The organism is Pseudoduganella rivuli, from assembly GCF_009674485.1.
In the GTDB taxonomy this organism is placed as follows: Bacteria; Pseudomonadota; Gammaproteobacteria; order Burkholderiales; family Burkholderiaceae_D; genus Rugamonas; species Rugamonas rivuli_B.
The window spans coordinates 115,344-172,053 of record NZ_WKJJ01000003.1; the positions used below are offsets into that span (position 1 = coordinate 115,344).

Below are 56,710 nucleotides of genomic sequence, written 5' to 3' on the forward strand. Positions count from 1 at the left end.
GCTTGCGGTGGACTTCCATGGATCATTCGTAGCGCAGGGCGGAGGTGGGGGGCATGCGGCTGGCGTGCCAGCCAGGGTAAAGCGAGCACAGCAAGGATAGCAGATAGATCAGCCCCATCGACAGGCCCAGTGCGTAAATAAACACGGACCAGTTCAGGTGTTCGCCCAGCACGCCCGTCAGCGGCAACTGCACCAGCAGCGCCAGCCCGGCCAGCATGGCGAAGGTCGACAGCAGCATTTGTTCGCCGACGATCTGGCGGTGGATGGCGCCGCTGGGTGCGCCCAGCGCGCGCCGCAAGCCGATTTCCGGGATGCGGCGCGTGGTGTTTTGCCACAGCACGCCGAACAGGCCGAACGCCACCATCACCAGCAGGAAGGCGGCGATCACGGCCAGCACCAGCAGTGGCGCCAGCTGTTGCTTCAGCAAGCTGGCGCGCAAGTCCGCCAGCGGCGAGATCGTAAAGCTCCAGTCGTTGCGCACCAGTTTCAATTGCCGTTGCAAGGCGGTTTCAAAACTGCGCGGTGTGCCGGGTTTGATCCGCAGCAGCATGGAATTGATGCTGGGCAGCGAGCCATCCGGTGCGTGACGCGTCAGCATCAGATTGGAGGGCGGGTCCAGTTCACCCTTGGTGCGGTACGCTTCCAGCACGGCGGCAACGCGGTAACGGACGGCGGATGTGTCGTTCTCAGCGCCGGTGAAGGTCCGGCCCACCGCCGCCTGGCCAGGAAACCAGCGGTCCGCCATGTGCTGGTTGATGACGACCGGGACTATGCCGGCGCCGTCGTCCGCGCTGCTGAACCATTGTCCTGCGACGGGTGTCATGCCATTGGTGGCAAAGAAGTCGTCGCTGACTTCCAGCATTTGTACGGCCTCCCCCGGTCCGTTCGCCGTGCGCTGGATACTGGTCGTCATGGTGCGCATGGTGTACGGCGCGAACGTGGTGAAGGCGCTGTGCTCCACCTCCGGCAATTCGCGTACCGCCAGGCGCAGGCGGGTATACAGATCGGCGTCCTTGGGCATGCGCTGGCCATCGCCCGGGTTGATCTCGACGGCCCACAGGGGGCGGTAATCGAAGCCCACCGGTTCGTGGTACAACTGCCAGCAGCGCACCGCGATAGCGGACAGCGCAAACACCAGCACGAAGGCCAGCAACAGTTCCAGGCTCAGCATCAGGTTGCGCGTCTTGCGCTTCCACATCAGTTTCAGTAAATGGCGCAGCATTACGCGGTTCCTTTCAGTGCATGGACGGGATCGAGGCGGGACATTTTCCAGGCCGGCGCCACGCCGGACAGCACGCCGAACACCACGGTCAGCAGCAAGCCATAGCCAAACACGGCGCCGTTCAGGCTCACCTTCAGGTAAGGGATCAGTTCGGCGCTTTCCAGCCACGCCAGCGCCAGCGCGGCGCATGGCAGGCTGAGCAGGCCACCGGCCAGGCACAGCAGCACGTTTTCCGTCAACAGTTGCGCTGCCAGCTGGCGGTTGGTGGCGCCAAACGCCTTGCGGGTGCCGATTTCCGTACTGCGTTCCATGATGCGGCCCATGTTCAGGTTCACCAGGTTCAGCGCGGGCAACAGCATGAACAGCACCGCCAGCAGGGCCAGCACGGCGATCAGCCCGCCGGCGCCGGAATCGAGGGTCTGGCTTTGCGTGACGGTGCGCGCCACCACGTCGAGCTTGTCGTCGGCAAAGAAGTAGGCGCGGCTCCATTCGCGCGGATCGTCGAACTGGACGGTGCGCGCCACCTGCTGCACTTCGGCGCGGATGGCGTCCAGTCCGGCCGGGCTGTCAGCCATCAGCAGCGCGGTGAAGGTGCCGAACATTTGCCGGCGGTAGCCGCTGTCCGGAAACGTGGTGAGCGGCACCCAGATGTCGGAAAACGCGTTCAGGTGCAGCGCGTCTTCCACCACGCCGACCACCTGGAATTGCTGGTTGCCGGCCTGGATTTGCCGCCCGACGGCGCCAGCCGCGCTGGCGCCGGGGAACAGCCGGCGCGCCGTGCTGCTGTTGATGACGGCCACCATGCGGCCCTGCGCCACGTCGTCCGGTGTGTACAGGCGGCCGGCCTGCACCGTGAAATCCAGGATGCGCCAGTATTGGGCATCGGTGCGGCGCATCAGCAGTTCGCTGATCCGGTCGTCGTCGGACACCGACACGGTTTGCGGCATGGTCAGCGCCGACACCACGGCGGCGGATTTGAGCGGCTTGAGATACTGTTCGACCACCTTGTAGCCGAGCGGACCGTAATAGCGGTTGCCGCGCCCGTCCAGCCGCGCTTCGATGGCGAACACTTGCAGGTAGCGGTCGCTGCGGCCTTCCACGCCGGTGGGGTGGAAGGCTTGCTGCAGCAATGCGGCCGCGACCAGCAGCACGGTCAAGGTCAGCATGATGCACAGCAGGCTGAGGGCGGTATACAGTTTGCGCCGCAGGCACACCTTGTAGGCCATGAGGATGTAGTTTTTCAGCATACGATGTCCTTATGCGACCAGTTGGCCATCGAATACCCGCACCACGCGGTGCGCGCGTTTCGCCTGATGCTCATCGTGCGTCACCATTACCACCGTGGTGCCTTCGCTGTTCAGCCGCAGCAGGATCTCCATGACTTCGTCGCTCATGCGGCTGTCCAGGTTGCCGGTGGGTTCATCGGCCAGCAGCACTTGCGGCTGGCCGGCGATGGCGCGCGCAATGGCGACCCGTTGTTGCTGGCCGCCCGACAGCTGGTTCGGGTAATGTTCCATGCGCGCGCCCAGCCCCACTTTTTCCAGCGCGGCGGCGGCCATGCGGCGCCGCGCGGCGGCGTTGACGCCGGGGCGGTACAGCAGCGGCAGCTCGACGTTGTCGATCACGCGCAAGTCGCCGATCAGATGAAAGCTCTGGAAAATGAAGCCGAACGTGCGGTTGCGCAGGCGCGCCACGTCCTGGTCGCGGTACGTGTGGACCGGCTTGCCGGCCACCTGGATTGCGCCGGTGCCGGGGCGGTCCAGCAAGCCGATCACGTTCAGCAGCGTGCTTTTGCCGCAACCGCTGGGCCCCATGATGCAGACGAATTCCGCTTCCTTGACGTGCAGGTCGATGCCGCGCAGCGCCAGCGTTTCGATTTTGTCGGTCTGGTAGGTTTTGCTGACTTTTTCCAGCTTGATCATGATGGTTGGCTCTCGGGTAAGTTAATTGGTGATGCGGAGCGTGTCGTGCTCCTTGTAGCGGCTGATGTCGGAAATGATCAGGCGGTCGCCGGCCTGGGCGCCGGCCACGATTTCCACGGCCTTGCCATCGCTGGCGCCGATGTCCAGCATGACCTTGTGCGCCACGCCGCCGCGCAGCACGTAACCTTGCTGGCGGCCCTGGCCATTGAAGGCCGCGCCGTTGTCGGCCAGCAGCACACCTTGTTTCCTGTCGGTGACGATGCGCACGTCGACGCGCATGCGGTTGCGCAGCAGCGGGTGGCTGGGCTGGTCCAATGTGGCCAGGACGGTGACTTTGCCGTCGCGGATTTCCGGCAGCACGGTGTGCACGCGGCCCGCCAGCGGCTGGCCATTGTGTTCCACCTGCACCGCCAGGCCGGAAGCGAGGCGGCGCGCGTGGAAATCCGATACCGTCGCTTCCACCCGGTAATGCTGCAAGTCCGCGACTTTCGCCAGCGCTTGCCCGGTGACCACCGCCGCGCCTTCATCCGCCGCCACCGACGTCAACATGCCGGCGAAGGGGGCCCGCACCTCGGTTTGCCGTTGCAGCAGCAGTTGCTGGTCCAGCTGTTTTTGCAGGATGGCTTTTTGCAGCCGCGCGTCGGCAATGCTGCTGGCATTGACGCGCGCCGTGTCGTCGATGAATTCGCGCTGCTGGCGCAATTGCACTTCGATGCGCTGCACGTTCAGTTCCGCCGTCAGCATGTCTTCGCCGGAAATGCCGCCGGCCTTGCGCAATAGTTGCGAACGGTTCAGCTTGGCGCGGGCGCTTTGCAAATCCAGTTCCAGCAATTCGATGGCGGCCCGGGTTTGCTTGCGCTTCTGCTCCAGTTCCACGCGCAAGCCGGCCATGCGGTTTTCCTGTTGCGCCAGTTGTTCGTTCAGGCTGGCGATGGCGACCCGCACGCTGCTGTCGTCGAGGGTCAGCAGCAATTCGCCCGCCGCCACTTGCTGGCCCGGCTTGGCATGCACGTGGGCAATGCGGCTGGGAATCGGACTGGGGACGGTTTCTTCACGTTCCGGCACCACCACGCCGGTGGCGCTGATGCTGTTGGCGATGTCGCCGCGCCGGACTTCCGCCACCGCGATGTCGTGCGCACTGGCGCTGGGACTGGCGTAGCGGTGAACGCCCCAGGCTGCGCCGCAGACCAGCGCCAGGCCAACGGCAATGGCGGCGATGGTGCGGCGGCGGTGGCGGGCGGCGACGGCGGGGGAGATGGCCTGGTCCATGTGGTTGCGTTTGCGGGTGGATCGTGCCTGTGTCATTGCAAACGCCGTGCCACGTGGTGTGGGACGTCAGGGTGGCGTGAAAACCCGATAGGTTTCAAGCACTTGGAGGTAAAGGATGGCCCGTGGAGGGCTGCGCCGGTTGCCCGGTGCAGGACAGCCGTGCCCGGATCCGGGCACTATTTCTTGAGGGTATCCTGCGCCAGTGTTCCGGCTGCCAGCGCTAGACTGGCGCCATGACGCGCCGACTTGATGATTATACTGCCGAGAAAGTGGCAGTTGCCTTGCTGACCCGCGCCGCCTTCGGCGAGGGCACGGCCTATACATACGCCGAGCTGGCGGGGATTCCAGCCCGGCTGATCAACGATATCCTGGATCGTCCGGTGGGACATCTGCGCGAATATTCCACCGTGCTGCAGCCGTCGCCGGACCGGCGCAGCGGCAGCCGGTAGCGATCAGCGTTGCTTGCGGCGGCGCGCGGCGGCGATGCCGGCGATGCCCAGGCCCAGCAGCGCCAGGCTGCCTGGTTCCGGCACGTTGGTGCCAGGGCCGATATCGAGATTATCCAGTGCGAAATACGGGCCGTCGTTGCTCCTGATGCGCAGCGACGTCAGGTTGCTGAAGTCCGCACCGGCAATAAAATGCTCGAAGTCGTTGCCAGATACCTGATTCTGGTTGAGGTTGGTGATGGAAATCGTTGCGCTGGTTTGCGTGCCGTTGGCGCGCGTGCCGGTCAGTCCGATCGGGGTACTGCCAAAGTATTGCGTGTACCAGCTATCCCACGAAGCCATGTCCACACTGTTCAGCGAAAACGGCTGGTTGGTGTTGCTGGTGATGGTGACGTCGTAGGCCAGCAGGTAATCGGTGCCATTGTAAGGTTGATAGTAGTAATCGGAAGGCGAATAGCTTGTGCCGATCCAATACTGGCTATAGATGGACGAGGTGAAGGTATAACCACCCAGCGAAAAGCTGGCGCCGTCGAAAGCAGTGTAGCTTCCGGATTGATAGCCGTTAGGGGCGGCAGTATTGGCGAGGTTGTTGAAGTCGATCACCGTGGCGTTGGCGTTGACAGCGCAGCAGGCGAGGATGGCACTGGCGACGACGGTGCGGATGGCTGGCTTGAACATGATACTCCTAGGAATGTTTGGTTTCCTGGGAGTAAGCAACTTTCATGCCGGAAATATTTTATCCCCTGCAATCAGGCAGTTACGTGTGCAGTGTGTTGACGAGGTGCGCCAACTGTAAGATTTCCCGACACGGCGCCGGCATGCGGCGCCGTATTTCGCGGTTTTTAACAGCTATTAACAGTTAGTAGCTGGTAATTGGCGATGGAGTGCCGCCCTTGAAGTTAAAGATGGTGACCAGCGATTCCTTCATGTCACCCTTCGCATCGAACGCGTAGGTACCCATCACACCCTTGTACGCACCGGTGCTGATGGCGGGACCCACTTTGGCCGGATCGGTGGAATTCACCTTTTGCATGGCGTTGGCATACATCATGGCGGCGTCGTAATACGTCGCGGCATACACATCCGGATCGCGGTTGTAGCGCTTCTTGAAGCTGGCCTTGAATTGCGGACCGGCGGCAGCCTTGTCGAGCAGCGCGCCGCCTTGTGAGCACAGCACGTTTTCGCCCACGGCGTCGCCGCCCAGCTTGCCCATTTCCGCCGTGCAGATGGTGTCGCCGCCCAGCAGCTTGGCGTTAATGCCCAGCTGTTTCATCTGGCGCGCCATCGGCGCCGCCTGCGGGGCATAGCCGCCAAAGAAGATCGCTTCGACGTTCTTGGCTTTCAGCTTGGTCAGGATGGCGGTGAAGTCGACCGCCTTGTCGGTGGTGTATTCGTGGCCCGCCAGTGTCAGGCCCGCAATCTTGGCCTGTTTCTTGAATTCTTCCGCCAGGCCCTGGCCGAACGCCGTGCGGTCGTCGATGACGGCCACGGTTTTGAATTTCAGTTCCTTGGCCGCATACAGCGCCATTTTCGAACCCAGTTGCGTATCGCTGGCGTTGACGCGGAAGACGCCTTTATAACCCTGCTGCGTCACCTTCGGATTGGTGGCCACGGTGGCGATCAGCGCACCGGCGTCGTTGTAGGCGCGCGAGGCGGGAATCGCGACGCCGGAATTGTACGGACCGACCACGTAACGCACGCCGCCGTCGATGAATTTCTGGGCCACTTGCACGCCGGCTTTCGGGTCGCCCTGGTCGTCTTCCGACACCAGTTCGAACTTGATTTTCTTGCCGCCCACGGTAATGGGTTTCGCGTTCAATTCTTCGATCGCCAGGCGGGCCCCGTTTTCATTATCCTTGCCCGAGAACGCTTGCGCGCCGGACAGCGGGCCGGTATGGCCGATCTTGACGGTTTCCTGCGCCGCTGCGGTATGGATGGCGCTGATGGCGCCCAGCAGGGCGAGTGCATGTTTTGTGTATTGCAACGATGTCTCCTTGGTGAGGGGTGCGCCTGCATTATCCCCAAGGCGAATTGGCAGGGCAAGCACAAACCGGGCGGGCCGTCCGGCTATGCGGAATTATGCGGAAAGGTGATGAAATCCGCCTAAGGGGCGGGGTGGTCAGCGTTGCGCCGTGCGGCGGCGCTGGCGGGCCAGGGCGGCATTGATGCGGTCGATCAAGCCGTTATCCTGGCCATAGGCAATGGCGAAGTGTTCGCCATTGTCGGTTTGGACCGGCTGCGGCAGCAGGGACACGCTCACGTCCGGCGGCAGGTTCATGTCTTTCAGGAAGGGCGCGATAAAGGCGCGCAGTTCCGTTTCGACGTCCTGGGCGGAGTCCCCGCTGGGCTGTACCAGCAGTATCGCGTCGACCCGCCTGAGCAGCAGGCGCTGCAGGCGCGCCGAGCGCGAGGCAATGTCATCTTCGACGCGGAAGACTTTATTGCGGCGGCGTTCGAAGTCATCGCCATAGGTATAGCCGCGTACGGCGCCGACGGTCTTGCCGCGCAAGTCGTCCAGTGTATTGAAGGGGAAAGTGGCGTCGCTGCGCGTCACCAGCCACAGCGTCGTGCTGCCGGCCGGCTCGGAATAATGCAGGTCGCGCAAGCGCTCTTCATTTTTCGGCAAACCGAAAATCAGGCCGGCGCCGCTGCGGGCATTGCGCTCGGCGCGGGGCCATGGATAACTCTTGATGTCGAAGGCAATATTCAACTCTTGTTCGAGATAGTCGAACAATTTGCGCCGCCCCGGTTTCAGCGGTTTTTGCCGGCCCTGCGCATCGAGCGCGTCGCCCAGCAACAGCGTGACAGTGTGCGGCGCCGCTGCGCGGGCGGTGACGCCCAGTGCCAGCATGCCGGCAGCCAGTCCGCACGCTGTCAAGAATGTGCGCTTGCTTTGGAATGCCATGGATGATCCAAACATAAAGCCACGGCCCGGTGCTGGCGAAGGGATGGTGGCGACAAGCAATTATTGCAGAGATTCGATCAAAACACGCTAAAACCCCCTTTTTACCTTGTATTTGATGTCAATAAGCTATTTTAGCGTTGCGTAGGCGCTGTGGTGCCCGCATTGTCCCCGCTGGCGCCACTGCTGCCTGGCTCACCGGCAGGCTGGACCGGACGTACCGGGGGGACCGGGGCGGCGCTGGGCACCCGGGCTGCCTGGACTGGCGGCAGCGGCTGGCGGGCGCCTGCCGCCGCGATGGCGGGCGTGTTGTAAGCGGCAATCGCGGCCGCCAGCGCGGGATCGGCCGCATTGGGCGGGCGCTGCGCCTTGGCGGCCTGGGCCGCTTGCTGTGCCTGGGCTGCCTGCGCGGCGGCGGCCTGCGCTTCCGCATCCAGCTCGTCCTGGGCCTGGCGGGCGGCGCTGGCCGCGTCGCGCAATGCCTGGGCTTCCGCGTCCTGTTTCAGCCGGGCCTGGCGTGTGGTGTCGCGCACCTGTTGTTCCCGTTGTTGCTGGTCCCGTAGTCGTTGCACGTCGCGGTCGTCGCGCGCCGCTTGCTGCTCCCGCACCAGGCGCTGCTCAGCCGCGCGCTGGGCGGCGGCCATGGCGGCGGCGCTTTGCGCTTCCTGTGCCGTGGCCTGGCGCTGGCGTTCCTCGGTCGCCCGTTGCGCCGCACGTTCGTCGTCGATCGGATTGCCGCGGCTTGCCTGCTGTTGCGCGTCTTGCCTGCGGGCCGCTTCGCGCTGTTCGTCCATCCGGTCCGCCAGCACATTGGCTTGCGCCCGCAGGTTGGCTTGCCCGGCGGTGGTCAGGCGCACGTTGTCGGCGCGGTCGGCTTGTACGCGCTCCTGCTGCGCTTCGGCCGCGGTGCGGGTGGCCAACTGCGCGGCCAGTGCGCGGCGCTCGGCCAGTATCTGACTGGCATCGGCTGCGGTTTGCGTGCGCGCGGTTTCCTGGCGCTTTGCCTGCTGAGTCTGCTGCGTTTGCTGTGTCTGTTGTGCCGCGGCGGTTGCCTGCGCGGCGTCGCGCCGGGATTGCTCCTCCGCTTGCCGGGCTGCCTGGGTACGCTGAGCCAGTTGCTCTTGCTGAGCCTGCGCCGTCTGCGCCTGTTGTGCCGCCTGTGCTTGTTGCGCGGCTTGCTGTGCCTGCGTCCGCTGGGCCAGTTGTACCTGCTGCTCGAATGACTGGGCCTGCGCGCGCTGCTGATTGTTCGTCGCTTGCAGTCCGGATTGTGGCTGTCGTGTCTGCAATGATTGGTTCTGTGTCTGCTGTGCCTGGCGCGCCTGCGTCGCTACGGCTTGCCGTTGCGCCGCGATGCGGGCGGCCAGCGCAGCTTCATCGCGCGCTTCCGCGACGGCGGCCGTGTTGCGCCGTGCCGTGGCGAGGTCGTTGTCCCGCCGGACGGCAGCTTGCTGTTGCGCGGTTTGGTTCAGGCGGACGGCCGCTTCCTGCTGGCTGGCGCGCAACCGCGCATCGGCGTCCGTAGCGCTTGCCGAGTTTGCCGGGTTTGCCTGGTTTGGCTGGGCCCGGGTGGCAGTCAATTGCTGTTGTTGCTGCAGTTGCGCATCCAGTGCCGTTTGCTGGTGGTCCAATTCCTGGCGCAGGGCGGCAGTGCGCTGGTCGAGGTCCGCATTTTGCAGCGTGGCCAGTTCCGCCTGGCGCCCGGCGGCCATGCGGCTGGCCAGGGCGCTTGCCGCCGCGTCTTCCTGTTCCGATACCTCCAGCTGGCGCTGCTCCGCAACGCGGTCCGCCGCCAGCCGGTCGGCCTGGGTTTCCTGCCGCTCCTGCGCCGCTTCCGCCGCCGCATCGCGCGCGACAGCCAGTTGTTGCTGGCGTTGCAATTCCGACGGGGTGGCGGCCAGTGCATCGTTCAGGGCAAGGTTGGCCACCGCCGCATCCGATCCGGGGGAGGCCGGTGGCGCGGCGGTGGGCGCCGGAGTCGCCTCGGTGGCCGCTTCCGCCTGTGCCACCGCCGTGCCCAGCGCGGTGAATTCATCCGTGGTGCGCGCCAGCAGCGCCAGCGTGCCGTCGCGGTCGGCGGCAAAGGCGGCGCGCAGCAGCGGCGCCTCCACATTCAGAATGTCGGCGCTGGAGGCGGGCGCCAGCGGATCGAGCGTGATGCCGATGCCGGCCAGCGTGCTGCTGGAAATGGGGCCGCCCCGCCCGGCGGTGGCGCCCAGTTGCTGCAATACCAGCGCCAGCCGTTCGCTCAAGGTGCCGCCCTGGTTGTCGGGCAGTGGCGGCAGCGTATCGATGGCGGACGGCGGCAACTGGTTGAACGATTGCGTCAGGTTGGTGGCCGCCACGTTCAGCAGCATGATTTCCGCTGCCGTGGGTGTGCTTGCCGTGCCGCCTTGCAATTGTTCCAGCTGGCGGCGCGTCAGCGCGACCGTGGACAGGAATTGCGCCAGGCCGGAAAAGTCCACTGCGGACGCGTTATCGGCCAGCGCGTTGGCGGCGGCCAACGCGGCTGCGGCGGAAACAGAGGGCGTCACCGGGGCAACCGTGGACACCGGATCGGCAGGGTTGGTTATGGGCAGCATGGTGTCACCTTCAGGCGGGGTTGTCGCATCGAGCATGCGCGCCTGCGTGGTCCCTGTCTGTGGGGTGGGCCACATTATGGGCTGCCCGGTCAACGGTGCGCGGCGGCGGCGCGTTGTTGGGGCGATAATTGACCCTTTGAAATAAATCAGGAGTATCGCGTGACATGGATGCAGAGGCTGGCGCTGGCCGCCAGTTTGGCCGGTGTGCTGCTGGCCACGCCGCATGCCCGGGCGGTGGGGCAAAAGCGCTTCGTCGGCTACGACCAGGCGCCGCCGGCAGCCTTCGGACTGGTGCGGGGCAGCGATGCCGCACCGCTGTACGCCGACAGCGGCGACTATCCGGCCGTGCTGCGGGCCGTCGCGGATTTGCAGGCCGATATCGAACGCGTCAGTTCGCGCCGTCCCACGCTGGCCCGGGGCACGCCGGCCGGCGCCGACGTGGTGATCGTCGGCACCCTGGGCAAACATGCCGTCATCGACCGCCTGGTCCGTTCCGGGGCGCTGGACGTGGCCGCCATCAAGGGCAAATGGGAAGCGTGGCACATGCAAGTGCTGGTCCGTCCGCTGCCCGGCGTCGAACGCGCGCTGGTGATCGCGGGCAGCGACCGGCGCGGCACGCTGTACGGCATCTATGAATTGTCGGAACAGATCGGCGTGTCGCCGTGGCACTGGTGGGCCGACGTGCAGCCGCAGCGCCACCGCCAGCTGTACGTGGAAGAGGGCACCAGGGTGTCGGAAGCGCCCGTGGTGCGCTACCGCGGCATGGCGCTCGACGGTGAAGCGCCGGGCCTGGCCGCATGGGCAAAGCAATCGTTTGGCGGCTACAACGCGAAGTTTTACGAGCGTGTCTATGAACTGCTGCTGCGCCTGCGCGGCAATACACTGTGGCCCGCGACCAGCGAAACGGTCTTCCTGGCCGACGACAAGCAGAATGCGCAGCGCGCCGAAGATTATGGCGTGATGCTGGGCACGCCGCCGTCGGACGGCAAGGCAAAGCGCCTGTGGAAAGGGCCGCAACTGGCCTATTCGTGCGGCGGCGACGGCAAGGCGCCGGCCGACGACGCGCTGATGCTGATGTGCGACGACGGCGCCGGCTACGTGCGGCGCCTGCCCGCGCACGATGAACGCCAGCGCGCCGGCGGCGCGGGCATCGAATACCACATTGCCCGTAGCGGGCCGCAGCGCTCGTGGCTCAATGCGGCGCCGCTGCCGAAAATGTGGGAACAATTGCACCTGGCATGGCGCCACGGGGCCGACCGCATGTGGATCGCGCACGTGGGTTCGCTCAAGCCGTTCGAGGTTCCCGCCGAATTCTTTTTCACCTATGCGTGGAATCCGGAAGTGTGGCCGGCGGCACGCCTGCCGGAGTACCTGAAACTGTGGGCCGGCCGTGAATTCGGGCCGCAATATGCGGACGACGTGGCCGACATCGTCGGCAAGACGGCGCAATACAATGCGCGCCGCGCGCCGGAATTGCTGGCGCCCGGCGATTACAGCCTGTTGAATGGCGAAGAAGCAGCGCGCGTGGTGGGGGAATACCGCGCCATTTCCGGCAAGGCGGAAAAGATCGATGGCGGCTTGCCGTCGGAATTGCGCGATTCGTTTTACCAACTGGTGCTGTATCCCGCGCAAGCGTCCGCCGTGGCGGTGGACATGCTGACGGCGGCCGCGCAAAACCGCATGCAGGCGGAACAGGGCAGGGTGGCCGCCAACGACCTGGCGAACAAAGTGCGCGACTTGTTCAAGCAGGATGCCGAGCTGGCGCGCGTATACCACGAAGACATCAGCAGCGGCAAATGGAACCGCTTGATGGGACAGGTGCACCTGGGCGGCGGCACGCTGCGCAACGTGATGCCGGCCGTGGCGGAAGTGCAGCCCAGCCGCAGCGCCGACATGGGCGTGGCGGTGGAAGGCAGCGCTGTGGTGTGGCCGGAAGCGGGCAGCGACCAGCTGGCGCTGCCGCGTATGGATGGCGGCGGCAAGCAGCAGCGCTATGTCGAGATTTTCAACCGGGGCCAGAACCCATTCAAATTCACGATTGCCGCCAGTGCGCCATGGATCAACCTGAGCCGTTCGGGCGGCACGGTGGCCAAGTCGCAGCGCGTGACGATCGACGTGCGCTGGGCCGATGTCCCGGCCGGGGCCGAGATGGCGGCGCTGGCGATCCTGGGACCGGACGGTGCGAAAGCCTCGGTGCGGGTGCCGTTGCGGCCGACGACCACGGGCGTGAAGCCGGCGCCAGGCAGTTATTTGGAAGCGCAGGGCGCCGTGGCGGTGGAAGCCGAACATTTCGCGCGGGCGCTGGCGCCGGAAGGGCGGCAGTGGCTGCGCATTCCGGGGCTGGGACGGAGTTTGTCCGGCATGACGGCGCTGCCGGTGGTGGCGCCGCCGCCCCCTCCACCACCACCTCCGCCGCCGCCCCCGCCGCCCAAGCAGGACGAAGCGAAGCCGGACGAAGCGAAGCCGGACGAAACGAAGCCGGCGGCCGAGGGCGAGGAGGCCGTCGACGCGGCCGCCGCCTCGGCGGAACCGGCGCCGGGCGTCTTTTCCGCCGCGCCGGCGCCCCCGGCGCAGGCCGAACCAGCGCCCGTTCCCGCGCCGCCGCCGGCGCCCAAGCTGGCCGACCTGCGGCTGGAATACGATATCCACCTGGTAACAAAGGGCAGCGTGACGGTGCAGGCGGTGCTGTCGCCGACCCGGGCTTTCCTGCCGGGCCGGGGCCTGCGCTATGCGGTGTCGATCGACGACGAAGCGCCGCAACTGGTTGACATCCATGACCCGGCCCATGCCGCGGCGTGGCGCACGGCGGCGCAGGATAACGCGGTGGTGTTTTCCACCACGCATACGGTGTCCGCTCCCGGTCCGCATGTACTGAAGTTCTGGTCGGTCGATCCGGGCGTCGTGCTGCAGCGGCTGGTGGTCGATACCGGCAGCCTGAAGCCAACGCTGCTGGGGCCGCCGGAAAGTCCAAAGGCGGCGAACTGATGCAGGGCGCCGGGTTCTTCGGCCCCTATTCGCTGGCGTTCGGCGCGACGATGCCCAGGCGCTGCATCTTGCGGTAAATCGTTGCGCGGCAGAGGTCGAGTTCGCGGGCGGTTTTCGTCACGTTCCAGCGCTGCCGGCGCAACGCCGCCACCAGCGTTTCCCGCTCGGCGTCCTCGCCGCCAGCGGGCGCAGTCCCTGACTGCGCCAGGCGGGCGGGTGGCGCACCACGGCCCGCGCCGGCCGTCAGCTCGGCCGGCAAGTCTTCCAGCCGCACTTCACCGTTATCGGACAGCGCCAGCGCCGAGCGCAGCACATTGTGTACCTGGCGCAGGTTGCCCGGCCATTGGCAGGCCAGCAGGGCGGCCAATGCCTCGTCCGTGAAGCCGGCGTTGGCATAGCCGGCTTCGGCGGCGATCCCGGCCAGCACCTGCCGCAGGATCGCGGCGATATCGCTGCGTTCGCGCAGCGGCGCCAGATGCAGCTTCATGCCGTTCAGGCGGTAATACAGGTCTTCCCGGAACTGGCCGGCCATCACCAGGTCCAGCAGGTTGCGGTGAGTGGCGCAAACGATTTGCACGTCCACCGGCTGGGCTTTTTCAGCCCCCAGCGGCAGGATTTCCTTTTCCGCCAGCACCCGCAATAAACGGGTTTGCATGGCCAATGGCATGTCGCCAATTTCATCGAGGAACAGCGTGCCGCCATGGGCCTGCAGCAGCTTGCCGCGCATGCCCTTGGCGCGCGCGCCGGTGAACGCGCCGTCGGCATAGCCGAACAGTTCGCTTTCTATCAGCGATTCGGGAATCGCCGCGCAATTGAGCGCGACGAAGGGTTGTTCGCGGCGCTCGCTGGCCAGGTGGATGGCGCTGGCGAAGGCTTCCTTGCCGGTGCCGGTTTCCCCCTGCAGCATGATGGCGATGCCCTTGTCGATCACGCGCCGCAGGATGGCGACATTGCGCGTCATGTGCGCATCCTGTCCGGCCAGGTCGTGCAGCGTCAGCGCGGTGCGCACGGCCGCCGGGGCGGGCAAGGGGCGCGGCGGGCGCGCCGCGAACGGGGATACGGTGCGGCCGCACGGCGGGCGCATCAGCGCGTAGTACTGGCGCCCGCTCAGCAGGGAGCGCAGCGGCAGCGTCTGTCCATGCTGCGGGCTGCCGGCGGCCAGCAGCAATTCGAAACGGGTATCGAAGACCTGGTCGACGTTGCGCCCGATCAGGCCCGCGCCGCCATCGCTGAGCTGCTGCGCGATATTGCGGTTGACGGCAATCACGCGGCCCGCGTGGTCCAGCGCCATCAGGCCATCGGTGACGACTTCGGCGAATTCGCGGCGGCGGCTGAGACGGATGATCCAGTGGTCTTCGAATTTCTTCAGGAAGTGCGCATTCTCGATCATCTTGGCCGCCAGCGTCACCAGTTGCAGCACCAGCGCCTGGCTGCGCTTGTCGCCGGGCGACGACAAGGCCGACGTGTCCAGCACCGCCAGCAGGGCGCCGTCGGTATCGAGGATGGGGGCGGCGCTGCAGGTCAGGCCGGTATTGGTGGTGCGGAAGTGCTCGGCCTGGTGCACGGTCAACGCATGCTGGTCGGCGATGCAGGTGCCGACCGCGCACGTGCCTTCCTCCGCCTCGGACCAGCATGAGCCGAGATACAGCCCGGCGCGCCGCAGCTCGCGCGAATTCATGGCGTCGCCCTGGAAGTCCACCGTCACGCCATGGCAATCGGTGAGCAGTACCACGTAGCCGGCGGCGCGCACCTGGTTGTGCAGGTATTCCACGCCGCCCTTGGCGATCTGCATCACTTGTTCCATCGGGTCCTGGTGGTCGCGCAGCGAACCGCCGGCCAGCACGCGCGGCGCCTGGCGCCGTCCGGGATCGAGTTTATGCGTGGCCAGCGAACGGCGCCAGGCGCCGGCGATCAGTGGATCGGGGCCGGCGATGCCGCGGGCGGTCAGTAGCGCCAGCCCGGTATCCTGGCTGGCGGGGTAGGCGGTGCTCATGAAATCGGTCTCCGTGGCTCCCGCTGCGGGCGGGATGGCTCTGTCTTCAATCATGCTAGCAAAGCGTATACCACGTCGCAAGGCAGTGTCCGGTGCGACAGGTGTAGCAGGCTGGCCGCTCGCAGCGTGCGCAGCAACGGGGTTGGGACCGCCAACCGCATGGCGTGCAAGGTCACTGGCCCGTTATTTGCATGGGGCGTCATCCCGGTCCCCCGCGCCCGTGAATTTTTTTTCGCCCGGCGCCAAAAACAACATCGCCCGCACCGTGCGACGCCTTGTCGCGCCGTTGTCGCAGCAGCGACACCTGTCTCCGCCCAAAGCGACAGAAATCCCCGTTTCATGCCCCTTTTGGGATTGGCACGCTTGTTGCCCAACAGGGAATACCGACCAACAAAGGAGACAGCAATGGAACACACATCGGAGCAATTGGTCTGGATGTACCAGACCATGATAGCGATACGCGAATTCGAGGACACCATGGTCAAGGTGTACCTGGAGGGCAAGCTGCCGCCGAACATCCAGAAAGGACTGGCCTTCGATATCGGCGCCGGGCCGGTGCCGGGCGAGATGCACCTGGCGGCGGGACAGGAACCGGTGGCGGTGGGCGTGTGCGCCCACCTGCGGCCGGATGACACCGTGGTGGGCGCGCACCGTTCGCACCACTTCGCCATCGCCAAGGGCGTGCGGCTGCCGGAAATGACGGCTGAAATGTTTGGCAAGGCCACCGGCCTGGGACGCGGCAAGGGCGGCCACATGCACCTGTTCGATCCCACCGTGAAATTCAGCTGCAGCGGCATCGTCGGCGCCAGCATGCCGCCGGCGTGCGGCGCGGCGCTGGCGGCGAAAAAGCGCGGCACCGATGCGGTGGCGGTGGCGTTCTTTGGCGAAGGGGCGACCAACCAGGGCGCCTTCCACGAATCGATGAACCTGGCCGCTCTGTGGCGCTTGCCGGTGGTGTTCATCTGCGAAGACAACAAGTACGCGATCTCGGTGGAAAAGGCCGACTCCACGGCCGTGGCCAACAACTCCGAGCGGGCCGCCGCGTATGGCATGCACGGCATGCTGGTCGAGCGCAACAGCGCGCTGGACGTGTTTGAGGCGGCCGGCGTGGCGATCGCCCGCGCCCGCCGCGGCGAAGGACCGACCCTGATCGAAGTGAAAACAGACCGCTACCACGGCCATTTCCAGGGCGACCCGGAAGTCTACCGCGCCAAGGGCGAAGCCGAGCAAGCCCGCAAGAACGACCCGATCCCGCAACTGGCGGCATTCCTGCGCGCACACGGCTTGCTCGACGATGCGTCCGACGCGGCCCTGACTGCCGAGGCCAAGGCCCGCGTGGCCAGCGCCTACGCATTTGCCCGCAGCAGCCCCGATCCGGCGCCGCAGGACGCGCTGCAACACGTGTACGCATGACGCGCACGCGACGATCAATTCACGATGGAGACAGAGATGAGCACAACAACCATTGCGCCTGAACGCAAGCTGACCATGGCGCAAGCCATCGCGGAAGCCATTGCCCAGGAAATGCAGGCCAACCCGGAAGTCTTCGTGATGGGCGAGGACGTCGGCAAGTATGGCGGCATATTCGGCGCCACCAGCGGCCTGCTGGCGAAATTCGGCAAGGACCGCATCATGGATACGCCGATTTCCGAAACGGCCTTTATCGGCGCCGCCATCGGTGCGGCGGCCGAAGGCATGCGGCCGATCGCCGAACTGATGTTCGTGGACTTTTTCGGCGTTTGCATGGACATGATCTACAACCACATGGCCAAGAACACCTATATGGCGGGCGGCAACATCCAGCTGCCGATGGTGCTGATGACCGGCATCGGCGGCGGCTACAACGATGCGGCCCAGCACTCGCAGTGCCTGTACGCGACGTTCGGCCATTTGCCCGGCATGAAAGTGGTGGTGCCGTCCAATGCATATGACGCGAAGGGGCTGATGATCCAGTCGATCCGCGACAACAATCCGGTGGTGTTCATGTTCCACAAGGGGATCATGGGCTTGCCGTGGATGTCGTTCTTCGAGGGCAGCACCAACCTGGTGCCGGAAGCGGCGTATGCGATTCCCTTTGGCCAGGCCAGGGTCGTGCGCGAAGGCACGGACGTCACCATCGTCACCTTGAGCCAGATGGTGCAAAAGGCCGTGCTGGCGGCGGCCGAACTGGAACAGCAGGGCATTTCCGCCGAAGTGCTCGACCTGCGCACCATCGTGCCACTGGACCGGCAAGCCATTCTCGATTCGGTGCGCAAGACCGGCCGCCTGCTGGTGGCCGACGAGGATTACCTGAGCTTCGGCCTGAGCGGGGAAATCGCCGCCATCGTGGCGGAAAACCTGGACACGGTGCCTCTGCGCGCGCCCGTCAAGCGGCTGGCCGTGCCGGACGTGCCGATTCCCTATGCGCGCCCGCTTGAACAATTCGTGATCCCGCAAGTGGCCGGCATCGTTGCCGCCGCCCGCGAACTCGTTACCGGCCTCACCATTGAAAGGAATGCAGCATGAGCACCCAACATCCGATTCACCTGCCGGACAGCGCCTGGGACGACGTCGAGCCCGGCACCGAAGCCTTGCTGGAGCAATGGCTGGTGCAACCCGGCGACCGCGTCAGCGCGGGGCAGCCCATCGCCATGGTGGTGATGGTGAAGACCGGCATCGAGGTGTGCGCGCCGTGCGATGGCTTGCTGGAGCAGGTCCTGATCGATGCCGACGGCACGATCGCCCAAGGCAAGGCGCTCGGCGCCGTGCGGGAGGCATGATGATCGCGCTTCCCTCCTCCTTGCCCGAGCCCGACCTGGTGCCGCTGCGCGGGATGCGCGGCAGCATCGCCCGCAACATGGCGGCGGGCTGGCAGGCGCCGCGCGTGGCGCTGGCCATGCAAGCCGACATGAGCGCCTGCAACCGGCTGCGCGCGCAATTGCAGCGCCGCGCCGAAGGCCTGCGCATCAGCGTCACGCCGGTCGTGCTGCGCGCACTGGCGATGTCGCTGAAGCGCTTCCCGTCGATCAATGCACTGATGCGCGAGGGCGCGTTTGAGCGCATGCCGGGCGTGCATATCGGCCTGGCGGTGGCGCTCGACGACGGGCTGGCCGTGCCCGTGATCCGCGATGCAGACCGCAAGTCGATCGTCATGCTGGCGGCCGAGGCGGCGGAACTGGCGGCCGGCGCCCGCGCCGGGACCTTGCCCATCAAGGCTTACCAGGGCGGCACCTTCACCGTATCGAGCCTGGGCGCGGCGGGTGTCGACTGGTTCACGCCCATCCTCAATCCGCCGCAGGTCGGCATCCTGGGACTGGGCCGGGTGCAGGACCAGGCCGTGGTGCGCGGTGGCGAGATCGCCATTGCGCCGATGACCACGCTGAGCTTCGTGTTCGACCACCGCGCGGTGGACGGCCACCCGGCCGCGCAGTTCCTGGGCGACCTGAAAGCGCGGCTGGAATCCTGCGAGGGCCTGTAAATGTTCACCCCATTGTGGAGCATGGACGGCGGCCCGGCGCCGGCCGCGTGCGAAGAGGAACAGGCGTGGAACGAGCGGCGCCTGGCGGAGCCCGTCACCAGTCCGGCGCTGCGGCTGTGGACTTACCGCGTGCCCGGCGTGGTGCTGGGCTGCGCGCAACGCCGGCTCTACGAGCTGGGGCCGGCGCTGCCGGCGGACGGTTCGGCCATCACCGTGATACCGCGCATGGCCGGCGGCGGCGCGGTGCTGACCGGGCCGTGGATGCTGAGCGCATCGGTGCTGCTGCCGTATGGCCATCCGCTGCTGTCATCGAGCCTGGTCGACAGTTACCGCTGGCTGGGTGAGGTGTTTGCCAGCGTGCTGCGCGGGCAGGGCTTCACCTGCCACGCGGCGACGCCGGCCGAGGCGGCGCGCCTGCAGGAACAACGCGGCAGCGACGACCTGGACTGGGCCTGTTACGGCGGCTATTCGCCGTGGGAAGTGGTGGCCGGCGGCCGCAAGCTGGTCGGCCTGGCCCAGGTGCGGCGCCGCACCGGCGTACTGCTGGCGGCGGGTTTGCTGCTGGACCAGCCGGACTGGCTGTTGCTGACCGGCGCCATGGGCCGACCGGCCGCGCACGCGGCGCGGCTGGCCGCCTGCAACACCTCGTGCACGCAGCTGCGTGGCGCCGGCAACTGGAAAGACGCGATTGCCGGGCCGTTGCTGCGCGCGCTGGAGTATGCATTGTTTCAACTGCCGGAAGACATGGCAGGGCAGGAGTTGGCGCTGTATTGATTGCTACGGATAACCATAAAAGGAGACAACCATGGAACACCAACAACACGCCATGAGAGTGGTGGAAAAACGCATCAGGCTGACGCGGCGCGGCTTCCTCAAGGGCGCATCGGTCGGCGTCTCGGTACTGGGCGCCGGCGCCCTGATGGCGGCGCCCTCCGACGTGATGGCGCAGTCGTTCACGGTGCTGGGCAGCGACACCGCCCTGGTGCTGCTGAAAATGGCGCGCGACATCTTTCCGCACGACCGGGTGGCGGACAAGTTCTATCTGCACGCCATCGCCCCCTACGACGCGGATGCGGCCAGCGACCCGGCGCTGAAAGCGTTGCTGCTGGACGGGATCGCGCAACTGAACGCCAGCGCCCGCAGGCTGCATGGCAAGGATTACCTGGCGATCGAGGACGAGGCGCGGCGGGTCGAGGTGCTGCGCGCCATCGAGGACTCGGCATTTTTCCAGAAGATCAAGGGCGGCCTGGTGACGGGGCTGTACAACAACCCGGAACTGTTCCCGCTGTTCGGCTATGAAGGCTCATCGTGGGAAAAGGGCGGTTACGTGAACCGCGGCTTTAACGATATCGACTGGATCTGAGGAGATGGCAATGGCGACCCCGAACAGCAGCAAATACAGTACCGGCGACCGCGACGTGGTGGTGGTGATCGGCTCCGGCGCCGGCGGCGGCACGCTGGCCAATGAACTGGCGCAGCGCGGCGTGCGGGTGGTGATCCTGGAAGCGGGCAAGCACTACACGCAGGCTGATTTTGAAAATGATGAATGGGCCATGTTCAACAAGATTTCATGGCTGGACAAGCGCATTTCCGCCGGCGGCTGGCACCACACGAAAACCTATCCCAACCTGCCGGCATGGATCGTCAAGGGCGTGGGCGGCTCCACCGTGCACTTTTCCGGCGTGGCGCTGCGCTTCCAGCCGCACGACTTCCGGACCCGCACCATCTACGGCCAGGTGGAAGGCGCCAATGTGCTGGACTGGCCGATCACTTACGCCGACCTCGCGCCGTATTACGACAAGGCGGAAAAGAAAATGGGCGTGGCCGGTTCCAGGGCCAGCGGCATGCCGCCCATGCCGGAAAACAATCACTACAAGGTGATGGCGGCCGGCGCGCGCAAGATCGGCTACCGGAAGATCGTGCGCCCGGTGGCGTCCAACAGCAAGCCCAACGACGGGCGTCCGGCCTGCCAGCAGATCGGCTTTTGCATGCAGGGCTGCAAGATCGGCGCCAAGTGGTCGACCTTGTACACGGAAATACCCCGCGCGTTGGAAACCGGCAGGGCCGAATTGCGCCAGCAAGCCATGGTGCTGAAAATCGAGCACGACAAGTCCGGCAAGGTGACAGGCGTGCTGTACGTGGATGAACACGGGCGGACGCAACTGCAAAAGGCGCGCGTGGTGTGCGTGGCGGGCAATTCCATCGAGTCGCCCCGGCTGTTGCTGAACTCCGCTACTTCGCTGTTCCCGGACGGGCTGGCCAATTCGTCCGGGCAGGTCGGCAAGAATTACATGAACCACGCCACTGCCGCGGCGCTGGCGGTGCACCGCCAGCCGGTCTACATGTACCGCGGCTTCGATATCGGCGCCGTTGTTGCCGATGAGGTCGACCTCGATACCCGTCGCGGTTTCAACGGCGGCTACTACCTGGAAGGGCTGGCGCTGGGCTTGCCGTATACCGCCGCGTTCATGAAACCGGGCGGCTGGGGGCGGGAGGTCACGTCCGCGCTGGACATGTATGACCACATGAGCTGCGTGTGGGTGTGCGGCGAAGACATGGCGCGCGAACAGAACAGCATCACGCTGCATCCGACCGAGCGCGACCAGTACGGCTTGCCGGTGCCGATCGTCACCAAGACCTACCACAAGAATGACGATGCGATCGCTGCGCACGGCCTGATGCAGTTCCGCAAGCTGTCGGAAGCGGTGGGCGCCACGCGCGTGATCGACATGCCGGCCTACCCGGCCAGCCACAACATGGGAACCAACCGCATGAGCGCACTGGCGCGCGACGGCGTGGTGAACAAGTGGGGCCAGTCGCACGACATCAAGAACCTGTTCATCTCGGACGGCAGCCAGTTCACGTCCAGTTCGGCGGCCAACCCGACGTTGACCATCGTGGCGCTGGCGATCCGCCAGGCCGAATACATCGCGGGCGCCATGCGCCGCAAGGAGATTTGACATGCGCGGGAAAATGCACGGGAAAATGCGCGGGATGGCGGCGGCGTGCGCGCTGCTGGCGGGAAGCGCCCAGGCGGGCGTGGGTTTCGAGACGGCCGAGGGCTGGAAATTCAGCACCGATGGCTGGGTGATCCTGCAGGCGCACAAGCAAAATGGCGACCTGCCCGGCGCCACGGGCTTTCGCATCACGTCGGGCACCACGCCCAGCCTGATCGCCTTCAACGTCACTGCGCCCGCCACGGCGGGATTGAACATCACCAGCCGCGTGGGCTTGTACATCAACCCGCATTCGGGCGAGGGCAATTTCCGCAATGCCGGCAATGTCGGCGATACCGGCGCGAAAGCGCTGGACCCCAGGGAAATCTGGACCAAGGTGTCGGCGGGCTGGGGCGAAGTGGTGTTCGGCAAGGCCTACAGCATTTACCAGGGCGAGGCGGTGCTGGCCGACGCCTCGGTGCTGGCAGGCGGCCTGACGGGGTATGACCACGTGAATACGCCAAACGCCTTTGCCGCCAGTTTCAATGGCGGCTACATGTGGGCCAACTTCAACGCGGGCGTGCGCTACAACTCGCCGCGGGATACGCCGCTGACGTTCTCGGTCGGCGTGTACGACCCCAGCCAGATCCGCAATGTGTTTGTCGGCTCCGGCGCCAGCCAGACCCGTACGCCGCGCGTGGAAGCGGGGCTGTACTACCAGCCGGTGCTGGGGACTGCGCGCATCAAGCTGTATGCCGATGCCATCCGCCAGGATGCGCGCGGGTGCATGACGGCGGCGGGCACGCCTTGCGCCAGCACGCGCGTCGCCACGCGGGGGGGGGCGGCCGGGATCGTCGCCGATCTCGGCGCCGTGAACCTGGTCCTGACCGGCTTCCGGGGCCAGGGGCTGGGCTCGGTGCTGCTGCAGGACGTCGATGCGCTCGATGCGGCGGGCCTCGAGCGCGACAGCCGGGGCTACTTCGGCCAGCTGGTGTACCGGCCTCAGCCGAGGTTGTCGCTGCGTTACAGCCACGGCCGTACCCACATCGATGACACGGCGGCAACGGCGGGCCATACCGGCAAGACCCATATCGCCGGCGCTTACTTGACGGTCAACCCGCTGCTGACCGTGTATGGCGAACTGGCCCGCTCCACGTTCACGCTGAACCCCGTGTTCGGACGCGCCACCAGCACCGACTACGCCACCGGCGGCATCCGGTTTATGTGGTAGCAAGCAAGATTATTGCGAAACAGTGCGCAAGAGGCGGGCAGCGACCCTGTCCGCTTCCTGCCTCCCGGTCCCGTGACTCTGTTATGTGCCGCACGGTACACAACAAGTGAACGTCCTATCGTGTGTCAGGCAATGCAGCCCATTCACTACACGACGAGGACTCCATCATGGACAATATTTCTTCCGGCACCAACAAACCCAGCGATACCGTAACGGCAATCGGCCGCGATCTTTCCAAGGATACACACAGCGCCATCGATACTGCGGCGGACAAGGCGCAGCCGACGGCAGACCGCCTGGCCAGCTCGGCCCATGCGGCCGTGGACCGTATCGCCGACAAAGTGCAGCCCACCGCTGAAAAGCTGGCATCGGCCGCGCACAGCGCCACCAACAAGATTGCCGATACCGCCAACAAGGTCGGCGACACGCTGGCCAACAAAGGCGAAAAACTCAGCGCCACCTACAAGCAATATGCAGAACAGGGCCGTGGCTATGTGCGTAGCAGCCCGGCAATTTCCGTGCTGGTGGCGATGGCAGCCGGCTATGGCCTGTCGAAACTGCTGAGCTCGCGTAAGTAAGCCATCACGCAGCGCCCGCACCAGCGGGCGCCGCCGTCTCCAGCGTCTCCTTCCGCATTTCTACCCAAACGGGATCGCCATGAACACTTCCATTCCTTATCCATCCACAGCAGGCGCCGGTGTCAACCCGGTGCCGGTGCCCGCCGCCGAACCCAGCTATGCGGCGGTATCGTGGAGCGCGGTGGCGGCTGGGGCGGCTGCGGCCGCAGCGCTGTCGTTCATCTTGCTGGTGCTGGGCGTCGGGCTGGGGCTGTCGGCGGTGTCGCCGTGGTCGTACAGTGCGCAGCCCCTGGGCAAGGCGACCATTCTGTGGGTATCGCTGATGGAACTGGCTTCGAGCGCCGTGGGCGGCTACATGGCGGGCCGGCTGCGCGTGCGCTGGTCCGGCGTGCATGGCGACGAAGTCTACTTCCGCGACACGGCCCACGGCTTGCTGGCGTGGGCAGCCGCCACGTTGCTGGTGGCCGCGCTGATGGCGGGCGCGGTGCGTGCGGCGCTGGGCGGTGCGATCGATGCGGGCGCCGCAGTCGCGAATATCGTGCCGGATAACGCGACTGGCAAGGTTGCCGAGGTTGTGGCCGAGACCGTCGCCCCGGCGGCGCCGTCCGGCGGCGGAACGCCAGCCGCGCGGCAAGCGGCGCGCACTCCGGCCGCCGGCGATGCGGCGTCGGCGGACGCCAATGGACCGGCGTCAAGCAATTTTTCCGCCTATTACGCGGACGTGCTGCTGCGTTCCGACACCGTGCCCGTGCCCGATGTGACCGGCGCCGCGCTGCGCGCCGAACTGGTGCGCTTGCTCGACCGCCAGCCTGGCGGCCTGTCCGACGAAGACCGCCAATATGTGGCGCGCATGGTTGCCAAGCGCACCGGCCTGGAGCCGTCCGATGCGGAACGCAGGGTGGACGATGTGCTGGCCCGCCTGAACCAGGCGCGCGCCGACGCTGCTGCGCGCGCCAAGGCCGCCGCCGATGCGGCCCGCAAGGCCGGCGCATATTCCGCGCTGTGGATGTTCTTTGCGCTGTTGCTGGGCGCCTTTGCCGCCAGCCTGGCGGCGACCTTCGGCGGCCGCCAGCGCGATCTTGCCTCTCCACCCCGTTCCTGACAAAAGGAGGTTCGACATGCGCTCCATCCTGCTTTGGCTGCTCGGCATTCCACTGCCCATCATCATTTTGATTGCGCTGCTGCGCTGATTCGAAAGGACATCAATGACCCGGCCAGATCCTGCCGCCAGCGCCGACGCGCTGGCCAACACTGTCACCCACAACCCCAACAAGCGCGCCGAACATGGCGAAGCGTCCCGCACACCACCGGAAGGCCATCATGTGCCCGCAACGCCGGCCGCAACAGCCGGCACCCGGTCGGAAAACCAGGCATCCCCCAAGACCGGCGTGCCGCCCGCACCCGGCGTCAATCCCAACGATGGATCGTTGCAGCGCGTGCGGGCCGACGCCAGCGGGCAGCGCCTCACCACCAACCAGGGCGTGCCGGTTGCGGACAACCAGAATTCGCTGAAGTCCAGCCTGCGCGGTCCCACGCTGATGGAAGACTTCATCCTGCGTGAAAAAATCACGCACTTCGACCATGAGCGCATACCCGAGCGCATCGTGCACGCGCGCGGTTCCGCGGCGCACGGCTATTTCGAAGCGTATGAAGACTTGAGCAGCCTGACGCGCGCCGCGCCGTTTGCGCAGGCGGGCAAGCGCACGCCGGTGTTCGTGCGTTTTTCCACCGTGGCGGGCGAACGGGGTTCGGCCGACACCGTGCGTGACGTGCGGGGTTTTGCCGTGAAGTTTTATACGGATGAAGGCAACTGGGACCTGGTCGGCAATAACATCCCCGTATTCTTTATCCAGGACGCGATGAAGTTTCCCGACCTGGTCCACGCCGTCAAGCCGGAGCCGCACAACGGCATGCCGCAGGCGGCCAGCGCGCACGACACGTTCTGGGATTTCGCCTCGCTGATGCCGGAATCCATGCACATGCTGATGTGGGCCATGTCGGACCGCGCGATTCCCCGCAGCCTGCGCATGATGCAGGGCTTTGGCGTGCATACGTTCCGCCTCGTCAATGCCGACGGCGACTCGGTGTTCGTGAAATTCCACTGGCTGCCGCTGGCCGGCACCCATTCGCTGGTGTGGGATGAAGCACTGAAAGTCACGGGCGCGGACCCGGACTTCCACCGGCGCGACCTGTGGGAAGCCATCGAGGCGGGCAACGGGCCGCAATGGGAACTGGCGCTGCAAACATTTACGGAAGAGCAGGCCGCGCAATTCCCGTTCGACGTGCTGGACGCCACCAAGCTGGTGCCGGAAGAGCTGGCGCCGCTGAAAATCGTGGGACGCATGACCTTGAACCGCAACCCCGACAATTTCTTTGCCGAGACCGAGCAGGTGGCGTTTTGCGCCGCGCACATCATCCCCGGCATTGATTTCACCAACGACCCGCTGCTGCAGGGACGCATCCATTCGTACGTGGATACGCAGATCAGCCGCCTGGGCGGTCCGAATTTCCATGAAATTCCCATCAACGCGCCGATCTGCCCGATGCACAACAACCAGCGCGACGGCATGCACCGGCAAACCATCAACCGGGGCAAGGTGGCGTATGAACCGAATTCGCTGGGCGGCGGCTGCCCCCACCAGGCAGGGATGGCGGGCTTCACCAGCCTGCGCACGCAGGAAGCTCCGGAAGACAAGGTGCGGGGCAAGCCGGAACTGTTTGCCGACCACTATTCGCAGGCGCGCCTGTTCTGGCAAAGCCAGACGCGCCACGAGCAGCAGCACATCATCAATGGATTCCGCTTCGAGTTGAGCAAGGTGACGGTGCCCGCCATCCGCGTGCGCACGCTGTCGATGCTGGCCAATGTCGACGATGCGCTGGTGTCGGCGGTGGCGGCCGGGCTGGGTCTGCCGGTACCCGCGCCGCAGCCGCTGGCGACCAGCCAGCCGATTCCCTCGTATCCGCCCTCGCCGGCGCTGTCGCTGATGGCGCGTCCCGGGCAGCAGGGCATCGCGACGCGGCAAGTGGCGATCCTGGTGGCGGACGGTGTCGATGGCGACGGCGTACGGACCATCCAGGCGGCATTGGAAGCGGATGGCGCGGTGCCCCATATCGTCGGGCCGTGGCTGGGTCTGGTCGTGGCGGCCGACGGCGCACCGATCGCCGTGGAGAGGACGCTGGAAAACGCGCCGGGCGTGCTGTTCGACGCGGTGGCGATCCCGTGCGGCGAACAGGCTGCGCAAACGCTGTCGTCGCTGGCGCATGCGCTCGATTTCGTGCGCCTGCAATACCGCCACTGCAAGCCGATCCTGGCGGTAGGCAAAGGGACGCTGTTGCTGGCCAAGGCGCAGATCCCGGCGCAACTGCCGGATGGCTCGCCCGATCCCGGCCTGATCGGCACGGAACCCGCCGACCTGCCCGATGCGCTGACGGCATTCAAGCATGCGCTGGCGGAAGGCCGCGCGTGGGTAAGGGAATCCGATCCCCCCGCGGTTTGAATGTTTTGTTCATAGGGAAATTCCGACGGAGGATCGCCGTAGTGCTATCCTCCTGACATGGACGTCTATGCCCCGCAAACATGGCTTCCCCACGAGCGCCCGATGCTGCCGGGCTCTCCGTCGACGCCCCATCATCCGGCATCGCGCCGCATCGCCTACCTGGTGGTCGGCTTCATCGTGGCGCTGACGGGTGGCCTGGGCAACGCGCTGGTCACCGTCAACCTGCCATACCTGCAAGGCTCGCTGGGCGTCTATGCGGCGGAAATCGCGTGGCTGCCGGCTGCCTATGTGATGGCCAATGTATCGATGAATTTGCTGCTGGTGAAATTCCGGCAGCAATACGGCCTGCGCCTGTTCACGGAATTGTTTTTGCTGCTGTACGTGATCGCCACCGTGGCGCACCTGTTCGTGCACGGACTGGCGTCCGCCATTGCCGTGCGGGCGGCGCACGGCATGAGCGGCGCGGCGCTGACAGTGCTGGGGCTGTACTACGTGCTGCAGGCATTCTCCAAGGAGCACCGGCTCAGGGGCGTGGTGATCGGCGTGGGTTTTGCGCAACTGGCGCTGCCGCTGGCGCGGCTGTTTTCATCGGAATTGCTGGAAATCGGCGAGTGGCGCGGCCTGTACCTGTTCGAGCTGGGCATGGCGCTGCTGGCGCTGGGTTGCGTGCTGTTGCTGCCGCTGCCGCCCGGCGACCGCGTGCGCGCGTTTGAAAAACTCGATTTCGCCACCTTCGCGTTGTTTGCGCCCGGGATTGCCTTGCTGTGCGCCGTGCTGGCGCTGGGCCGCATCGTGTGGTGGCTGGAAGCGCCATGGCTGGGCTGGTGCCTGGCCGGCGCGATCGTGCTGGTGACCGGTGCGCTGCTGATCGAACATCACCGCAAGGCGCCGCTATTGAACACGCGCTGGCTCAGCACCGCCAGCATGCTGCGGCTGGCCGCGTCCGTGCTATTGATCCGTATCGTGCAGACCGAAGCGTCGGCCACGGTGGGGCTGCTGCAATCGCTGGGCATGAGCAACGACCAGATGCAGGTGCTGTGGATCGTCACGCTGGCGGGCAGCGTGGCCGGCATCGCGGCCAGTGCGCTGACGATTTCGCCCGCGCGCATCCAGCCTTCGCTGATGTTCGCGCTGGTCCTGATGGCCATCGGCGCGTTCATGGACAGCCGCGCCACCAGCCTGGTGCGCCCCGAACAAATGTTGGTTAGCCAGTTCCTGCTGGCGTTCGGCGGCACGTTCTTCCTGGGCCCCACCTTCATTTCGGGTTTCGGCGCCGTGATTGCCGCGCCCCGCAACCTGATCAGTTTTTCGCTGATGTTCACCATCGCGCAAAACCTGGGCGGCTTGCTGGGTTCCGCGCTGGTCAACTCGGTGCAGGTGGTGCGCGAAAAATACCATTCGAGCCAGCTGGTCGACCATTTGACCCTGCTCGATCCACAGGTGGCGGCCCGCGTGCAGGGCAGCGCCGCAGCACTGGGCGGCGCGGTGGGCGACCCGGCGCTGCGCAGTGCGCAGGGCGTGGCCGCGCTGGGCGCGTCCGCCACGCGCGAAGCGAATATCCTGGCGTGGAATGACGTGTTCCTGGCCATCGGCATCGTGGCCGTGGCCACCATCGCGTGGATGCTGATGCACCACCTGTGGAATATCTGCACCGCCTGCAAACCGGCGCCACCACCGGATGCGCAGGCGGGGCTGTCCAATGTCGCCCTTAACAATTCGGGATCGTCGTGATGAGTACAACCCCACCCGCAACCGACAACCTCCCAACGTCGGCGCCAGCATCACCCGAACCACCGGTCGCCGCCCCGGCCGCGCCTGCGCCCGACAGCCGCCCTCAGCGCTTTGCCATCGCCGGCTTTTTACTGGTCGCCATCATCGGCGTGCTGGTGGTGCTGTATGCGTGGCGGCTGCCGCCTTTCAGCACGCCCATCGTCACCACGGAAAACGCGCTGGTGCGGGGCCAGGTGACGTTGATCGGCACGCAGTTGCCCGGCTACGTGACGGCCGTGAAAGTGCAGGACTTCCAGCACGTGAAAGCGGGCGATTTATTGGTGCAGCTGGACGACCGCATCTATCGCCAGCGGGTGGAACAGGCACAGGCGCAACTGGCGGCGCAGCAGGCCGCGCTGGCCAACTGGGAACAGTCGCGCAAAGGCGCGCTGGCAACGGTGGCGCTGAACGAGGCGGCGCTGGCCAATGCGCAGGCGCAGGCAATCCGTTCCCAGGCCGACCTGGCGCGGGTCGATGCGCTGGTGGCCGACGGCTCGCTGTCCGTGCGCGAACAGGATGCGCAAAAAGCCGCCCGCGCCCAAGGCACGGCGGCCGTGGCGCAGGCGCGCGCCGCGCTGGAGATCGCGAAGGAACAGGCGCAGGCCGTCACTGTCAACCGCCAATCGCTGCTGGCGGCGGTGGCCAACGCGGAAGCGGCATTGAAAGCGGCGCAGGTGGACCTCGACAATACCCGCATCACGGCGCCCGGCGACGGACAATTGGGCCAGGTCGCCGTGCGCCAGGGCGCGTATGTGAATACCGGTGCGCAGCTGATGGGACTGGTGCCGCGCCAGCTGTGGGTGATGGCCAACCTGAAGGAAACGCAAATGAACAATGTGCGCATCGGCCAGAGCGTGACGTTCCGCGTCGATGCGCTGGATGGGGCGCGGATGACGGGCCAGGTCGAGCGCATTTCGCCCGCCACCGGTTCCGAATTTGCCGTGCTGCCGGCCGATAACGCGACCGGCAATTATGTCAAGATCGCACAGCGCATTCCCGTACGCATCCGCATCGACCAGGGGCAGGGCGATGCGGAACGGCTGCGGCCCGGCATGTCCGTGATCGTCAGTATCGATACGTCGTCGGTCCCGAAGGATGCGCCGGGAGCGCGGCAATGAAGGTGGCGACGACGGTGGTAATGACCGCGTGGCTGGCGGCAACCGCACTGTTGGCAGGCTGCGCCGCCAAGGCGCCGCCACCGCCCCCGTCGGCGTTGCACGTGCCGGACACGTGGCGCAGCACGCCTGCGGCGGGTGCGCCCGCGACCGACGTGCTTTGGTGGCAAGCGTATGGCGACCCTGCGCTGTCGGCGCTGGTCGGCGCCGCGCTGGAACACAATGGCGACGTGCGCATCGCCCGGGCCCGGGTGGCGGAATACCGCGCCCGCGTAGCGCTGGCGCATTCGGCGCAGCAGCCCACGGCCGGCTATGATGCGGCGCCGGCCCGCGCCCGCGCGTTGACGGCCACCGGCGCCCCCCGCACGGCCAATGTGTTCGTGGCGGAATTCCAGGCCGCGTATGAAATCGACTGGTGGGGGCGCCTGCAACAGCAAACGGATGCGGCCCGCGCCAGTTACCAGGCCGAGCAGGCGGGCCTGGACGTGGCGCGTCTGTCGGTTGCCGCGACAGTGGCGGCCGGCTACCTGAATTTGCGGGGCCTCGATGCGCAACTGGAACTGGCGCAAGCCACGCTGGCGATACGCGAACGTTCGCGCGCGCTGGCGCGCCGCCAGTTTGAAGTGGGTTACAGCTCCAAACTTGAATGGCTGCAGGCGCAATCGGAATACCTGGCCGCCAGCGAGCAGGTGCCGCAGTTGCAGCGCCAGGTGTGCGAACAGGAAAACGCGCTGGCCGTGCTGGCCGGCGGCAATCCCGGACCGATTGCGCGGGGTATCGCGCTGGCGGACCTGGCGCCGCCGCAAGTGGGGGCGGGCTTGCCGTCGGACCTGTTGCAGCGCCGCCCGGACCTGGCCCGCGCCGCCCGCAATGCGCAAGCGGCCAGCGCCCAGTTGGCCGCCACGCGCGACCAGTTGCTGCCCTCGTTCCGCCTGACCGTGCAGGGCGGCCTGCAATCGTCCACCTTGCACGCGCTGCTGGCCGATCCGACGCATTTGTGGAAACTGGCAGGTATCGTGGCCGGGCCGGTCACGGATGGGGGCAGGGTCCAGGCGCAGACGGAAGCGGCCGCGTTCCAGCGCGACCAGGCGCTGATCGCCTATGAAAACACGGCGCGCGCGGCATTCGCGGAAACCGATAATGCGCTGGGTGCGATTGCCCGCCTGCGCGAACAACTGGCCGTCAATGAAGAGCGCCGCGCGCAGGCGGCGGAAACGCTGCGCATCGCGCGCAACCGCTACCGCAACGGCTATGCGTCTTACCTGGAAGAGCTCGATGCGCAGCGCACCTTGTACGCTGCGGATGTGGCGCGCTTGCAATTGAAGGCGCGCCTTCTGGTGGCGACGGTGGATTTATACCGTGCGCTGGGGGGAGGGTGGGGGACCTGACATCGTGGTTGGGCCGCCGGTCTGCATGCATGGCGGCTTGATGAGACCAATCCGCCCTACTTGATTGCGATGCACAGGTCGCACTCGAACACGCCGGTCGCCGCATCTTCCGTGTAACTGGCGTCATAGCGTTCAAAGCACGGCCCCGGAATGCCCTGCAAGCCGGACGCCGGCAGCGCCTTGCTGTAAAACGCCATCCACGCGTTGCCGATGTCGGCGGCCGGGCCGCGATAGCGCACGGCGGCAAAGCGCCCGCCGGGGAAATGCATGACGGCGGCAGGCGCCGGCGCCACGTAATCATCCGCCACTTCCACGCACGCGTCGTAGCGGCATTGCTCCGGCGGCGTGGTCGACGGATCGTCCTGCGCAATACCGTACGTGGTGCGGTTCATCAAGCCGTGGGCGGCGCGCCACGGATTGAAGACGTCGCGCCAGAACGCGCCCAGCGCGGGGCCGAACGGCCCCGTGTGGCGCAGGTAAGCCAGTGTCACTGGCGGCAATTCCATCACGCGTACTTCCATGGCAGTCTCCTTTGCGGGATTACTTGGATGGGATAACGTCGTTCTCAACCTGCTTCGGCGCCTCATGTGGCGCATGATGCGGCGCGGCAGTGGGATGCTTATGCTTGCGCAGCATGCCCAGGCAGCGTTTCATCAAATGTTCCAGGTCGTCGATGTACGTGAACACGGCCGGCACCACCAGCAGCGACAGCAGGGTGGACGTGATCAGGCCGCCGATCACGGCGCGCGCCATCGGTGCGCGGAAGCTCGGGTCCGCGCCCCAGCCCAGCGCCAGCGGCATCATGCCGGCGCCCATTGCGATGGTGGTCATCAGGATCGGGCGCGAACGCTTGTGGCACGCATCGACCAGCGCATCGAAACGCTTCATGCCTTCGCGGCGCGCAATGATGGCGTAATCGACCAGCAGGATCGAGTTTTTCGTCACGATCCCCATCAGCATGATCAGGCCGATCATCGACGGCATCGACAGCGCGCTGCGGGTGATCAGCAGCGCGACGAACGCGCCGCCGATCGACAGCGGCAGCGCCGCCAGGATCGTGGCCGGCTGCATGAAGTCCTGGAACAGCAGCACCAGCACGCAGTAAATGCAGATCACGCCGATCAGCATGGCGATGCCGAAGCTGGCGAACAGCGCCTGCATTTCCTGCGCGTCGCCCAGTTCCGCGATGTGCACGGATGGCGGCAGCGCCTTCATCGACGGCAGTGCGCGGGCTTCCTCGTTGACTTCACCCAGCGAGCGGCCATTCAATTCCACTTCCAGCGTCACGTTGCGCGAACGGTTCAAGCGGTTGATTTGTGCTGGGCCCGATTGCATGGAAATGTCGGCCACGGTGGCCAGCATGACAGGCCCGTTCTTGCCCGGCACCGTCAGGCGACCGATGGCGTCCAGGTCGGCGCGCACGGCGTCCGGCAGCTTGACGCGGATCGGCACCTGGCGTTCCGGCAAGTTCATCTTCGTCATGTCGAAATCGTAATCGCCGGCGGTGGCCACGCGCACGGTTTCGCCGATGGCGGACGCCGTCACGCCCAGATCCGCCGCGCGGGCGAAATCGGGACGCACGATGATTTCCGGACGCACCAGCGATGCGCTGGAATTGACGTTGCCGATGCCTTTCAGCGTGCGCAATTCGCGCTCGACTTTTTGTGCGGATTCAATCAGCGCCTGCGGGTCTTCGCTTTGCAGCACCAGCTGCATTTTCACGCCGGTATCCTGCGGACCGACGGTGAAGCGGGCGCCCGGGATGTTATTGAGCTTGGCGCGGATCTTTTCCTCCATCTCCGGCACGGTTTCCTTGCGGTCGTTGCGGTGCACGGTGGTCAAGGTCAGCACGGCGCGGCGCGCTTCCGCCGCGGCGCCCGGCGCAAACGCGTCGCCCGACGAACCGCCACCGATCGAGCTGAAGACGCCGGTCACGCCCTTGACTTCCATCGAGGCCAGGCGCGCCTGTTCGGCGATGGCGCGGGTCTCAACCAGGGTCGAGCCGGGTGGCAATTCCACCGTGACCTGGGTCTGGCCACGGTCGGCCGGCGGCACGAAGCCGGTCGGCAGCAGCGGCACCAGCATGATGGAGCCGATAAAGAATGCGCCCGACGCGATGGCCGTGATCAGGCGGTGTTTCAGGCACCACTGCATGACGTGCATGTAGCGCCGCATGATGGGGCCGTCGACTTCATCGGTGTGCGCCACGGGCTTCAGCAGGTAGGCCGCCATCATCGGCGTCAGCAAACGGGCCACCACCAGCGATGCCAGCACGGCCAGCACGGCGGTCCAGCCGAACTGCTTGAAGAACAGGCCGGGAATGCCGCCCATGAACGCGGTCGGCAGGAACACGGCCACCAGCGCAAACGTGGTGGCGATCACCGCCATGCCGATTTCGTCGGCCGCCTCCATTGCCGCTTCGTAGGGCGTTTTGCCCATGCGCAGGTGACGCGAAATGTTTTCGATTTCCACGATGGCGTCGTCGACCAGCACACCCACCACCAGCGCCAGCGACAGCAGGGTCACGGTGTTGAGCGTATAGCCGAACAAATAAATGCCGAGGAAGGCGGGCAGCACGGACAGCGGCAGCGCGGCGGCGGCCACCAGGGTGGCGCGCCAGTCGCGCAGGAACCACCACACCACCAGCACGGCCAGGATCGCGCCTTCGTACAGCAATTCCATCGACCCTTCGAAGTTTTCATGGATCGGCGCCGCATTGTCGATCGACATGCGCAGCTCGAACGTCGGATGCGCCTTGCGCATTTCCTCGATGGCGGCCTTCACGTCATTGGCCACCTGCGTTTCGCTGGCGCCCTTGGTGCGGAAGATTTCAAAAGCCACCACCGGCTTGCCATCCTGCTCGGCCACGGCGCGCCGTTCGGCCGTGGCGTCAGTGATGGTCGCCACCTGGTCGAGGCGGATATGGCGGCCTTCCGGCAGCGGGATATCGATGGCGGCCAGTTCTGCCGCGCTTTTCACGGTGCCGATGGTGCGCACGGATTGCTCCGCGCCGGACACGTCGCCACGGCCCCCCGGCGCTTCGCGCTGCACCATGCGCAGCTGGCGCGACACGTCCAGCGCCGATACCTTCAACGCCGCCATGCGGTTGTCGTCCAGCTCGACGCGGATTTCCCGCGCCGCGCCGCCGATACGCTTGACCTGGCCCACGCCCTTGACGGCCAGCAGGCGCTTGGTCACGTCGTTGTCGACATACCAGCTCAACTCCTGGATGTCCGACGCCTTGCCGTCCTTGGCCGACGCCGTATACGTCAGGACCGAACGGCCCGCGGTCGGCACCTTGTTGACCACGGGGTCGCGCAACTCGCCGGGCATGTCGGCCCGCACCTGGGCCACGGCGTCGCGGATTTCATTGACGGCGTCGGAGACGTTCTTCTCCAGGTTGAATTCCACCGTCAGCGTGGCGGCGCCGTCGAGCACGGACGTGTGGATGTTTTTCACGCCTTGCAGCGGCGCGATCGCATCTTCGATCTTGCGCGCCACTTCGGTTTCCAGTTGGGCCGGGGCGGCGCCCGGCAGGCTGGCGGTGACGATCACCACCGGCAACTGGATGTCCGGGAAGTCCTGCACCGGGTTGGCTTTATAAGCCAGCAATCCTGCAAACGACAGCAGGAAGAACAGCATGATCGCGGGGATCGGATGCTTGATCGATAAGGATGATAAGTTCACTGGGGCTCCTGGTTGTGGGCCGCGTTATTCAGCGGGGCTTGGCGGCTTTGGCCGCGCTGCCTGCAGGGGCCGGCGCAGGCGCCGCCGCCACGTTCACCAGGTCGCCGTCATTGAGGAAGCCCGCGCCGCTGACCACCACGGACGATGAACTATCCAGACCGGAGACCACTTCCACCTGTTCGCCGATGCGGCGCCCAGCCTGTACCTTCACGCGCGACACCTTCTTGTCCGGGTTCACGCGGAACACATAGCTGAAGCCGTCGCGCACCACCACCGCCTGCTGCGGCAGGGTCAGCGCTTCGCTGGCGCCCAGTTCGAACCGGCCGCTGGCAAACATGCCGGCCTTGAAGGCGTTGGCATCCCTGCCTTTCGCCGCCGGCAAGTCCACGTACACCAGCGCAAAGCGGTTTTGCGGATCGATGGTCGGCGCCACGGTGCGCACCTTGCCCGTCAATTCGGCGCCGTTCGGGGCTTTCACCACGGCGGTGGCGCCGGGGCGGATCTTTGGCAGGTCGGCCGCCGTGACTTCGGCGCGCCATTCCAGGCGGCCCTGGCGGATCATGCGGAACAATTCCGTGCCGGGGCCGGCCACGGCGCCCACGGTCGCCATGCGGGCGGAAATCACGCCGCTGTCGGGCGCCGTCACTTGCGTGTATTTCAGCCGCAACTGCTGGCTGGCCACGACGGCCTTGGCCGACGCCACGCGCGCCTTGGCCATTTGTTCGCCCGTCAGGTACTGGCTGATTTGCTGGGCCGACAGCGCGCCGGACGTATCGAGCGCGCGGGCGCGCTGGGCGTTGGCGATCGCTTCGGCCGCATTGGCTTCCGCTTCCATCAGCGCGGCTTTCGCCTGCGCCAGGTCGGCGTTCACGGAGTCGCTGGAGAACGTGGCCAGCACGTCGCCCTTGTCGACGACGTCGCCCACGTTGACTTTCACTTCCACCAGGCGCAGGCCGTTCGATTCGCTGCCGATCGACGCTTCCTGCCACGCGGTGACGTTGCCGTTGGCGCCGATGGTGATCGGCAGGCGGCTGGTGGAGGGTTTCGCGGTGGTGACGGTCAGCGCGGCTTTAGGAGCGGCGGCGGCCTTGTCGTCGGCCTGGGCCGAAGGAGCGATTGCAGCGTGCAGCGCAAAGGCGGTGGCCATCAGCACCAGTAAGGGACGGAGACGGGTTTGCAGGGATTTCATAGTGGTCGGTTCCGTTATCGGTTATTCGCGGTGGCGTTTGCGGTGTTGGTGACGTCGGCGGGATTCCAGCCGCCGCCGGCCGCGCGGTACAGCGCGACCCAGGCCGCGCTGCGTTCCTGCTGCAGCGCGATCACCGTGTTTTCAGCGGCCAGGCGCATGCGGCGTGCATCTTCCAGTTCCAGCAGGCTGGCCATGCCATTCTTGTAGCGGTCTTCGGTGGCGGTGAACGCGGCGCGGTAGCCCGCCAGCGCGGTTTGCGCATCGGCGGCGCGTTCGCTGGTGGCGTTCAGCGTCACCAGCGCCTGTTCCACTTCGCGCACGGCGTTGCGGATGGTGGCGCGGTAGGCGACGACGGTGGCGTCATAGCGCGCCTGCGCGGCATCGACGTTGGCGTGGCGGCGGCCGGCGTCGAACACGGGCAATTGCAGCGCCAGCGGACCCACGGTCCACGTATCGAGTTGCGTATTCTGGCCGCCGGTGCGGAAATTCGCCGCGCCGACGGAGCCGGACAGCGACAGGCGCGGATAGCGTTGCGCCTGCTCGCCGCCGACGTCGTAGCTGGCGGCCGCCACGTCGCGCTCCGCGCTGTAGACGTCGGGGCGCTGGCTCAGCACCTGGGCCGGCAGCGACGCGATGGCAATGGCGGGACCTGCGTTGGAAGACGGCGCCGCGGCCGGCGGCGCGATGCTGGCGGCCGCGTACGCGGTCGCTGCGCCGGCGGCCAGCCGGCTGCGCAATTCCGGTTCCGGGACGGCGGTCAGCGCGGACAACCCCTTGACGGCAATGTCGCACGTGGCCCGCTGCGCCGTGGCGCGGTTGCGGCCATCGGCGGCGCTGGCGCGCGCCATGGCGGCATCGGCGGGCGACACGAATCCCGCCTTGGAACTGAGCTCCGTCAGGCGCGCCGTATGGGCGCGCGATCCCGCATCCTGCAGGGCGACGGTTTGCATTTGTTCGCAGGCGCGCAAGCCGTAGTACTGGTTGGCGGTTTCCGCCGCCACCGACACGCGCGCCTCGTGCCAGCCCGCATGGGCGCCTTCCAGGCGCGCCTGCGCGGCGTTACGGGCCGAGCGCCTGGCGCCGAACACGTCGATTTCCCACGATGCCTGGAACGCGCCCTGCACCGTGGTACCGGTCGGGATGGACGACTGCTGGCTCATGCGCTGTGCGCTGGCCGCAAAGTCGACATTCGGGACCAGCGCGGAACCGGCGGCCACGCGGTCGGCGCGCGATTGCGCGATGCGGGCGGATGCCTGGGCCAGCGTCGGGCTGGCCGCCTGCGCCGCTTCGACCAGCTGCGCCAGCAGCGGGTCGCCCTGGTTGCGCCACCACTGGTTGAGGTCCGTGACGTCGCCGTTGTGGGGCAGGGCCGCTTGCCATTGCGCGGGAATGGGCGCATCGACCTTGGCCGGGGGCGCGGTCAGCGCGCAGCCAGTCAGTGCCAATGCAGCGGCGGCTGCCAGTGCCAGCGTGGTACGCCGGGCCGGCGCCGCCGCAGGATGGGTTGAATTCATCAGGATTCCTTTTTACGTATACGTGCTTCGGCCTCGATCATCGCTTCGGCAAAACCGGTGAACCGTTCGATCCACGGGCCGATCGCATCCGGCCCGTTCAGCAGTTGCGGCGTGATCGTGCTGACCACGTCGCTGCCTACCATCAGCAGCAGCGCCTGGGACGCGACGCAGAAGGTCAGGCGGTGGATTTCGTCATCCGGCTCGGCCAGGCCGAGATGGCGGCAAATGATGCGCGCCATCGCTTCATGTTCGGGACGGATGTTGTTTTCGATTTCATTGGCCCACAGCCCGGTCGGTTCCAGCATTTCACGGAACCACAGGCGGTTGCACAACTGCGAAATGTCGCCTTCGCGCAGGGGCGCCAGCATCTGGCTGAAAAAGATTTCCAGCGACTGGCGCAACGTGAGGTGGGGTTGGTCGTACGAAGCGATGTTCTGGTGCGGGTCCAGCGACATGGCGGCAAAAGCGGCCCGATACAGGCCGGCCTTGTCACCGAAGTAATAACTGATCGCGGCCACATTGGCGCCCGCCGCCAGGGCAATTTCGCGGGTGGAGGCTTTGGCGTAACCCTGTTCGGCAAACAGGCGCATCGCGGCCAGCAACAGCCGCTCGCGCGATTGTTCGCCGTCGGAGCGCGATTTCTTGACTTTGTTTCGGTCGTTCATCTTGACATTTAACCACAAGATTCAAACGATTGATATAAGTCAAACGATCGTTTGATTAAATATTCATTCGAACGTAACATTTGCTTACGATCTAAACATGGCAGAGGCGGAAAGGGCAGGTGACGGCGGCTACACTGGCAGCTGGATGACCTGACAATGTTATTGCGACACCATGGAGGGCAAAGATGCGAGCATGGCGCAAGTTGTTACTCTTATTCTGGTTTGCGGCGGGCGCGGTGCTGGCCGAAGCGCCGGAACCGCAGGACCCGCCGGAGGCCACGCAGGAGGCTGGAGGGGAGGCCGCGCAGGAAGCGCGGGCCGCGGCGCTGCATGTGCTGAACCGGCTGGCTTACGGCCCCGCGCCCGGCGATATCGACCTGGTTGTCCGCATGGGACCGCAGCGCTGGATCGCCCGGCAATTGCAGCCGGAATCGCTGCCGCTGCCGGAAGCGTTGTCGGCCAGGCTGGCGGCGCTGGCCACCGTGCAGATGCCGGCCGGCGCCGTGCTGGGGCAATTCCAGGCCGCGCAGCAAGCGGTGCGTGGCGAGGAGGAGGGCGCGAAGGAACAGCGGCGCGCCGTGCTGGCCCGCATCGCGAAGGAAACCGCCGAGGCGCGCCTGCTGCGCGCCGTCGCCAGCCCCCGCCAGCTGGAAGAAGTCATGGTGGATTTCTGGTTCAACCACTTCAATGTCTTCGCTGGCAAGGGCCAGGACCGGGCGCTGGTGGCCAGCTACGAGCGCGACGCCATCCGCCCTTACGCGATGGGCAATTTCCGGGCGTTGCTGGGCGCCACGGCCAGGCATCCGGCGATGCTGTTTTATCTGGATAACTGGGTCTCGAAAGCCGGCGGCCTGAATGAAAACTATGCGCGCGAATTGATGGAACTGCACACCCTGGGTGTCGACGGCGGCTATACGCAGCGCGACGTCACCGAGCTGGCGCGCATGCTGACGGGATGGACTTATGCGCCGCGCCGCCTGGTCGACGGCAATGAAACGTTTTATTTCGACGCGCGGCGGCACGACAACAAGGTCAAGCAGTGGCTGGGCCGCACGGTGACGGCTGCGGGCCAGGCGGAAGGCGAGATGGCGCTCGACGTGCTGGCCGCCCATCCCGCCACCGCGCACCACATCGCGTACAAGCTGGCCCAGTATTTCGTCCAGGACCAGCCGCCGGCGGCGCTGGTGGAGCGGCTGGCGCAGCGCTTCACGGACACGGACGGTGATATCCGCGCCGTGCTGCAAACCCTGTTTGCCAGCAGTGAATTCATGGCGCCTGACGTGCGCGGCGCGAAATTCAAGACGCCTTACCAGTACGTGGTGTCGGCCTTGCGCGCGGCCGGGGCGCCGTTGGCGCCGGACAGTGCGAAAGCGGCGCTGTCCGTCCTGAACCGCATGGGCATGCCGCTGTACGGCTGTCAGACTCCGGATGGCTACAAGAATACCCGGCAGGCGTGGCTCAATCCCGACGCGCTGGCGCTGCGCATCGGCTATGCGGTCTTGCTGGGCAAGGATGCCGACGCGGCGGCGCTGTACACGGCATTGGGGCCGGCCATTACGCCGGCCACGTGGCGTACGGTCGACACGGGCGCGCCCCGGGTGCAGGCGGCGCTGTTGCTGGGCAGTCCCGACTTTATGGAGCGGTGATCATGGAACGACGCGATTTTTTGACGCTGCTGGCGGCCGGTGCGGGCAGCATGGCGCCGCTGGGGCATGCCGCCTGGGCCGCCACCGCACCCGCTTCGCAAGACACGCGGCGCAAGCTGGTGGTGGTCATGCTGCGCGGCGCGGCCGACGGCTTGAATATCGTGGCGCCGGTGGCCGATCCGGATTATGTCCAGGCCCGTCCCACCATCGCGCTGGCGGCGCCGGGCAAGGATGACGGCGCGCTGGACCTGGATGGCTACTTCGGCCTGCATCCGGCGCTGCAGCCGCTGATGCCGCTCTGGCGCGAACGCAAGCTGGCGTTCGTGCACGCGTGCGGTTCGCTCGACCCCACGCGTTCGCACTTCGATGCGCAGGATTACATGGAGTCCGCCACGCCGGGCATCAAGAGCACGCCGGATGGCTGGATGAACCGGCTGGCCGCGGCCTTGCCCGGGACGTCCACGCCGACCCGCACCCTGAGCATCGGTCCCGTGTTGCCGCGCATCCTGGCCGGCGCGGCGCCGGCCGTGAACCTGGCCAGCGTGGCGTCCGCCAGCAAGGCCGGCGTACTGGAACGGCCGGCGCTGGCCAGCGGGTTTGACCGCTTGTACGAAGGCCATCCGCGCTATGGCAAAGCATATCGGGACGGGCGGGAGGCGCGCCGCGAAGTGATGGCGGCGGCGGAAGCGCAGCCGGCGATGCAGCCGATGGCGGAGCCGAATATGCAGGCTGATTTGCAGGCGACTATGCCGCCGGCGATGCAGTCAGGCGCGCAGCCCGGCATGCAACGCAACTTGCAGCAGGAAATGCTGGCGGCAAACAATGGCGCGCCGCTGCCGGCGGGCTTTCCCGACGACGCGGCGCGGCTGGCGACCCTGATGCGCAGCGACCCGAATATCCAGCTGGCGTTCTTTGCGCTGGGCGGTTGGGATACCCATGCGGGGCAGGGCGCCGGCACGGGACAACTGGCCGGCAGGCTGTCGCCGCTGGCGCTGGGCCTGGCGCAGTTTGCCCGGCGCCTGGGGCCGATGTTCGACGACACGGTGGTGGTGGTGATGTCGGAGTTCGGCCGTACCGTGCGGGAAAACGGCAACCGCGGCACGGACCACGGGCATGGCAACGCCATGTGGGTCATGGGCGGCGGCGTGGCGGGTGGCAAAGTGCTGGGGGACTGGCGCGGCTTGTCGGATGGGGCATTGCATGAGGGGCGCGATGTACCCGTCACGACGGACTTTCGCGCCGTGCTGGCGCAGGTCGCGGAACAGCACTTGCGGCTCGATGCGCGCCAGCTGGCGCAGGTATTTCCCGGCTTGCCAGCCGGGGCGCGGCTGGCATTGCTGGGCTGAGTGACGCGGAAGGGGGCTTAGCTGCGGCGGCGGCGCGTTGCCGCCATGGCCATCAGCGCGGCGCCAGCCAGCGCCAGCGTGCCGGGTTCCGGTACCGAGGCGGGAATTTCCGAGACGACGAATTCCAGCCCGAAGCCATTGACGTTGGCGCCGCCCAGGTTACCCACGGAAAACGCGAGGCCCGTGTCGGCGAACCGGCCGCTCCACGCGCCCAGGAACAACGGGCGGTAATCGTCCGCCAGGTCGGAGCTGGTGAAGACGTCCGTGCCGTTGATGGAATAGTGAATGAAGGCGTCTTCCAGGAAGAAATTTCCCAGCAGGTCAAAACCGTCTCCGTCGATGCCGATGCCGGTGTCGCCTGCTTCACCCGGGATCGGGAACAGGTCGCCCGTGGCGCTGACGTTCACGAAAATGCGGTGCAAGCCGCCGCCCAGGTCGGTTTCCGTTTCATTGACGAACAGCGTTTCGCCGGCCCGGGTAAAGAGTTCCGTTACGCCGTCATAGGTATTGGTCATGTGCTGCGTATTGCCACTATTTTCGCCGCTGATATAGACAGAATAATTTGAGCCGGATGCGACGACTGGCGCCGCATGCGCCGTGCCACCTAGCCATCCCGCCAGCGCGAGACATCCCGCCGCAACCATGGTCTTGTTCATGTTTTTCTCCTGGGTATTTTTTTGCAGAGACTTGCAATAATGAAAAGCAAATTTTATACCATTTAACTAAAAATGATACATATCAATCAACTAGCTTTTTGGAAATATTTTTCTAGAGGAAACATGTAAAGCTTTGCGACAGGCAAAAAAATGCCCGCATCGAGGTGCGGGCGAATCCAATGTTCCGGGAACGTTTGGAGGAGACAGGTTCAATATAGGAACGCCGGTGGTGCATTGCAATACCGTAGAACTACGATATTTTCAATTGCTCACGCGTTTGAGTGGTCGGGTCAGACTGGTCAGGTTGACCGAACGGGCAGCGCGGCGTCCAGCGCGGCGGCCAGTTGTTGTGGCTCGAGCGGGTGGGCCAGCAGGACGGGAGCGGGATGGCGGGCGGCAATCGCGGGCGAGATGGCATCACTGTCGGCAGCGCGGATGGCCACCATGGGCAACGTGGGCCAATGACGCGCTGCCGCATCCAGCAAGGCGTTCGCGTGGTCCTCGGGACCGTCCAGGTCGCACAGCAGCAAATCAAAAGACTGGCCGGCGCAGGCATCGGCCTGCGCCGCGGTGGCAGCGGTGGTGATGCTGTAGCCGAGGTGGCCGGCGATGCTGGCGGCCAGGCCGCAATTGTCGGGCGCCGCATCGAGCAAGAGCAGACGGCGTGCGCCGGGCAAGGTTGCGGCATCGTCCTGGACGGCCGCGCCGTCATGGCTGTCGGGCGCCACGCCGCGCTGGTGCGGCGCCAGCCATGCTTCCAGCGACGGAATCAGGGCGTCCGGTTCCAGCGACTTCGGTAAATGGCCGTCGAAACCCGCGGCGCGCAGCGCTTCCCCGCCATCGGACACGGGCAGCGCGCTGGCCGCGAGCACGGGAATGGCGCGTGTGCGTGGATCGCCTTTCAGGCTGCGCACCACGCCATAGCCATCGAGGCGCGGCAGATGCAAGTCGCACACGATCAAGTCGGGCAAGGCGTCGCGCGCCAGCTCTACGCCTTCCACGCCGTCATAGGCGCACAGCGGCTGGTGGCCGAACGCGGACAACAGGTAAGCCAGCAAATCCATGTTCGGCTGGTTGTCTTCGATGATGAGCACGCGCGCCATGCCAGCTCCTGCCAGTTTGCCGGGTTATTGCTTGTTCTTCACTGCCAGCGTGAAGGTGCTGCCATGGCCGAAATCGCTGCTGAAGAACAGCGAGCCGCCAATCAGGTTGGCCAGGTTCTGGCACAGGTACAAGCCCAGTCCCGCGCCTTCCGCATGGCGGGTCGACGTCGCATCGAGCTGGGAAAACGCCTGGAACAGCTTGGCCTGGTCTTCTTCGCGGATGCCGGAACCGCTGTCGGCCACGGCAAATTCCGTCACCATGCCATCGCCGTCCGCGCGCTGCAACAGGCTGATCCGCACCGTCCCTTTTTCCGTGAACTTGATCGCATTGTTGGCCAGGTTGATCAGGATTTGCGTCAGTGCGCGACGGTCCATGTGCAGGATGATCGGTTGCGGCGCCACGGCCACTTCCAGTACCAGCCCCTTTTGCTGGGCCAGCGGACGCAGCGTATCGGCCACTTCGGCGATCAAGGCCTGGCACTGCACATCTTCCATCGACAAGGTGACCTTGCCTGCTTCGATCTTGGCCACGTCGAGGATGTCATTGATGAGGGAGAGCAGGTGCCGCGCACTGTTGCGGATGGTGTTCAGCTGCTTGTCCTGCTCGGTCGTCAGCGGGCCGGGCAGTTTCATCAGCAGGGCGCCCGTGAAGCCGATGATGGCGTTCAGCGGCGTGCGCAATTCGTGCGACATGTTGGCGATGAAGGCGGACTTCATGCGCGACGCTTCGGCCAGTTCCAGGTTCTTCAGCGCGATTTCGCGGTTGATGGTTTCCAGTTCGCCCGCATGGTGCGCCAGCCGCATGTTCAGCTCGATGACTTGCCGTTCGCGGGCCTGCAATTCACTGTTGACCTGCACCGCCTGTTCATAGGTGGAAATCAGCAAGTCGAGGATTTGCTGGCGCTCGGCATTGATGAAGTGTTTCTGGTCGCCCAGGTACAGTGCAATGCCCACTTCCATGTTCTGGTTGCGGCGCAGCTTCTGGTTGACCAGCATGTGGCCGATGCGGTTGAGCAGATAATCTTCCGCATAAGGTTTGCGGATGAAATTATCGGCGCCGCATTCGATGCCTTTGATAATGTCTTTCGGGTCGGTCAGCGATGTGACGAGGATGACGGGGACATCGCGCAACTCGCTGTCGGACTTGATGGCGCGGCACAGTTCATAACCGTCCATTTCCGGCATCACAATGTCCGACAGGACCAGGTGGGGCTTGCGTTCGCGGATCGCTTCCAGCGCCAGGCGCCCGTTGGCGGCCACGCGCGCCTTGTAGCGGACGGACTGGATCAGCCGGCGCAATCGTTCCGCCTGCGTCGGGCTGTCCTCGACGATCAGGATTTCTATTTCACCAGGTTCGATTTCATAACTCGAATCCACTGACAGCCTCCAATAAGTTTTCACGTGACTATATCGGATTTGACTAAAACGCAGGAAACTTTTGGTCGGCTGGCGTATAAGCCCCCGGGGGGGGTTACTCTCCCTGAAAGCCGCCGCTGCGGTAGGTCAGCACCAGCGTGTCGCGGTGGCCGTGCTGGCCGACCGGCTGGATCGGCGTGGATTCATGGATGACCGTGGCGTCGTCCAGCAGCAGCATGGTCCACGGTTCCGTCATCGTGAAGCGTTTACCGTTCGGGCCGCCTGCTTCGAAGATGCGCGTTTCGCCGCCCTTGACGCCATGCCGGCCAACCAGCAGCACGGCCACATAATCGACGCCGTCGCGGTGCGCGCCTTCCGGCGTCGGGCGGCCGATGCCGTCCGTCGTGTCGATGCGGAACTGGTGCGCTTCGATGTACCACGGCTGTTTGCCGCGCACGCCGGAACAGATCTCTCCCACGGCCGACAGCAAGCCGCGCCATGCGGGATCGGTAGCTGTTTCCGGCAGCACGGGTTCGAACAGCCGGTGCATGCCGCCATGCAGCGCGTTGTACTCCAGCGGCTGCCAATGGGCGCGGTGCGGGCTCTGCGCCAGCTTGGCTTCATCCTGGATGAAGCATGAATGGCGGCGGCGGCGGTAGCGGCCGCCATCCTTCAGGTAATTATCCAGTTCCAGCGTGTCCCAGCTGGGAATCAGCGCGTTCAGGCCGGCCAGCGAGGTGCCGGCGAGAGCGGCCACGTCTTGCGGATGCATCAGCGCATAGCCTTCGCTGCGCAGTGCCGCGGTAATGCTCTGGGGATGGGTATAGATCGGGGCGTAAGTCGTCATCGTCATCGGGGCATACAGTGATTGCCCCTATTCTACGACGGCTGTCGCCCCCTTGCTGGGCAGGCGATGCTTATACCTGGCTTATGCGTGGTCGGCGAAGACGATGTCGAACGGCGCATCTTTGGCGATGCCCAGTTGTGCTTCCTTGGCTTCCAGCGCGAAATTCAATTCAAAGATGGTGCGGGCGTCGCCTTCCACGCGCATCACCATCTGGCCGGATTGGCCTGGATGGCTGATGGTGCTGGGAACGATTTCCTGGTCGCGGCGCAGCGCATGCTGGTGTTCCCGCAGCACCTGGCGGGCGGCTTCCACGTGCAGGGCGACAATACCGGGGGCAACCCCGAAGCGGGCGAACGCTTGTTCGTCATCGTCGGGGTAAACAGACTTGCTCATGATGAACTCCAGACTGTTGAATTCTGCCATGATAGCCCGAAACTGCCTGCCTGAATCAACCCGCCCCATGCACTTTTTTTAAGCACTTTTCATCAGGCTGTCGCGCAGGGTATTCAGCTGTTCTTTCATGCCCACCACCTGTTCCAGCGAACACTGGGTCGCGTTGATGATGGCTTCCGGCAGCTTTGCCGCTTCATGGCGCAGCGCGTCGCCGTGCGCGGTCAGCGCGATGATCACTTGCCGTTCGTCGTTGGGGCAGCGGGTGCGGGTAATCAAATCCGCCTGTTCCATGCGCTTGAGCAGTGGCGTCAGGGTGGCGGAATCGAGGAACAGGCGTTCGCCCACTTCCGAGACCGTCTGTTCGTTTTTTTCCCACAGCACCATCATGACCAGGTATTGGGAATATGTCAGGTTCAGGCGGCGCAGCAGTTTGCGGTACAGCTTGTTCATGGCCAGCGACGTGGAATACAGCGCAAAGCACAGTTGCGCATCCAGGCGGGGCACCTGTCCCAGCGCGGGCAAATGGGACGGAGTAGACGGGTTGGTTTCCATGTCCGCAGTATAGGTAGTGCACTATTAAATTGCAAGCTCGCGACAAAAAATCGCTTGCCAGCCTTTGCCAATTTGTCTATTGTTTAAGCAGGTCTGTCTCTACGCAAGACAATGTTGGACCAAAATCAAGGGATGCCGAGAAAATGAAATGGACTCCGGAACTCAGGGGCGAAGCGCCGCCCCTGATGCTTGTTGAACTTGATCCACAAGCCGTGATTGACGGCGAACGCTTCGATGACACGTACCTGGCGCAGGATGTCGTACCGGCCGGCGCGATGCGTGAATTTTGCCCGGCATGCCGCAAGGGGCAGTTGCAACTGGTTCTGCGTCAGGATAATGTCCGTGTCGCCCACCTGTTCTGCTTCCATTGCACCCGCTGTTTTGGCGCCTTGCTGGAAGACGGCACGCCGGCCCTGTGCGAATAAGGCGTGTTGGCCCATCCCCGGCGGAGCCTTGCGGTATGATGTTGTCTGGTAACTAAAGGGATAACGGGAACCGCGATGAATGACCATCAGAAGGCGATCGTCCTGATCGCCGATGCCGTGCCGGATAACTTGCTGTGGCTCAGCAGCCTGCTGCACGAATACTATGACGTCAAACTGGCCGCCGATGGCCACGCCGTGCTGCGCATCGCGCAGGAAGTGCCCCGTCCCGACCTGTTGCTGATCGATGCCGCGCTGCCGGAAATCGATGGCTCGGAACTGTGCCGCCAGCTCAAGCGCAACCCCGATACCGCCGCCATTCCCGTCTTGCTGGCGATCCCGCAAGGCCATGCCGCCGATGAACAGCACAGCTTTGCCGCCGGCGCGGCCGACGTGCTGCATACACCGCTGGTGCCGGAAACCGTGCTGGCCCGCGTGGCCAACCATTTGCAGTTGTGCCGCTCAGCCGAATTGCTGCGCCACCAGCGCCTGCACCTCGAAGAACTGGTGTCCGAAACCACGCAGGAATTGACGCAAATGATCGACGCCGTGGTATGGGCCATGGCATCGCTGGCGGAGACCCGCGATTACGAAACCGCCAACCACCTGCGCCGTATCCAGCATTACATCACCGTGCTGGCGCGCCAGTTGCAAAACCACCCGCGCTTTTCCCACGAACTGTCCGCCCGCAACATCGGTTTCCTGTACCAGGCAGCGCCCCTGCACGATATCGGCAAGGTCGGCATTCCCGATGCGATCCTGCTGAAACCGGGGCCGCTGACGGACGAAGAATTCGCGCAGATGAAGTTGCACACCGTGTATGGCCGCAATGCGATTGCCGACGTCGAACAGCACCTGGGCTTTTCCAACAACTTCCTGCGCTTTGCACGTGAGATCGCGTACTCGCACCAGGAAAAATACGATGGCTCCGGTTATCCGCAAGGGTTGGAAGGCGCCGCGATTCCCGTGTCGGCGCGCCTGATGGCCGTGGCCGATGTGTACGATGCGCTGATTTCCAAGCGGGTCTACAAACCCGCCTTCACCCATGAAACCGCCATCGAGCTGATCCGGCAGGGCAGCGGCGAGCATTTCGACCCGGACGTGGTCGATGCGATGCTGATGGTGGAGGAACAGTTCATGGCGATCGCTGCCGAGTTCCAGGATCCATGCTGACAAGTTACTAGCAGTGTTGTAGCCGGGATAGTTGATATATATCAACCGTTCTTCACTATGCTATAGTCCTCGCATCGGGCGGCAAAATGCCGTCACGCAATCGAGGGGCACTCGGCATGCGGATACACGGTTACCTGGCGTTCATCCTTGGACTCTGCGTCACTGTGTGGGTATGCCTGTTCGTGGCAGATGCCCAGCAGCAACTTGTGCGCGCGAATTTCCAGCGCGACGCCGACAAGATCGCCCGCGACACCTCCGTCCGCCTGCAAACGTATTTCGACATGCTGCTCAGCATCAAGGGCTTGCATGCGGTGGATAGCCAGGTCAGCCGTGTCCAGTTTTCCCGTTACGTGCATGAATTGCGCCTGACCGAGCGCTATCCCGGTTTCCAGGCCATCCAGTTCGTGCGCCAGGTGCCGGCCGGCGACCTCGCGCGCTATGCCGCCGCCGTGAAAAACGATGCCACGCTGGTACCGGGCGGCTATCCCAACTTTAATATCCATCCGGCCGCCGCGCGCGATGTACATTACATCATCGAGTACAACGAGCCCATGGCCGGTAATGAAAATGCGTTCGGCCTCGACCTTGGCGCGTTGCCGCCGCACCGGCGTGCGCTGGAAATGGGACGGGACATCAACCGCATCGTCGCCACCGAGCGCATCACGCTGGTGCAGGACACCAGCGGCCAGCCCGGTTTTGTCGCCCGTGCACCGGTTTACCGGCCGGGTGCGCCAATCGAAACCGTGGAACAGCGGCGCGCCGCACTGGTCGGGTTTGTTGCGATCGTGTTCCGCGTCCATAACCTGATGCGCGAAGTGGTCGATACGCCGCTGTTGGCGCACATGACCATCCGCATCAACGATGCCGGCTACCAGCAAGACCGCACGCCGGCCGCACCGACCCTCGATAACCTGATGTTCGACAGCGCGGGCAAGGTCGGCAGCACGCCGCGGCCCGCGATTTTGCCGGGACTGGCGACGGACATCGGCCTGGACGTGGGCGAGCGGCGCTGGGTCATGCATTTCGAAGGCCATGCGGGCACGCGCTACCCGGACGGCACCGTGTACGTGGCGTGGATCGGTGCGGCCGGCACGCTGATCAGCGCGCTGATCGCCATGCTGCTGGTGACGGCGCTGAAGCGGCGCGCGCTGGCCGAGCAATTACAGCGCGATATCAAGGTGCGCGAGCAGGCCGAAGCCGCGCTGGTGGAAACCCAGCGCGGGCTCGAGCGCAGCCTCGATGAAGTGGCGGCGCAAAAAGCCAGTGCGGAACTGGCGCACCGCGACTTGACGCTGGTGCTGGCCACGCTGAAGCAGGCGCAGGCGAACCTGATCACGTCGGAAAAAATGGCGTCGCTGGGCGCGCTGGTAGCCGGCATCGCGCACGAATTGAATACGCCGATCGGCAACAGCCTGTTGACCGCCTCCGCGCTGGACGACATGGTGGTGGCGTTCGAACGCAAGCTGGCCGAAGGCGGCGGCATCAAGCGTTCCGCACTGGACGAGCACCTGCACGATACGCACCATGCCTGCAAGATCCTGGCTGGCTCGCTGAACCGCGCGGCGGAACTGATCACGTCATTCAAGCAGGTGGCGGTGGACCAGACCAGTGGCCACCGGCGCCGTTTCAACCTGGGCGGCGTGGTACGCGACACGGTGGCGACCTATGCGGCCCAGCTGCGGCGCGCCAATTGCGAGACCACGATCGACATTCCCGATGCGCTGGAATTCGATTCCTACCCGGGCAGCGTCAGCCAGGTGCTGTCGAACCTGATCAGCAATGCGCTGCTGCATGCGTTCGATGGCCGCCATGGCGGCAAGCTGCACATCCGTGCCCATGAACTGGAACCCGTGCCGGGGCAGGAGCGGAGCGTTCTGCTGGAATTTTCCGATGACGGCGTCGGCATGGCGCCGCGCACCTTGCACCAGATTTTCGATCCTTTCTTCACCACCAAGATGGGGCAGGGTGGTTCCGGCCTGGGCATGAATATCGTCTACAACATCGTCACCGGCGTGTTGCGGGGATCGATCTCGATCCAGTCGGAGCCGGAGCAGGGCACCACCATTTCCATCGTGATGCCGATGGTGGCGCCGCTGCGCACGGCGGAAAACGAGGAAGCGGCGGAAGACCAGCTGCATCAATGATTGCCGTAGCGGGCTTTCAGCAAGTCTTTCATCGCCACATTCAATTCCCATGCATTGGTGACGGGTTGCTGCGTGTACGGCAAGGTTTGCGTATAGGGCGCCGGGCCGAATTCCGGCGTGATCGTCATCAGCGTGTCGCCTGCCGCGCGGCGCAATTCCACCACCTGGTCCCACCAGTTCAAGTGCGCGGCCAGCGCGTCGGCATGTTCCGGCGCGCGGAAGTCCGCCACTTGCGGGCCTTGCGGGTGGCCGACGCGGGCGTGGATATGGCGCACACGGGGCAGGGTCGCGGCCAGCGTGTCCGGCTGGTCTTCCAGCAGCGATTCGCAGGCGCAGCACCAGTGCGACAAGTCGGCCGTCAAGGCCAGCTGCGGCAATTCGCGCAGGTAGGGCAGGAGCAGCATCGGGTGGCCGGAAAAGCGGCTGCGGTGGATTTCATGCACGATCGGCACGCCGTACTCGCGCGCAATGCCGTCGGCCAGCGCCAGCAATTCCAGGTTTTGCTCGCGCGTGTACCAGTCCTTGCCCGTGTGCGAATTCACCAGCACGGGCCGGGCTTCGCAGGCATTGCGCAGCAGGCGCCCGAGCGCCGCCTTGTGCTCGTCGAACCGCGGGTGGAACACGGTTTCCCACTGCGCCGCGATCAGCTGCAAGCCTGCATCGGCCATGCGGGCGGCCCAGTCGGCCCGGACTTCGGCATCGGCGGGCACCGACATTTCAATGCCGTCGAACCCGGCGGCTTTGACTTTGGCGACGAAGATCTCGGCCGGCAATTCATTGCTGCCCCACTGCGGGGCGAAGATTTTGATGTCCAGGGCCATTAAATGAACCCCCGCACAGGGAAGGCGGCGTCGCGCTGGATCCAGTTTTGCGGCGAATACGCGGTGCGGCCGTCGGTCACGTGCAGCGTGTAGGCGTGGCGCGAGACGGGGGAGCGGTTGGGCGCGCTGTAATGGGGCAGCAAGCCGTGGAAGCACACCAGGCTGCCCGCCTTGCATTCCAGCGGCACGGCGGTGGAATCGTCCGGCCATGGCGTGCTGTCCAGCTTTTCCATGCGGATGTCGTTGCCATTGCGCAGGAAGCGCTCGCGCAGCGGCGTGCGGTGGCCGCCCGGTTCCGCCCACAGGCAGCCGTTTTCCAGCGTGGCGTCTTCCAGCGCGAACCAGAACGTGGTCACGCTGATCGGCGTCGTGTCGAAATACGTGGCGTCCTGGTGCCAGCGCACTTCGCCGCCAATGCCCGGCTGCTTGAAGATATACATCGATTGCCACACTTGCGGCTGTTCCAGGCCCACGTCGCACGCCACGGCCGCCAGCCGCGCATCGGTGGAAAACGCGCGGAACACGGGGTCGAGGTCGTGCATCGCGTGGCCGATCTTGTTGATCGACAGCGACTTGTCCTGTTTCAGCTTGCCCTCGGCGTCAAAGGCTTCTTCTTCGAAGAAGCAGCGGATGGTGTTATCGGAGCGCAGGAAATAGTCGTCGGCCGCCTGGTTTTTCGTGGAAAACACGCCTTGCGCCACCGCCGGATCGAATTCGTTGACAATCTGCCCAGCCCGCTCGCGCAGGCGGGCGATCTCGTCCAGGCTTTTGAAATTGGGGATGACGACATAGCCGTCGCGCTGGAATTGTTGTTTCTGTTCGGTGGTCAGCATGGCAAAACACTCCTGATGCATAAGATGGTTGCATTGTAGGACGGCGGCGCGGCCGCGAATACCGCCAAACTGTTGACACATTGTCTCCAAACTGTTGACAATCGTGGCATGGACCAATTGAAAGCCATGGAAATCTTTGCCGAAGTGGCGCGCCTGCGCAGCTTTTCCGCGGCCGCGCGCAAGCTGGGGCTGACGCGCGCCATGGTCAGCAAGCAGGTATTGCTGTTGGAAGAAAAATTGCAGGCGCGCCTGCTGCACCGCTCCACCCGCGAAGTGAGCCTGACCGACGTCGGGCAGGCTTACCTGGAGCCATGCATGGCGGCGGTGGCGCAGGCGCGCGAAGCGGCGCGCGCAGTGTCCCGTGTTGTGGCGCATGCCGGAATGGGGTTGGCGGGGCCGCTGCGCATCCAGGCGCCATCGAGCTTCGGCAGCCTGTGGCTGTCCGGCGCCGTGGCGCGCTTTGCCGCGCCGCATCCGCAACTGGCGCCCATGCTGTACGTGGATGACGCGCTGCTCGACCCGATTGCACATGGCTTTGACTTGACGATCCGCGTGGGCGGCATCCCGGACAGCCACGCACTGGCGCTGCGGCCGCTGGCGCCGTGCCACGGCGTGCTGTGCGCCAGTCCCGCCTACCTGGCGAAAATGGGACGCCCGCAGGATCCGGACGAGTTGCACCGCCACCGTTGCCTGCACTTCAGCCATTTGACGGATGGCGCCACCTGGCGTTTTGAAAAAGATGGCGTGCAGCGCGCGGTGCGCGTCGATGCCGCGTTCACGGCCAATAACGGCCTGGTGTTGCACCAGGCGGCGCTGCAAGGATTGGGGATCGTCTACAGCACCACCTTCCTCGCGTGGCAAGCCTTGCTCGACGGTTCGCTGGTGCGCGTGCTGGGCGACTGGTCGCTGCCGCTGAACCACCTCAGCGCGCTGTACCCCGCCAGCCGCCAGCCCAGCCCGAAAGTACGGGCGCTGATCGATTTCCTGGTGGCGGAATACCAGCCGGTGCCGCCATGGGATAAAGCGTTGGCGGACCTTTAAGGTTGCCAGGCGCCGTCGCGGTACACGGCCTGGTCGCCCAAATACACGGCTTCCGTCACGGCAAACACATCGACGTGGTAGCGCGCATCCTTGCGCTTGAATTGCGGCTTCTGGTATTGCCCGTGCTTTGCCCCCAGCGACAAATGGATGCCGCACATGCGTTCATAGGTGCCGATATCGTTGACCATGCAATCGCGGGAAAATGCGCGGTTCATGCCGAAGCCCAGTTCGCGCAGCCACACTTCGCCCTCGTGCTCGCGGATGATGGCCAGCATGTTGTCGAATTCCGGCGTGGAGTCGAGCGCACCGGTCACGCGGCCGTTTTCCACGATCATGGTGATCGGCTGTTCCGGCTTGTTGACGAGGAAGTGCGTGTCGCCGAACACGAACACGCGCACCGTGCCGTTGACCGCTTCCAGGTCTTGCGCTTCCGTGAACACTTCGCCGATGGGGAACTGGCCGCCGATATTGTTCATGCCCGTGTAATCGCCGATATTGACCTTGGCGCCTTCCAGCGGGCTGTCGAAACGCAGCAGGGCGCCATTGCCGCTGTCGACCACGGCGTTGGGCGCGGCATTGATGCGTTGTTGCAGCGCGCGTCCCACACCCCGGTAATACGCCGGGTCATAGGCCAGCGACGCGATGTAATGCAAGCCCTGTTCGCCCGGCATGCGCGACAGGTGGATATGCTCGATGACCTTCAAGCCCCGCTTGAACAGTTCGATGCGCAACCGGTACGCTTCCAGCCGAAAACTGGTCGATTGCACCAGCACCACGAGGTCGCGCGCGGCCAGCGCGGCGAAGGCCGCCAGCACGTCGTCCGGCGCCACCGTATCGAAATCGATAAAGCGGCCGTCCGGCAGCGCGCGCCGGTATGCCGCTTCCAGCGTGCGGCTCAGTTCCGTGCGGCGGTCATATACCACCAGCGCCTGCTGGGCGGGGCCATGTTCCAGCGCCAGGCGCACGGTGTCGGCGACATTGCGGGCCGCCTCGTCCGCCACCTGCGGCGGGAAGCTGGAATGAGAAGTATTACCGTCGGTCATGTTGCGTTTTTCAGCCAGAAACTATCCATTATAAAGGTGGCGGTCGTCCCGCCCGCCCGGCCCGGGTGTTTATTCTTGTACGGCGCAAAAGCCCGCTGTAGAATCGTTGAGATATAGCCGAACGGAAACATTTTCAATAGATTCAGATTCGGCACTGACCATACAGCGCGGAGGGAGCGATGGCAACAAAGAAGGGACAGGAGACGATGCAGGAAAAAGGGCAGGACTTGCCCCTGGAGCGGCCCGATGAACCGGATGGCCGCGCGGCCCTGTTCGTGCCGACCGCCAGCATCAAGGAAGACGTGTTGACGGCCGTGCGCCTGGGCGCGGCCATCGTCGGCTTCGGCAACCATGACCGGACCCTGACGATTTACTATGAAAGCAACCGTTTTTCCGAACCCACGCTGGTCAAATGGGAACAAAAGGCGCGCAAGGCGTTCGAGCGCCTGTTCGACAACCTGCCCACCACGTCGAAGATGACGGCGAAAATGGACCATTTCGAGCAGGTCGGCTATATCAGCAACAAGGGCATCACGATCCGCCGCATGGAAAAGCTGCGCGGCTGGCTGGAACAATCCGATGCGCTGGAAACCGCGCCGGAAACCGAAGTCATCACGTGGGCGCCGCCGCCTCCGCCGAAAAAAATCGTTGCCGACGATTGAACTGTTTGATTTGCGTCAATCAGGTTGATTGAGCAGTGACAAAATGTAGAGTTGCTCCAAGGCATGTGTTAAGGTTTTCTTGCAGGAAATCTCATACCTATCTTGGAGAAAGTACATGAAGCAACTTCGCACGCTGTTTGCCGCTTTTCTCACGCTGTGCCTGGCCGTTGCCGCATCGTCGGCGCTGGCCCAGGAAACCCACCGCGGCACCGCCGATGAAGCGGTGGCGATGGTGAAGAAAGCGGGTGCTTACCTGGAAAAGAATGGCCGTGACAAGGCCGTCGCCGCCTTCAACGATCCGAAGGGCGAATTCATCAAGGGTGACCTGTACGTCTTCATGTTCGGCATGACGGGCGACCAGCAGGGCGTGGCGCTGGCGCACGGCCAGAACCCGAAAATGGTCAACAAGAACCTGATGGAACTGAACGCAGGGGGCGTGTACCCCATCAAGGAATTCCTGAAGATCGCCAACAGCCCGGCCGGCAAAGGGTGGGTGTCGTACAAGTGGCCCAATTCCATCAGCAAGAACATGGAAGACAAGTCCACGTACATAGAAAAATACGGCGACGTCCTGATTGGCGTGGGTGTGTATAAATAAGTTCCCCGCCGCTTCCACACGCAGCACAATACGCCCCGCCCCGCGGGGCGTAGTCTTTTCAGGCATGAGGTGGATCATCCCGGTTGTTTGATCCCCGTTTATACCTTCCAAACGGCAATTCATCCGTATTCCAGCCCGATATCACCCGGCAGCGGGTGGCATCGGTTATGATGGAAAGTGCAACACGGGCCCGCTTTCGACGGGCGCGTGGCTGGCAAGACTTGAACGAGCGCATACATGGCATACAGATGGGAGACTTCCGACAGCGTCTGGCTGGAGGATGAACGCAAACGACAATTCGAACTGGCGCAAAGCCGGGGCATCAGCCGCATCGAGTGGCAAGCCCACGCGCGCGGCCGCCTGCCCGACGTGGCGCAATTGCTGGGCGCTTCGCTGCCCGCCTGCGGCCATGGCGACATTTATCCCGAAGGTTTTGTCTATTGCCCCGAGTGCGGCGCGCCGCTGGCCATGCATGGCGGTGGCGACCGCCTGCCGCCATGGTGGGGACCGTCGACCGCGCCGCTGCCGGCCGATGCGTATCCGTTGCCGAAATACCTGCCATTGGGCTTGCCGCTGACGGCGCAGCCGCTGGCCGCTACCCTGGAAACCCGCAAGCCGGAACCGGAAGTGGGTGCGCCCGACGAAAAAATGGCCGCGCCGCCCAATGCAGTGTGCGTGTTTGCCGCCGGCCACTTCGGCTATGCGGCGCAGCGCCTGCTGGCGCTGGCGTACACGCGCAACGTGCTGCAATACTGGGATCCACTGGCGCGCCGCTGGCATTTGATGGCGGCTGAAGAACAGACGGCCGACCTGTCGTTTACGGCGTCCGCTTATGCGTGGCTGCCGGCCGTCGCCGGGCAGCGGGGCGAAGTGGGCATCGTGCCGGGCGCCCATGGACTGGCCCGGTTGATCGTCAATCCCGTCAATGAAAGCTACCGCACGGAGACGGTGCTGTCCGCGCCGCTGGCCAGCGCGCCCGGCATGGCGGCCGGCCGTATCGCGTGCCTGCTGGCGACGCCGGCCGGCGTGCGCCTGTGGACGGCCAATGCCGAAGGCGCCGATGGCGAAACGCTGGACATCGCTGCGGTCGCCGTGCATGCCGGCGCCATGGCTGCAGGCGATATTCCCGATCCGGACGAAGACGCCACTGAATCCGCCGCCACGCCCGTCGCTACGCACGTCCCCATTCCCGCCGCCGGGTGGTCGCGTCCCGTCTGCTATGACGGCAAACTGGTGTGGCTGCACGAACTGGGTGAAATCTGGTGGCGTCCCGGCAGCGCGCCGCAATGGCTGCCGTGGCCATCGGGCTGGACGCCGCGCCTGCAATTCGGCGGCCCGGTGCGCAGCCGCGACGGCCGCCTGTGGCTGATCGGCCATGACGGCCAGCGCTATTCGTACCGTGAACTGGGTGCGGTGCGCGCGCAGATCCAGCCGCTGGATGGCGCCCGGCTGGGCTTTTGCACGTTGCTGTTCCGCCGTGGCCACCAGGTCAAGGATGAACCGTGGGCGGTGGAAAACGTGGAAGACCAGGGCGGCGCGGACGAGCTGGTGTTGCCGCTGCTGGAAAACGCCAGTTCCACGCGCGAACAGCCGACCGGCCTGGTGCTGCGGGTGGAAGCGTATTCCGGCAAGGCCGAAGCGGCGCTGCAAGAGGCGGTGCTGCCGCGCGTGCTGATCGAATGGGTAGGCCAGCGCAACGTGATCCTCGATGAAGCGGTGCGCCTGA

The 56,710-nt window shown here is 65.2% G+C and carries 49 protein-coding genes (2 of these 49 only partly in view); 25 read left to right on the top strand and 24 right to left on the bottom strand.

The window, feature by feature from the left end; genetic code table 11:
- The 5 genes in view from GJ700_RS05440 to GJ700_RS05460 are tightly spaced (at most 21 nt apart) and all read right to left on the bottom strand, a layout consistent with a single transcriptional unit that may run on beyond the window.
- Positions 1 to 19 carry the 5' portion of a sigma-54-dependent transcriptional regulator gene (locus tag GJ700_RS05440; RefSeq protein WP_154371656.1) on the bottom strand. 1,379 nt of this gene lie to the left of the window's left edge, so the window shows 19 of its 1,398 coding nt (coding positions 1-19); its start codon is at positions 17 to 19; its stop codon lies beyond the left edge, outside the window.
- A gap of 3 nt (positions 20 to 22) precedes the next feature.
- A complete protein-coding gene (locus GJ700_RS05445) occupies positions 23 to 1,222 on the bottom strand; it encodes an ABC transporter permease (protein WP_154371657.1) in 1,200 nt (399 codons plus the stop codon).
- On the bottom strand, positions 1,222 to 2,469 hold the full coding sequence (locus GJ700_RS05450; protein WP_154371658.1) for an ABC transporter permease: 1,248 nt from the start codon (positions 2,467 to 2,469) through the stop codon (positions 1,222 to 1,224). The genes GJ700_RS05445 and GJ700_RS05450 overlap by 1 nt, the downstream gene beginning before the upstream one ends.
- A 9-nt stretch (positions 2,470 to 2,478) precedes the next feature.
- The gene (locus GJ700_RS05455; protein ID WP_154371659.1) at positions 2,479 to 3,144 is read right to left on the bottom strand and encodes an ABC transporter ATP-binding protein; all 666 of its coding nucleotides are present in this window, start codon (positions 3,142 to 3,144) and stop codon (positions 2,479 to 2,481) included.
- 21 nt (positions 3,145 to 3,165) lie between these two features.
- Positions 3,166 to 4,449: an efflux RND transporter periplasmic adaptor subunit gene (locus GJ700_RS05460; RefSeq protein ID WP_229506817.1), complete on the bottom strand. Its 1,284-nt coding sequence runs from the start codon at positions 4,447 to 4,449 to the stop codon at positions 3,166 to 3,168.
- Between the two features lie 233 nt (positions 4,450 to 4,682).
- Between GJ700_RS05460 and GJ700_RS05465 the strand changes: the two genes are divergently transcribed.
- Entirely contained in the window at positions 4,683 to 4,862 is a 180-nt protein-coding gene (locus GJ700_RS05465; protein ID WP_154371660.1) for a hypothetical protein, read from the top strand.
- 3 nt (positions 4,863 to 4,865) lie between these two features.
- Here the strand turns inward: GJ700_RS05465 and GJ700_RS05470 are convergent, their stop codons facing one another.
- From GJ700_RS05470 to GJ700_RS05485, 4 genes are all read right to left on the bottom strand, one after another.
- Positions 4,866 to 5,537 carry a PEP-CTERM sorting domain-containing protein gene (locus tag GJ700_RS05470; RefSeq protein ID WP_154371661.1) on the bottom strand — a complete coding sequence of 224 codons (672 nt, stop codon included), beginning with the start codon at positions 5,535 to 5,537 and terminating at the stop codon, positions 4,866 to 4,868.
- 181 nt (positions 5,538 to 5,718) lie between these two features.
- Positions 5,719 to 6,843 (bottom strand): branched-chain amino acid ABC transporter substrate-binding protein, encoded by a 1,125-nt coding sequence (locus GJ700_RS05475; protein ID WP_154371662.1) that lies wholly within the window; start codon positions 6,841 to 6,843, stop codon positions 5,719 to 5,721.
- 135 nt (positions 6,844 to 6,978) lie between these two features.
- Entirely contained in the window at positions 6,979 to 7,764 is a 786-nt protein-coding gene (locus tag GJ700_RS05480; protein ID WP_229506818.1) for a substrate-binding periplasmic protein, read from the bottom strand.
- A gap of 131 nt (positions 7,765 to 7,895) precedes the next feature.
- Entirely contained in the window at positions 7,896 to 10,343 is a 2,448-nt protein-coding gene (locus GJ700_RS05485; protein WP_154371663.1) for a coiled-coil domain-containing protein, read from the bottom strand.
- 168 nt (positions 10,344 to 10,511) lie between these two features.
- Here GJ700_RS05485 and GJ700_RS05490 point away from each other — a divergent pair, with 168 nt between their 5' ends.
- Positions 10,512 to 13,328, top strand: coding sequence for a glycosyl hydrolase 115 family protein (locus GJ700_RS05490; RefSeq protein WP_229506847.1), 2,817 nt, complete (start codon positions 10,512 to 10,514; stop codon positions 13,326 to 13,328).
- 25 nt (positions 13,329 to 13,353) lie between these two features.
- On the opposite strand, the gene GJ700_RS05495 is transcribed toward GJ700_RS05490, so the two are convergent.
- Complete coding sequence (locus GJ700_RS05495; protein ID WP_229506819.1) at positions 13,354 to 15,321, bottom strand: sigma-54-dependent Fis family transcriptional regulator; 1,968 nt, start codon at positions 15,319 to 15,321, stop codon at positions 13,354 to 13,356.
- A 405-nt stretch (positions 15,322 to 15,726) separates the two neighbouring features.
- Between GJ700_RS05495 and GJ700_RS05500 the strand changes: the two genes are divergently transcribed.
- The 14 genes from GJ700_RS05500 to GJ700_RS05565 all read left to right on the top strand — a co-directional run bounded on the left by GJ700_RS05500 (position 15,727) and on the right by GJ700_RS05565 (position 31,293).
- Positions 15,727 to 16,734, top strand: a complete 1,008-nt coding sequence (locus GJ700_RS05500) for a thiamine pyrophosphate-dependent dehydrogenase E1 component subunit alpha (protein ID WP_154371665.1) — start codon at positions 15,727 to 15,729, stop codon at positions 16,732 to 16,734.
- Between the two features lie 36 nt (positions 16,735 to 16,770).
- Positions 16,771 to 17,826, top strand: a complete 1,056-nt coding sequence (locus GJ700_RS05505) for an alpha-ketoacid dehydrogenase subunit beta (protein WP_154371666.1) — start codon at positions 16,771 to 16,773, stop codon at positions 17,824 to 17,826.
- Entirely contained in the window at positions 17,823 to 18,080 is a 258-nt protein-coding gene (locus tag GJ700_RS05510) for a lipoyl domain-containing protein (RefSeq protein ID WP_154371667.1), read from the top strand. The genes GJ700_RS05505 and GJ700_RS05510 overlap by 4 nt, the downstream gene beginning before the upstream one ends.
- A complete protein-coding gene (locus GJ700_RS05515; protein WP_154371668.1) occupies positions 18,077 to 18,778 on the top strand; it encodes a 2-oxo acid dehydrogenase subunit E2 in 702 nt (233 codons plus the stop codon). The genes GJ700_RS05510 and GJ700_RS05515 overlap by 4 nt, the downstream gene beginning before the upstream one ends.
- On the top strand, positions 18,779 to 19,552 hold the full coding sequence (locus GJ700_RS05520; RefSeq protein WP_154371669.1) for a lipoyl protein ligase domain-containing protein: 774 nt from the start codon (positions 18,779 to 18,781) through the stop codon (positions 19,550 to 19,552).
- A 31-nt stretch (positions 19,553 to 19,583) separates the two neighbouring features.
- On the top strand, positions 19,584 to 20,141 hold the full coding sequence (locus tag GJ700_RS05525) for a twin-arginine translocation signal domain-containing protein (RefSeq protein WP_229506820.1): 558 nt from the start codon (positions 19,584 to 19,586) through the stop codon (positions 20,139 to 20,141).
- 10 nt (positions 20,142 to 20,151) lie between these two features.
- A complete protein-coding gene (locus GJ700_RS05530; RefSeq protein ID WP_154371670.1) occupies positions 20,152 to 21,738 on the top strand; it encodes a GMC family oxidoreductase in 1,587 nt (528 codons plus the stop codon).
- Position 21,739: 1 nt separating this feature from the next.
- On the top strand, positions 21,740 to 22,945 hold the full coding sequence (locus GJ700_RS05535) for a porin (protein WP_154371671.1): 1,206 nt from the start codon (positions 21,740 to 21,742) through the stop codon (positions 22,943 to 22,945).
- A 167-nt stretch (positions 22,946 to 23,112) separates the two neighbouring features.
- Positions 23,113 to 23,523 (top strand): hypothetical protein, encoded by a 411-nt coding sequence (locus GJ700_RS05540; protein WP_154371672.1) that lies wholly within the window; start codon positions 23,113 to 23,115, stop codon positions 23,521 to 23,523.
- A gap of 79 nt (positions 23,524 to 23,602) precedes the next feature.
- Positions 23,603 to 24,625, top strand: coding sequence for a hypothetical protein (locus GJ700_RS05545; protein ID WP_154371673.1), 1,023 nt, complete (start codon positions 23,603 to 23,605; stop codon positions 24,623 to 24,625).
- Between the two features lie 103 nt (positions 24,626 to 24,728).
- The gene (locus GJ700_RS05550; protein WP_154371674.1) at positions 24,729 to 27,020 is read left to right on the top strand and encodes a catalase; all 2,292 of its coding nucleotides are present in this window, start codon (positions 24,729 to 24,731) and stop codon (positions 27,018 to 27,020) included.
- Positions 27,021 to 27,122: 102 nt separating this feature from the next.
- Positions 27,123 to 28,751, top strand: a complete 1,629-nt coding sequence (locus GJ700_RS05555) for an MFS transporter (RefSeq protein WP_229506821.1) — start codon at positions 27,123 to 27,125, stop codon at positions 28,749 to 28,751.
- On the top strand, positions 28,751 to 29,908 hold the full coding sequence (locus GJ700_RS05560) for an HlyD family secretion protein (RefSeq protein WP_154371676.1): 1,158 nt from the start codon (positions 28,751 to 28,753) through the stop codon (positions 29,906 to 29,908). The genes GJ700_RS05555 and GJ700_RS05560 overlap by 1 nt, the downstream gene beginning before the upstream one ends.
- Positions 29,905 to 31,293, top strand: a complete 1,389-nt coding sequence (locus GJ700_RS05565) for an efflux transporter outer membrane subunit (protein ID WP_154371677.1) — start codon at positions 29,905 to 29,907, stop codon at positions 31,291 to 31,293. The genes GJ700_RS05560 and GJ700_RS05565 overlap by 4 nt, the downstream gene beginning before the upstream one ends.
- 56 nt (positions 31,294 to 31,349) lie before the next feature.
- On the opposite strand, the gene GJ700_RS05570 is transcribed toward GJ700_RS05565, so the two are convergent.
- From GJ700_RS05570 to GJ700_RS05590, 5 genes are read right to left on the bottom strand one after another with little or no spacing between them, the layout of a single operon-like run.
- Complete coding sequence (locus tag GJ700_RS05570; RefSeq protein ID WP_154371678.1) at positions 31,350 to 31,814, bottom strand: AraC family transcriptional regulator; 465 nt, start codon at positions 31,812 to 31,814, stop codon at positions 31,350 to 31,352.
- 19 nt (positions 31,815 to 31,833) lie between these two features.
- On the bottom strand, positions 31,834 to 34,980 hold the full coding sequence (locus tag GJ700_RS05575) for an efflux RND transporter permease subunit (RefSeq protein WP_371867841.1): 3,147 nt from the start codon (positions 34,978 to 34,980) through the stop codon (positions 31,834 to 31,836).
- 28 nt (positions 34,981 to 35,008) lie between these two features.
- On the bottom strand, positions 35,009 to 36,169 hold the full coding sequence (locus GJ700_RS05580; protein ID WP_154371679.1) for an efflux RND transporter periplasmic adaptor subunit: 1,161 nt from the start codon (positions 36,167 to 36,169) through the stop codon (positions 35,009 to 35,011).
- 14 nt (positions 36,170 to 36,183) lie between these two features.
- Positions 36,184 to 37,683: an efflux transporter outer membrane subunit gene (locus GJ700_RS05585; protein ID WP_154371680.1), complete on the bottom strand. Its 1,500-nt coding sequence runs from the start codon at positions 37,681 to 37,683 to the stop codon at positions 36,184 to 36,186.
- Positions 37,683 to 38,348, bottom strand: coding sequence for a TetR/AcrR family transcriptional regulator (locus GJ700_RS05590; RefSeq protein ID WP_154371681.1), 666 nt, complete (start codon positions 38,346 to 38,348; stop codon positions 37,683 to 37,685). Before GJ700_RS05590 ends, GJ700_RS05585 begins: the two co-directional genes overlap by 1 nt.
- 185 nt (positions 38,349 to 38,533) lie before the next feature.
- On the opposite strand from GJ700_RS05590, the gene GJ700_RS05595 reads away from it, so the two are divergent.
- Entirely contained in the window at positions 38,534 to 39,994 is a 1,461-nt protein-coding gene (locus GJ700_RS05595; RefSeq protein ID WP_154371682.1) for a DUF1800 domain-containing protein, read from the top strand.
- A 2-nt stretch (positions 39,995 to 39,996) separates the two neighbouring features.
- A complete protein-coding gene (locus tag GJ700_RS05600; RefSeq protein WP_154371683.1) occupies positions 39,997 to 41,340 on the top strand; it encodes a DUF1501 domain-containing protein in 1,344 nt (447 codons plus the stop codon).
- 17 nt (positions 41,341 to 41,357) lie between these two features.
- Here the strand turns inward: GJ700_RS05600 and GJ700_RS05605 are convergent, their stop codons facing one another.
- From GJ700_RS05605 to GJ700_RS05630, 6 genes are all read right to left on the bottom strand, one after another.
- Positions 41,358 to 41,996 (bottom strand): PEP-CTERM sorting domain-containing protein, encoded by a 639-nt coding sequence (locus GJ700_RS05605; protein WP_154371684.1) that lies wholly within the window; start codon positions 41,994 to 41,996, stop codon positions 41,358 to 41,360.
- 299 nt (positions 41,997 to 42,295) lie between these two features.
- The gene (locus tag GJ700_RS05610) at positions 42,296 to 43,099 is read right to left on the bottom strand and encodes a response regulator (RefSeq protein ID WP_154371685.1); all 804 of its coding nucleotides are present in this window, start codon (positions 43,097 to 43,099) and stop codon (positions 42,296 to 42,298) included.
- Positions 43,100 to 43,123: 24 nt separating this feature from the next.
- The gene (locus GJ700_RS05615; protein ID WP_371867842.1) at positions 43,124 to 44,476 is read right to left on the bottom strand and encodes a hybrid sensor histidine kinase/response regulator; all 1,353 of its coding nucleotides are present in this window, start codon (positions 44,474 to 44,476) and stop codon (positions 43,124 to 43,126) included.
- 94 nt (positions 44,477 to 44,570) lie between these two features.
- Positions 44,571 to 45,302, bottom strand: coding sequence for a 2OG-Fe dioxygenase family protein (locus GJ700_RS05620; RefSeq protein WP_154371979.1), 732 nt, complete (start codon positions 45,300 to 45,302; stop codon positions 44,571 to 44,573).
- Positions 45,303 to 45,383: 81 nt separating this feature from the next.
- The gene (locus GJ700_RS05625; RefSeq protein ID WP_154371686.1) at positions 45,384 to 45,695 is read right to left on the bottom strand and encodes a hypothetical protein; all 312 of its coding nucleotides are present in this window, start codon (positions 45,693 to 45,695) and stop codon (positions 45,384 to 45,386) included.
- Positions 45,696 to 45,773: 78 nt separating this feature from the next.
- Positions 45,774 to 46,247, bottom strand: coding sequence for a MarR family winged helix-turn-helix transcriptional regulator (locus GJ700_RS05630; RefSeq protein ID WP_154371687.1), 474 nt, complete (start codon positions 46,245 to 46,247; stop codon positions 45,774 to 45,776).
- 143 nt (positions 46,248 to 46,390) lie between these two features.
- Between GJ700_RS05630 and GJ700_RS05635 the strand changes: the two genes are divergently transcribed.
- The 3 genes from GJ700_RS05635 (at position 46,391) to GJ700_RS05645 (ending at position 49,986) form a co-directional block, all read left to right on the top strand.
- Entirely contained in the window at positions 46,391 to 46,672 is a 282-nt protein-coding gene (locus GJ700_RS05635) for a hypothetical protein (protein WP_154371688.1), read from the top strand.
- Positions 46,673 to 46,747: 75 nt separating this feature from the next.
- Positions 46,748 to 47,842 (top strand): HD-GYP domain-containing protein, encoded by a 1,095-nt coding sequence (locus tag GJ700_RS05640; protein ID WP_154371689.1) that lies wholly within the window; start codon positions 46,748 to 46,750, stop codon positions 47,840 to 47,842.
- A 116-nt stretch (positions 47,843 to 47,958) separates the two neighbouring features.
- Positions 47,959 to 49,986, top strand: coding sequence for a CHASE domain-containing protein (locus tag GJ700_RS05645; RefSeq protein WP_154371690.1), 2,028 nt, complete (start codon positions 47,959 to 47,961; stop codon positions 49,984 to 49,986).
- Here the strand turns inward: GJ700_RS05645 and GJ700_RS05650 are convergent.
- Both GJ700_RS05650 and GJ700_RS05655 read right to left on the bottom strand, forming a co-directional pair.
- On the bottom strand, positions 49,980 to 50,807 hold the full coding sequence (locus GJ700_RS05650; protein ID WP_229506822.1) for a sugar phosphate isomerase/epimerase family protein: 828 nt from the start codon (positions 50,805 to 50,807) through the stop codon (positions 49,980 to 49,982). The two genes, GJ700_RS05645 and GJ700_RS05650, sit on opposite strands and share 7 nt — an antisense overlap.
- Positions 50,807 to 51,640 carry a phytanoyl-CoA dioxygenase family protein gene (locus GJ700_RS05655; RefSeq protein ID WP_154371691.1) on the bottom strand — a complete coding sequence of 278 codons (834 nt, stop codon included), beginning with the start codon at positions 51,638 to 51,640 and terminating at the stop codon, positions 50,807 to 50,809. The genes GJ700_RS05650 and GJ700_RS05655 overlap by 1 nt, the downstream gene beginning before the upstream one ends.
- A gap of 108 nt (positions 51,641 to 51,748) precedes the next feature.
- Here GJ700_RS05655 and GJ700_RS05660 point away from each other — a divergent pair, with 108 nt between their 5' ends.
- Complete coding sequence (locus GJ700_RS05660; protein WP_229506823.1) at positions 51,749 to 52,681, top strand: LysR family transcriptional regulator; 933 nt, start codon at positions 51,749 to 51,751, stop codon at positions 52,679 to 52,681.
- On the opposite strand, the gene GJ700_RS05665 is transcribed toward GJ700_RS05660, so the two are convergent.
- Positions 52,678 to 53,724, bottom strand: coding sequence for a M29 family metallopeptidase (locus tag GJ700_RS05665; protein ID WP_154371692.1), 1,047 nt, complete (start codon positions 53,722 to 53,724; stop codon positions 52,678 to 52,680). The two genes, GJ700_RS05660 and GJ700_RS05665, sit on opposite strands and share 4 nt — an antisense overlap.
- Before the next feature lie 179 nt (positions 53,725 to 53,903).
- Between GJ700_RS05665 and GJ700_RS05670 the strand changes: the two genes are divergently transcribed.
- From GJ700_RS05670 to GJ700_RS05680, 3 genes are all read left to right on the top strand, one after another.
- On the top strand, positions 53,904 to 54,386 hold the full coding sequence (locus GJ700_RS05670; RefSeq protein WP_229506824.1) for a hypothetical protein: 483 nt from the start codon (positions 53,904 to 53,906) through the stop codon (positions 54,384 to 54,386).
- A gap of 115 nt (positions 54,387 to 54,501) precedes the next feature.
- Entirely contained in the window at positions 54,502 to 54,984 is a 483-nt protein-coding gene (locus tag GJ700_RS05675) for a cache domain-containing protein (RefSeq protein WP_154371693.1), read from the top strand.
- A 237-nt stretch (positions 54,985 to 55,221) separates the two neighbouring features.
- Positions 55,222 to 56,710 carry the 5' portion of a hypothetical protein gene (locus GJ700_RS05680; protein WP_154371694.1) on the top strand. The gene runs 104 nt beyond the window's last position, so only the first 1,489 of its 1,593 coding nucleotides appear in the window; its start codon is at positions 55,222 to 55,224; the stop codon falls past the right edge of the window.

What these genes read in the sequence shown, in the direction of transcription:
- GJ700_RS05445 (WP_154371657.1), bottom strand. Translation starts at nt 1,222, where the DNA reads ATGCTGCGCCATTTACTGAAACTGATGTGGAAGCGCAAGACGCGCAAC.
- GJ700_RS05450 (WP_154371658.1), bottom strand. Translation starts at nt 2,469, where the DNA reads ATGCTGAAAAACTACATCCTCATGGCCTACAAGGTGTGCCTGCGGCGC.
- GJ700_RS05455 (WP_154371659.1), bottom strand. Translation starts at nt 3,144, where the DNA reads ATGATCAAGCTGGAAAAAGTCAGCAAAACCTACCAGACCGACAAAATC.
- GJ700_RS05460 (WP_229506817.1), bottom strand. Translation starts at nt 4,449, where the DNA reads ATGACACAGGCACGATCCACCCGCAAACGCAACCACATGGACCAGGCC.
- GJ700_RS05470 (WP_154371661.1), bottom strand. Translation starts at nt 5,537, where the DNA reads ATGTTCAAGCCAGCCATCCGCACCGTCGTCGCCAGTGCCATCCTCGCC.
- GJ700_RS05480 (WP_229506818.1), bottom strand. Translation starts at nt 7,764, where the DNA reads ATGGCATTCCAAAGCAAGCGCACATTCTTGACAGCGTGCGGACTGGCT.
- GJ700_RS05485 (WP_154371663.1), bottom strand. Translation starts at nt 10,343, where the DNA reads ATGCTGCCCATAACCAACCCTGCCGATCCGGTGTCCACGGTTGCCCCG.
- GJ700_RS05490 (WP_229506847.1), top strand. Translation starts at nt 10,512, where the DNA reads ATGCAGAGGCTGGCGCTGGCCGCCAGTTTGGCCGGTGTGCTGCTGGCC.
- GJ700_RS05495 (WP_229506819.1), bottom strand. Translation starts at nt 15,321, where the DNA reads ATGAGCACCGCCTACCCCGCCAGCCAGGATACCGGGCTGGCGCTACTG.
- GJ700_RS05500 (WP_154371665.1), top strand. Translation starts at nt 15,727, where the DNA reads ATGGAACACACATCGGAGCAATTGGTCTGGATGTACCAGACCATGATA.
- GJ700_RS05505 (WP_154371666.1), top strand. Translation starts at nt 16,771, where the DNA reads ATGAGCACAACAACCATTGCGCCTGAACGCAAGCTGACCATGGCGCAA.
- GJ700_RS05510 (WP_154371667.1), top strand. Translation starts at nt 17,823, where the DNA reads ATGAGCACCCAACATCCGATTCACCTGCCGGACAGCGCCTGGGACGAC.
- GJ700_RS05515 (WP_154371668.1), top strand. Translation starts at nt 18,077, where the DNA reads ATGATGATCGCGCTTCCCTCCTCCTTGCCCGAGCCCGACCTGGTGCCG.
- GJ700_RS05520 (WP_154371669.1), top strand. Translation starts at nt 18,779, where the DNA reads ATGTTCACCCCATTGTGGAGCATGGACGGCGGCCCGGCGCCGGCCGCG.
- GJ700_RS05525 (WP_229506820.1), top strand. Translation starts at nt 19,584, where the DNA reads ATGGAACACCAACAACACGCCATGAGAGTGGTGGAAAAACGCATCAGG.
- GJ700_RS05530 (WP_154371670.1), top strand. Translation starts at nt 20,152, where the DNA reads ATGGCGACCCCGAACAGCAGCAAATACAGTACCGGCGACCGCGACGTG.
- GJ700_RS05535 (WP_154371671.1), top strand. Translation starts at nt 21,740, where the DNA reads ATGCGCGGGAAAATGCACGGGAAAATGCGCGGGATGGCGGCGGCGTGC.
- GJ700_RS05540 (WP_154371672.1), top strand. Translation starts at nt 23,113, where the DNA reads ATGGACAATATTTCTTCCGGCACCAACAAACCCAGCGATACCGTAACG.
- GJ700_RS05545 (WP_154371673.1), top strand. Translation starts at nt 23,603, where the DNA reads ATGAACACTTCCATTCCTTATCCATCCACAGCAGGCGCCGGTGTCAAC.
- GJ700_RS05550 (WP_154371674.1), top strand. Translation starts at nt 24,729, where the DNA reads ATGACCCGGCCAGATCCTGCCGCCAGCGCCGACGCGCTGGCCAACACT.
- GJ700_RS05555 (WP_229506821.1), top strand. Translation starts at nt 27,123, where the DNA reads ATGCTGCCGGGCTCTCCGTCGACGCCCCATCATCCGGCATCGCGCCGC.
- GJ700_RS05560 (WP_154371676.1), top strand. Translation starts at nt 28,751, where the DNA reads ATGAGTACAACCCCACCCGCAACCGACAACCTCCCAACGTCGGCGCCA.
- GJ700_RS05565 (WP_154371677.1), top strand. Translation starts at nt 29,905, where the DNA reads ATGAAGGTGGCGACGACGGTGGTAATGACCGCGTGGCTGGCGGCAACC.
- GJ700_RS05570 (WP_154371678.1), bottom strand. Translation starts at nt 31,814, where the DNA reads ATGGAAGTACGCGTGATGGAATTGCCGCCAGTGACACTGGCTTACCTG.
- GJ700_RS05580 (WP_154371679.1), bottom strand. Translation starts at nt 36,169, where the DNA reads ATGAAATCCCTGCAAACCCGTCTCCGTCCCTTACTGGTGCTGATGGCC.
- GJ700_RS05585 (WP_154371680.1), bottom strand. Translation starts at nt 37,683, where the DNA reads ATGAATTCAACCCATCCTGCGGCGGCGCCGGCCCGGCGTACCACGCTG.
- GJ700_RS05590 (WP_154371681.1), bottom strand. Translation starts at nt 38,348, where the DNA reads ATGAACGACCGAAACAAAGTCAAGAAATCGCGCTCCGACGGCGAACAA.
- GJ700_RS05595 (WP_154371682.1), top strand. Translation starts at nt 38,534, where the DNA reads ATGCGAGCATGGCGCAAGTTGTTACTCTTATTCTGGTTTGCGGCGGGC.
- GJ700_RS05600 (WP_154371683.1), top strand. Translation starts at nt 39,997, where the DNA reads ATGGAACGACGCGATTTTTTGACGCTGCTGGCGGCCGGTGCGGGCAGC.
- GJ700_RS05605 (WP_154371684.1), bottom strand. Translation starts at nt 41,996, where the DNA reads ATGAACAAGACCATGGTTGCGGCGGGATGTCTCGCGCTGGCGGGATGG.
- GJ700_RS05610 (WP_154371685.1), bottom strand. Translation starts at nt 43,099, where the DNA reads ATGGCGCGCGTGCTCATCATCGAAGACAACCAGCCGAACATGGATTTG.
- GJ700_RS05620 (WP_154371979.1), bottom strand. Translation starts at nt 45,302, where the DNA reads ATGACGACTTACGCCCCGATCTATACCCATCCCCAGAGCATTACCGCG.
- GJ700_RS05625 (WP_154371686.1), bottom strand. Translation starts at nt 45,695, where the DNA reads ATGAGCAAGTCTGTTTACCCCGACGATGACGAACAAGCGTTCGCCCGC.
- GJ700_RS05630 (WP_154371687.1), bottom strand. Translation starts at nt 46,247, where the DNA reads ATGGAAACCAACCCGTCTACTCCGTCCCATTTGCCCGCGCTGGGACAG.
- GJ700_RS05635 (WP_154371688.1), top strand. Translation starts at nt 46,391, where the DNA reads ATGAAATGGACTCCGGAACTCAGGGGCGAAGCGCCGCCCCTGATGCTT.
- GJ700_RS05640 (WP_154371689.1), top strand. Translation starts at nt 46,748, where the DNA reads ATGAATGACCATCAGAAGGCGATCGTCCTGATCGCCGATGCCGTGCCG.
- GJ700_RS05645 (WP_154371690.1), top strand. Translation starts at nt 47,959, where the DNA reads ATGCGGATACACGGTTACCTGGCGTTCATCCTTGGACTCTGCGTCACT.
- GJ700_RS05650 (WP_229506822.1), bottom strand. Translation starts at nt 50,807, where the DNA reads ATGGCCCTGGACATCAAAATCTTCGCCCCGCAGTGGGGCAGCAATGAA.
- GJ700_RS05655 (WP_154371691.1), bottom strand. Translation starts at nt 51,640, where the DNA reads ATGCTGACCACCGAACAGAAACAACAATTCCAGCGCGACGGCTATGTC.
- GJ700_RS05660 (WP_229506823.1), top strand. Translation starts at nt 51,749, where the DNA reads ATGGACCAATTGAAAGCCATGGAAATCTTTGCCGAAGTGGCGCGCCTG.
- GJ700_RS05665 (WP_154371692.1), bottom strand. Translation starts at nt 53,724, where the DNA reads ATGACCGACGGTAATACTTCTCATTCCAGCTTCCCGCCGCAGGTGGCG.
- GJ700_RS05670 (WP_229506824.1), top strand. Translation starts at nt 53,904, where the DNA reads ATGGCAACAAAGAAGGGACAGGAGACGATGCAGGAAAAAGGGCAGGAC.
- GJ700_RS05675 (WP_154371693.1), top strand. Translation starts at nt 54,502, where the DNA reads ATGAAGCAACTTCGCACGCTGTTTGCCGCTTTTCTCACGCTGTGCCTG.